Genomic DNA, 57,671 nt, shown 5'->3' with positions numbered 1-57,671 from the left:
TACTGCTATGCCAGCACTCAACCATCATATATTGATCCAGTGACTGGCAAGAAAAAGAATCGATACGTCCATTGGGGACGCCTCGAAGATAACCGCTTCATCCCAGGCAAGGCATATATCCTTGCCAGCCCCGAGGAAAGACAAAAGCTCATATTTCCAGCAGACTGGGATATTTCAGCTATTGAGCAGCTTTCTGGCTTGAGAAAACCTGGTCGCCCTGCGTACACCGGGGATGATTTTAATCGCTTCTATGGTGATATCTGGCTGCTTGACCAGCTGAGTGATAAGCTTGGCATTCGCAAGGATCTGATGACCGTGTTTAACAGCAATGAGGAAATGGTAAATGATATCCTGACTCTTGCCTATTTCCCGATCATTACTGAATACTCATACAGAAGACTGCCAAGATGGCAACGTGTTGTGAAAAGTCCTTCCGACCATGACTTGACACCATCTTATGTAACAAGGCTTACTCAGAGCATTACTGAACATCATAGGATGCAGCTTCTTGAACTGCGCGCTTCACGGCTGAAGGACGAGGAGGTCCTTGCAGTTGATTCTACATCACGTTCTGCCTGGGGCGATAAACTTGCAGATATCCATTGGGGAAAGAACAAGGATCATCTCCCATTGCCCCAGACTAAAGAAGTGGTTGCATACACACTCTCAAGTCATATGCCTGTATATTACAGAACATTTCCGGGTAACATGCCTGATTCGAGAAGTCTTCCTATCATCTTTTCAGATATGGAGCATGCCAAGTTCAAGGGCGTCATATATGTGACTGATCGTGGTTATGAATCGCTGCGCAACCTTGAACTGTATATCCTGAAAGGCTTTCCGTTCATTGCCTGCTCAGAAGTAGGAAATGGGTTCGTCCTTGAAAAGATCACCTCCTACGGGGAGTTCAACACCCGCCCGGATGACATGGAAGTAGATCCTGAGCTGCAGATATACTATAAGCAGTATGATTATAGCTACGATGTAAAAAGCAAGGGCAAGAGTGTTAAAAAGGCAGTGCTTAAAATCAATTTGTACCTTGACCCTGTTCGCAGGAGTTCAGAACTGGTATACCTGGACTCTGAGATCAAACTGCAAAAAGAAGAAATCCTGGAACGAATAACCAATTCAGTTCCTTGCGAAGATGACGCTTTTCTAAAGCGACATTTTCGTTATTTCAAGATAAAGTATGATCCGTCGACAAGACTGATCACTTCTTACATCCCTAATGATAAGAAGGTGGCAAAAGCCCGCCGTATATCAGGCTTTTTTGCCATAACCACTATGGGTGTGGATATGGATGCTGTTGAAACCTACAAGCAGTATCGCCTTAGGGATGAGCAAGAAAAGTACTTCCAACAGATGAAGAGCCAGCTTCATTTTGATAAACAGCAAAACAGTTCAGAAGAAGGCAAAACAGGAAGATTATTCATACTGTTCATATCCCTTATGCTGACATCATACATTCGCTATATATGGCGGACTACTGAGCTCAAGCAGCTCTTTGAGTCTTCGCTTGACATACTTGACGAGATGCGTCCTATCCGATGCGTTGAGCATACGAACAAAGCCAAAGTGATCACCCCATTTGTTGGAGCACAGGTTAATATATGCAAGGCATTTGATGTAGCGATACCTGATGGCTGCAGCCCGTACTACACATCTAAGCGGAAGCCTGTAAAGCGACGTGGCCGCCCCCGCAAGCCATTATCGGAACGGGATGTGTGATACAGGACTTTTTAGTATAAAAGATGCAAAATTCATGAAAATATTAGATTCTGATATTTGGGGGTTCTTTTTATACAAAACAGAGCTTAAAATTTTATGAATATTGAATAAATTTTTCTTCATTACCCCATATTTCGTGATATACTTATTTAGTTATAATAATTTATAATTTTCATTACGATGAGGTGAAAATATGAAACAGTTAAATGATTATGTTAGAACTATACCTGATTTTCCGGAACCGGGAATTATGTTTCGCGATATTACCACAGTAATTCAGGATCCTGACGGACTTCAGCTTGCAATAAATGAGATGCAGGATCTTGTAAAGGATCTTGATTTTGATGTAGTTGTAGGTGCTGAGTCCAGAGGATTTATTTTTGGAACAGCTATTGCATATAATCTTAAAAAAGGATTTGTCATGATTCGCAAAAAGGGTAAGCTTCCTTGCGAGACAATTTCTGAGGATTATGAGCTTGAGTATGGCACAGCAACACTTGAGATACATAAGGATGCTATCAAACCCGGACAGAAGGTTATTATTGTTGATGACCTTATTGCAACAGGCGGTACTGTTAAGGCTATGATCAAAATGATCGAAAGACTTGGCGGTGAAGTTGCCGGCGTTCTTGTATTGTTGGAACTCAAGGGGCTTAATGGAAGAGAAGCTCTTGGAGATTACAAGCTCTATTCTGCACTTGCATATGAAGGTAAATAATTTTTTAATGGGATGTAAATATGGGACAGACAGAATTTGATGATGGCAAAATTGAAGCGATAGACGAATTTCAGTCTCCCGAAGCCCTCTATAAAGGGCTTATTTCCCGTGTCCGCAGATATCATCCATCCGATGATATAACTTTGATTGAGAAGGCTTATCAGGCAGCGTTTGAGGCTCATAAGGAGCAGCGACGCAAGTCGGGTGAGCCTTATATTATTCATCCTCTATGCGTATCAATTATCCTTGCCGATCTCGAAATGGATAAGGAGACAATTGCGGCAGGTCTTCTTCATGATGTCGTAGAGGATACCATTTATACCAAGGAACAGGTTGAGGAGCAGTTTGGCGCCGATGTTGCGCTTCTTGTTGACGGCGTTACTAAGTTGCAGGGATTGGAACTTTCCGGTGACTATGCGACAAAGACTCCGGATCAGATGGAGCTTCAGGCTCAAAATCTCAGAAAAATGTTCCTAGCTATGGCAAAGGATATCCGTGTAATCCTTATTAAGCTTGCAGACAGACTTCATAACATGCGTACTTTAAAGCATATGCCGGAAGTTAAGCAGCAAAGGATTGCCCAGGAGACGCTGGATATTTACAGCCCTATTGCCGGAAGACTCGGCATAAGTAAGATTAAGATTGAACTGGATGATCTTTCATTAAAATATCTTGAACCTGACATCTACTACGATCTCGTAAAACGTGTTGCTCAAAGGAAAATTGAGAGAGAAAAATATGTAGATGAAATCTGTGCTGAGGTTAGACAGCACATTGCCGACGCAGGAATTCCAGGAGAAGTAAACGGAAGAGTTAAGCACTTTTTCAGTATATATAAAAAGATGCATAATCAGGGCAAATCGTTGGAACAGCTCTACGATCTTTTCGCTGTAAGGATTATAGTTGGTTCCGTTAAGGATTGTTATGCGGCACTTGGTGTTATCCACGAGATGTATAAACCAATTCCGGGAAGATTCAAGGATTATATCGCCATGCCTAAGCCCAATATGTATCAGTCATTGCATACGACACTTATTGGCGCTACCGGTCAGCCCTTCGAGATTCAGATCAGAACATATGAAATGCATCGTGCCGCTGAATACGGTATCGCTGCACATTGGAAATATAAAGAGGCTTCTGACGGAAAACATGTTGAGGGCCAGGAAGAAGAGAAGCTCACCTGGCTTCGCCAGATTCTTGAGTGGCAACAGGACATGTCAGATAATCAGGAGTTCATGAACCTCTTAAAGAGTGATCTAAACCTGTTTTCAGAGGATGTATATTGCTTCACGCCGAATGGTGAAGTAAAGAATCTTCCTGCAGGTTCAACTCCAATTGATTTTGCCTACAGCATTCACAGCGCTGTCGGTAATAAGATGATCGGAGCCAAAGTAAATGGTAAACTGGTTCCTATTGATTACAGAATTCAAAATGGTGACAGAATCGAGATCCTTACCAGCCAGAATTCCAAAGGACCAAGCAGAGACTGGCTCAGTATTGTCGGCAGTACTTCGACAAAAAATAAAATAAATCAGTGGTTCAGACACGAGTTTAAAGAAGAGAATATCAATAAGGGTAAGGAACTTCTTGTTGAATATTGTAAATCCAAAGGTATTGATATTTACAATGTTATGAAGCCTGAGTACCAGAATCTTATAGTGAGAAAGTACGGTTTCCACAGCTGGGATGCTGTAATGGCTGCTATCGGACATGGTGGTCTTAAGGAAGGTCAGGTTGTTAATAAGATCCTCGAGCTGTATGAGAAGGATCACAAACAGAACATGAACGACGAAGAAGTTCTTGCGGCTGTTGCTGAGTCCAGTGTCACACCAAGAGTCAGCAGCTCAGGAAGTGCCATTATTGTTAAGGGAATCCACGATGTTGCTGTCAGGTTTTCCAAGTGCTGTAATCCTGTTCCGGGAGATCCGATTGTAGGATTTGTTACCAGAGGACGAGGAGTATCAATCCACAGAAAGGATTGTATCAATGTCCGTGCTATGCAGAATGAGGACAGAACAAGACTCATTGAAGCTAAGTGGGAAAGCCATGCTCTCGGCGAAAAGTATGTAGCTACTATCAACATATTTGCCAATAACAGATCAGGACTTCTTGCTGATGTATCCCGAGCTCTCACTGAGAAGAATGTAGATATTCTCTCAATGAATACCAGGACAAGTAAGCAGGGACTTGCTACGATGGAGACTTCATTCCAGGTATCAAGCAGAGAAGAGCTGGGTGAGATTGTTGATAAGATCAGAAATATTGACAGCGTTATAGATATCGAGAGAACTACAGGTTAAGCAAATTTCTTAAGTCTCCCCCTAATGGGGGGTACGAGTTCAGAAAGGTAAAAAGATGTCAAATAAAGAAATAGGAACTGCGGCAGTTGGATCAATGTGCCTTGGAATGGTACAGACTAACTGCTATTTTGTTTATAAGGAAGATGGTAAAGATCATAGTGAAAATACTCCGGTTACAGATGAAAATGATCTTACGCCGGTAGTTTTTTTTGATCCGGCTGATCTCGGAAAACTGATATACGAAAAGTTAAAAAATCATGGATTTAAGGTAGATGCTATCTACCTTACTCATGCACATTTTGACCATATCGGCGGTGTTGATGAACTAAGAAAGCTTTCTGGAGCTAAAGTTTTTATCTATGAAAAAGAAAAGAGACTTTGCGAGGATCCTGATTATAATCTTTCCAGTCAATTCGGAGAAAATTTAACTGTTAAACCTGACAAGTATCTATGCGACGGGGATGAGTGTGAGGCTGCCGGTTTACGATTTAAACTTATTGGTACGCCCGGACATACAGAAGGCAGTTGCTGCTATTATTTTGAAGAAGACCATATTCTGATTAGCGGTGATACGCTATTTGAAGGCTCTGTTGGAAGAACGGATTTCCCCGGAGGATCTATGTCTACACTTGTCCATTCATGTCATGAAAAGTTATGGGGGCTTCCGGATGATACAGAAGTGTTCCCCGGACATGGACCTTCAACAACAATAGGTTATGAAAAAATGAATAATATGTATTTATAAGGTTTTAGGTTAGTTATGATTCAGGTTTTGATAAACAAAGATAAATTTAAATACGATATACATTCACTGGTTAAGGCTTTCTATCCAAAAGAGGATTTGAGTGTTCTTACTTTTGATGAGCTGAGTTCTAAGGGTGATAATGAAAATATTCTTTTCAAAATTGAGATTATTCTGGAAGAGGAAGCCGGAAAAATCTCAATGAAGATTATTCATAGTGATGGAGTTTGTAAGGAAGCAGAAACAGTATGCGATATTGCTTCGAATGGTGTAAGCGGCAACGAAGAAAGCGCTGGGGTTAGCAGTGAAAGCTCCACAAACGGAAGCACGGCTTCTCTATCAACACCCAAGAATGCATTAAAGCAGATGATGTATAGGGAACTTTCCCATGAAATAGGTCATGAACTGCCCTGGGGATCACTTACCGGAATAAGACCTACAAGAATTCCGATGCAGATGCTGGAATCCGGACAGAATGAAGCTGAGATTAGAAAATACATGAAGGAGACATTCTTTGTATCTGATGAAAAGACTGATCTGGCCTATAATATTGCACTCAGAGAAAAGAAAATCCTTGATGATATCAACTATAAAAATGGATATAGCATATATTTGGGGATTCCCTTTTGTCCTACAACTTGTCTGTATTGCTCATTTACATCTTTCCCTATAGTTACGTGGAAAAAGAAGGTAAGTGATTATATAAGCTGTCTTGAAAAAGAGATTGATTATGTGGCAGAGACCTTTCAAGGAAAGGTTGTTAATTCCGTCTATATCGGAGGCGGTACACCTACAACTCTTGAACCTGATGAGATGACAAGACTAATCACTTATCTCAGAGAAAAGATAGACCTATCCGAGTGCAGAGAGTTTACCGTTGAATCCGGCAGACCTGATTCCATTACCAGAGAGAAGCTTCGTGCAATGAAAGAGTGTGGAGTTGACAGAATATCCGTTAATCCACAAACGATGAGCGATGAGACTCTTAAACGTATCGGAAGACAGCATACCGTTGAGCAGTTCATAAATGCATATAACATGGCCAGAGAAGAAGGCTTCGACAATATAAATATGGATATCATACTTGGTCTTCCGGGTGAAACTGAAGCTGACGTTGAACATACAATGCAGGAAATCATAAAGCTTAATCCGGATGATCTTACCGTACACAGTCTATCCGTAAAAAGAGGATCAAGACTTGCGGAGCATATAAGAAACAATGGTTTCTTTGTTGCAGGCGATACAGGAAGAATGATGGAGATAGCAAAAGAAGGTGCTGCAAAGATGGGGCTTACACCTTACTATCTCTATAGGCAGAAAAATATATCCGGTAATCTTGAAAATACCGGATATGCTCGTGAAGGCAAGGCCGGGATTTACAATATTCTTATGATGGAGGAAGTCCAGTCAATAGTAGCATTGGGGGCTGGAACCGTAACCAAGAGAGTTTACGGTGATGGTAGAATTGAGCGTTGTGACAACGTCAAGGACGTCACACTCTACATGAATAATACTGATGACATGATTGAGAGAAAAAAGAGTTTGTTTACATAGTAATGCCTTCCCCCTATGGGGAAAGGTGGCACGAAGTGCCGGATGAGGGGGTATAAGAAAAGGAGCGTTTCATTAAAGTGCAACAGAACAGATACGAGATGATGACAACAACACCGGTTCCAAAGCTTATTCTGAAAATGGCTGTTCCGACCATTATAAGTATGTTGGTAACCGGTATATATAACACTGCTGATACCTTTTTTGTTGGTAAAATATCAACACAGGCGACTGCTGCCGTGGGAATAGTTTTCACGGTTATGGCCCTTGTTCAGGCTACAGGCTTTTTCTGCGGACATGGTTCAGGAAATTTTCTATCCAGAATGCTTGGCGCAGGGAAGACCAAGGAAGCAAACGAGATGGCATCTACCGGATTTGCAATTGCTATAATTCTCGGAATTATAATTGCCATTGTTGGTAATATTTTTGTTGATGATATAGCAATGATGATTGGTTCTACGCCGACAACCCTTGAGGACACCAGAAAGTATATGAGAATCATTCTTATCGGTGCTCCTTTTATGACAGGACAGTTTGTTATAAACAATCAGCTCAGGTTTCAGGGTAGTGCTGTGTATGCCATGGTAGGACTGATGTGCGGCGCCGCTATGAATATGGTACTGGATCCCCTTCTTATTTTTGTATTTAACATGGGAGTGACTGGTGCGGCGGTTGCAACAATTATGGGACAGATTACCAGCTTTATAGTTCTACTTGTCGGAAGCAGCAAGGGCGAAAATATAAGACTAAGCTTTAAAAATATTCATATTAACAGCTATTATATTAAAGAGATAACCAATGGTGGTGCGCCATCGCTTTTCAGACAGGCTCTGGCGGCAATTGCGTCTATGTTGATGAACAAGGCGGCAGGAACCTTCGGCGGGGATGCAGCTATTGCAGGAATGTCAGTGAATACAAGAGTTATGATGATGATGTCCTCAGCGCTTATTGGATTTGGACAGGGTTACCAGCCTGTATGCTCATTTAATTATGGAGCAGGGCTAAAAAAGCGTGTTAAGGAAGGGTATTTTTTCTGCGTGAAGTATTCCACAATCTTTTTATGTATAGTCGGAGCTGTCTGCTTTTATTTTGCTCCGCAGATTATAGCTGTTTTCAGGGATGATCCCGAAGTTATAGCAGTAGGATCCGTGGCCCTTAAATGGACTTCGGCAACAATCCCTCTTAGCGGATGTATAGTAATGACAAACATGATGCTTCAGTTCATAGGACGAGGTGTAAAGGCTTCAATTATGGCCTCCTGCAGAAATGGAATATTCTTTATTCCCATGATTTTATTACTACCACAACTGTTTGGCCTTTTCGGAGTAGAAATCACACAGGCAGTTGCTGATATTTTTTCGATTTTAGTGTCGATTCCCATGGCCTATTCAGAGATAAGACATTTTAAAGCGTAAACTATTTGTAAGGATTTTTTCGATTTGAAAAGAAAAGATTTAGTTCGAAGAATTTTGATCATTACCTTCATAGTATTGTTTTTGCTCGCAGTTTATTTCTTTGTGGGCAGACCAATGATTGATTTTGTCGGTAATCCGGATGAACTAAAGCAATATATAGAGTCTAAAGGAATAAAAGGACTTCTGGTATTTTGCTTTCTTGTGATGATACAGACAATGTCAACTTGTATTCCCGGGACACCGTTCTATATGGGAGCAGGTTATGTCCTTGGTGGTTTTAAAGGAGCACTATTATGTGATGCCGCAGCAACTGCAGGAAATACAATTGCTTTTTTAATCGGAAGAAAATTTGGCAGAAAGTTACTGGAGAATCTGTTTTCAGAAAAGAAGATAGAGTCTGTGGAGAAGTATATAAAAAGGGGGAACCCTAAGCTTATACATATAATGTTTATGCTTCTTCCGCTTCCTAAAGACACCTATGCCTGGTTTGGGTATTACTCCGAGGAAAGTGTATTTCTATGGATCCCTCTTACTTTTATAGCGAGATTTACTCATATTTTTATATATTCCTTTGGCGGTAATAAGATTCAGGAGAAGCAATATGGTGTTCTTATTCTTGGAGTAACCATTGCAGTGATTGTTTATGCCGTAATTTTTCTAAAGATGCATAAGGCACGAAAAGGTGACTAATAATCTAAAATTTGTATAAATAATTCACTAATTTAAGAATATATTCTTCTTTGTTATGTTATTATGTTTATGTGAATTCTTTCAGTAGAATTGCTTTACTTAGAATAAATTTCAAGGAGGAGGAATTATGCAAGGCTATACCAAGATTGAGTATTCGAGAAATAATGATGTAATTCTTCGTAACACAAAGGGGCATTTCATTACCCCTAATGCACATGTTAATTACTTCATTGACCTGTGTGATACCAAGGCAAGAATGAAAGAAGCAAGAGCTGCCGGTGAGTCGCTCGCTGAGTTCTATATTGCTTCAGAAGTAATTGATACAATTCTATGTCTTAATGGTATGGAAGTAGTTGGTTCATACCTTGCTGATTCACTTACAAGGGCCGGAGTTATTTCCAAGAATGCACATAAGACGATGTATATCACAGGTCCCGAGTATAACGTAAACGGGCAGATCATGTTCAGAGATAACAATAAGCACATGATTACTGATAAAAAGGTTCTCATTTTGTCGGATTCCGTAACCACCGGTGGTATGCTTAAGAGTGCCCTTGATTCCGTAAGGTTTTACCAGGGTGAGGTTGTAGGAATTGCAGCTTTCTTCTCAGTGGCTACTCAGATAGAGAATTATCCGATAAGGTCACTTTTCTCTTCAAGAGAGCTTCCTGATTATGCTTGCTATCCTCCGGATGGATGCCCGCTTTGCAAGGAAGGCCATCCTGTTGATGCTATATGTAACGGCTTTGGTTATTCTACTTTATAAGAATAGATTGATAATATACGTAATCCCCGGATTAGTGTCCGGGGATTTTTTTAGGGTTCATTAGCTTATTACGGATACTAAATTACGTCAAATATGTTAGAATATAAGACATGTCAAAAATGATGAATAACATTTTTTGATCACGTGCTAATTGGTAGAGGACATATATGCTTAGGAATACAGATATATATAATGACAGTCATCAAAGAGATATAACCAATAATTATCATGAGATTGAGGATATTGCAGAGAGGAGAGATTACCTTCTGTCTGTAATTGCAGGGACAGATGAAATCCATGAAGCAGCAATAAAGTATAACTGTTTAAATCCACCGGCATCAGCAGACGAGGCTGCTATGCGAATTCAGGTGCTTGATCACAGATATGAAAATAAAGGTGGCCAGTGGATTGACAGATATATGCATGCATTTATGATGCTTCTGACTATGAACAGAGCATCGGGAATAAGCCTTTTTAACAAGAAAAGAAAAGCTCAATGCGCCGGTTACCTGTCAGAGTTTGGATTAGTTGATAATGCAGCGGCAAAAGAGGAAGATTATCTTTCATTGCAGCTTGAGGAATGGGTTGACTTTGCGGCAAGTTACATTAAAGTCTGCATAAATGATAAAACCTATGGCTCTGCTTTTGGTGGTATGATCCACATGCAGGATAAGGATGCGGCTATGAAGGTTATATCTGATATAGATACAGCATTATATGAAATTCCTTTGGATTATGAACTGATTGAAGAAGCGAAGCCACTTTATAAGATTTTCAAGGAAACCTACTGCAGACTATTGGAAAGCGGTACATCCTTGTGGCAGGAATATATGAATGGAAAGGATCACTGATTTATAATGATACACCGTCTGGTTGATATTTTTAAAACCGGCAAATTAGTTCACAAGCTAACTCAAAGAATGCTTATGAGTCCGGGGATGCACAAAAACTGGCAGGTATGTTTGTTTCTTCGACATACCTGTTTTTGTATTCATGTTTTTCTGGAAAATATTTAAAAGTAGTGTTGACATATAAATTCGTTGGGGGTATATTTGAATCAACATATGAACAAATGCTCATATGTAATAAAATAAATTTGTGAATACATTATGAAATATACAAAAAGGAGACCGGAACTGATGACAAAACTATCTTGTAATCTGGATGAATTGCCGGATGAGGAAGAAATGTACGATCTCGCTGAACTGTTCAAAGTTTTTGGCGATTCAACCAGAATCAGAATATTGTTTGCCTTATTTGTGTCTGAATTCTGTGTGAATGATCTTGCTGAAAATCTTGGAATGACTCAATCGGCTGTATCACACCAGCTGAAGATTCTTAAGATGAACAGCCTTGTAAAGAGCAGACGTGAAGGCAAGCAGATGTACTATTACCTGGCAGATGATCACGTTAGAACAATTATTTCAATGGGACGTGAACATATAGAAGAAAAATAAAAAGAAAAGAGGAAAAAAATCATGAAAAAAACCTACAAATGTGAAGTTGACTGTGCTAACTGTGCTGCAAAGATGGAAGAAGCAATTAATAAGATTGATGGTGTAAAGAGTGCCAGAGTTAATTTCATGACCCAGAAGCTTACACTTGAAGCCGATGATGACAAATATGCAGAGATTCTTGATGCAGCAGTTAAGGCATGTAAAAAGGTTGAGCCTGATTGTGAAATCGAAATCTGAAAATACTACATAATATGAAAGCGTGATCATTATGACTAAGAAGATGAAGAAAACCAGAAATAGAATAATAGGAGTACTTATTGCTTTTATAGTACTCCTTATAGCAGAGCATATGGGAGCCTTTGAAGCATTTCCATGGTATGTCAGCTTTGTGATATTCCTTATTCCATATCTTGTAATCGGATATGATGTCCTCCGAAAGGCATTTATAAATATTTCCCACGGACAGGTTTTCGATGAGAATTTTCTTATGATGATCGCCACCTTTGGAGCATTCGCCATCAGTGAATATACAGAAGCTCTTGCGGTTATGCTGTTCTATCAGATTGGTGAGCTTTTCCAGAGCTATGCAGTCGGAAAATCAAGAGCATCTATTACAGAGCTCATGAGTATTGCTCCTGAGTATGCAAATGTAATTCAGGATGATGGAGAGGCTGTAGAAACTGATCCAGAGGAAGTTGGGATCGGAACAATGCTTCTGATAAAGCCCGGTGAGAAGATTCCGATAGATGGTGTTGTTACTGAGGGAGAATCTTTTGTAGATACTTCTGCAATAACAGGTGAGTCAGTTCCAAGAAGAGTTTCAGAGGGCGAAGAAGTAATAAGCGGATGTGTTAATAAGGACAGTGTTCTGAAAATACGCACAACTAAGAATTATGAGGATTCAACAGTTTCTAAGATTTTGGAGCTTGTTGAAAATGCAAGTAACAAAAAATCAAGGATGGAAAACTTCATCACTCGTTTTGCGAAATATTACACACCTGTTGTTACAATCGGAGCGGTTCTTCTTGCAGTAATACCGCCACTTCTCGGAATCATGCCTTTTTCTGATTCAATAAAAAGAGCATGCATTTTCCTTATTGTATCCTGTCCTTGCGCGCTTGTGATTTCTGTGCCGCTTGGCTTCTTTGGAGGCATTGGTGCAAGCTCTAAGATGGGAATACTTGTAAAGGGCAGTAACTATCTTGAAGCAATTGCGGAGGCAAGTACTCTGGTTCTTGATAAGACGGGAACCATTACTAAAGGGGAATTCAAGGTTTCTGAGATAATTCCTGCTGCAAATCTTTCAAAAGAAGAGATTGTTTGCCTCGCTGCAGGTGCTGAGAAATTTTCAAACCATCCTATTGCCAGATCAGTAATTGAGTATCATGATGAAATTCATAAAAATAACAGCTCTCTTACTGATGATAAAACTGAACTTACTGATATTAAGGAAGTTCCCGGTCATGGCATTACTGCAAAGCTTGGTGCTGAAGATATTTATGTAGGAAATGCCAAACTTCTTAAGAGCAATAATATTGAATTTAAGGAATCAGACTTGCCGGGAACCATTATTTATGTGGCTAAAGGAAAACTTTTTGTTGGAACAATCATAATATCTGATACAATAAAAGAAGGCGCGGCAGAGTCTATATCCAAAGCAAAAAGAGCCGGTGTATCACAGGTAATTATGCTTACAGGTGACAATGAAGACACAGCAAAGGTTGTTGCCGATAAGGTTGGAATAGATAAGGTATTTGCACAGCTTTTGCCCGCAGATAAAGTGGAAAGAGTTGAGAGCCTTCTTGATGAAAACAAGAACGGAAAGGTAGCCTTTGTCGGGGATGGTATAAATGATGCTCCTGTTCTTATGAGAGCGGATGTCGGAATCGCCATGGGAAGCATGGGGTCAGATGCAGCTATCGAAGCGGCGGATATTGTCCTTATGGATGATGATATAGGTAAAATTTCCGCAGTTATACAGATAGCAAGAAAAACACTCAGAATCGTCAAGGAGAATATTGTCTTTGCTCTTTTCGTAAAAATATTGATACTGTTTCTTGGAGCTCTTGGATTCGCAACCATGTGGATGGCTGTATTCGGAGATGTCGGTGTAGCAGTTCTAGCGATTCTCAATTCCATGAGAGCCATGAAATGGACGAAAGAGGACATGAATGGCAAAGTCAGAGCTTGAAGTTATCCAGCTTTTAATGAAACTTATCGGGCATAAGACCGGTGAGATCAGCAAGGTTACTTATACTCCTCAGAAGATGGCTTTCCCTATGGATTCGGAGGGAGAGACTCATCTTCCAAGATCCACACCTGAGGAGCAGGGTGTAGACAGTGCTTTTATAGAGAAGCTTTTTAAGAGTCTCTATGAAAACAACAGCTGCCATATGCACAAAATTATGGCAGTTCGAAACGGACATATTATCGGAGAATGTGCTTTTAAGCCATTTGATATGGACTATTGGCATGTTACTCATTCTATGTGTAAAAGCGTAACGGGAATGGCAATAGGCCTTCTTATCTACGAAGGAAAAATTAAATTAGACGACAAAGTTGAAGATATATTCGGCAGAACGGGGCCTCTTCAGTATTTCTTTTCAAAAGGACTTACTGTAAGACATCTCCTCACCATGAGTAGCGGCGTTGAATTTAATGAGGCAGGTTCTGTATATTCAAATGACTGGAGAAAGCAATTTCTCGAATCTCAGACAAAATTCACTCCCGGTTCTGCTTTTGAGTATAATTCAATGAATTCATACATGCTCTCAGCAATTGTGACCGAGGTTACAGGCGAGAGCATGTTTGATTATCTAAAACCGAGACTTTTTGAGCCTCTTGGAATTAAAAGAGCATTCTGGGAAAGCTGTCCGCAGAATATCACAAAAGGCGGATGGGGATTATATCTTCGAATAGAGGATATGGCCAAACTTGGACAGCTATATTTGAATAATGGAAAATATGACGGTAAGGAGATTTTACCTGAAGAGTGGGTTAGAGACGCAACTTCTATGCAGATAGCAACAGGCGAGGTAACTTCTCCAGGCTACGGATTCCAGCTTTGGAACAGCAGTTCCAGACTTGGTGCCTATACTTTTAACGGAATGCTGGGACAGAACGTATATGTATTCCCGGACATCAACATGATGGTGGTAACAAATGCAGGAAATGAAGATCTGTTTCAGAAGGGTAATATGTCCGGTACAGTTCATAAACTCATGTCTGAAGCTGAAGTTTCTGATGAACCAATACCTGTTACAAAAGAAGTTCTGGCAAAGCAGAACAGCCTTAAAGAATTCATAAGAAGTGCAGAGGATCATCCCGAATGCAGGACAAGTATCGCGGGTGGCGGTTGGAACAAGAAGAAAAAGCGCAGCACTTATGGTATGAGCCCTAAATTCAGATATCTTCTTATGAAATGCCTTGATGGAGTTTCATACGATATGGACGATGAAGGTGTCGGATTTATGCCGCTTCTCGTTCAGGTTATGCATAACAATTACACTGACGGTATAAAGTCAGTTGGTTTTAAGCAGGATGGTCGAACAGGTGCATTTTTCCTGCTTATAAAAGAAGGCGATACAACGCATGAGATAAAATGCGGTTTTGATGGATACAGGGCAGTAACAGATATAGATGAGCATGGTGAAATCTATACTGTTTCTGTTGTGTCAGAATTCTCTATAGATGAATATGGCAGACCTGTTCTCAGGAATGAGTTTTATCTGATGGAGGATTCTACTGCGAGAGTTATGAATATATATCTTGGCAAGAGAGAACCGCTTCAGCATGATACATGTTTTGCATTCGGAAAAGTGAAACCACCTAAAAATATAGGCATAAGGTTTGATGAAATTCCTGGTAGTGGAATGCTTGTTGATATTCTTAACCAATTCGGTCATCTTGATGTTGGTAAAGGCATGAGCGGCTTTGTGATAAACAGACTTTCTGATTACGGAGCGATTGATGCGCTTATACTTGCCATAAGAGATACGGTAAGACCGAAACTGCACGGCAGAATACATGACAAACAGGAACCCCTGGGGTATGATAGTAATGGCGGAACTTTGACAGATACAGATGATTTCGCCGATGTAGATGATGCAATAATGGAGGATGATTAAATATGGCAAATGCAATTTACGAAAAAGTAAACAACTGCGTTGAGGCAATCAGAAAGGTAACTGATTTTAAGCCCAGGGTTGCAATTACGCTTGGTTCCGGACTTGGTAATTATGCAGAGCAGATAGATATAAAATGTGAGATTCCTTATTCCGATATTCCGGGATTCCCTGTTTCTACTGTTCCCGGACATGCAGGAAAATTCATTTTCGGATACGTGGGAGATGTTCCGGTTGTATGTATGAAGGGAAGAGTTCATTACTACGAAGGATATGATATTAACGATGTAGTTCTTCCCGCTAGGGTTATGAGACTTCTCGGTGCCGAGATTCTTTTCCTTACAAATGCTGCAGGTGGTATAAATTATACATTTGATTGCGGTGATCTTATGCTTATAGCTGATCACATTTCTGTTTTTGTGCCGAATCCGCTTATCGGACCTAACATTGAGGAATTTGGAACAAGATTTCCTGATATGTCATGTGTTTATGATAAGCAGCTTAGGGATATAATACAGCAGACTGCTCTGGAAAATGCCATTCCTCTTAAACAGGGAATTTATGCGCAGCTAACAGGTCCTTCTTTTGAAACACCTGCCGAGATCAGAATGCTTAGAGTTCTCGGAGCTGATGCTGTCGGTATGAGTACTGTTGTGGAAGCCCTTGTAGCTCACTATATGGGTATGCGTGTATGCGGTATTTCATGTATCAGCAACCTTGCAGCCGGAATGAGAGAGAAGCCTCTTTCTCATGAGGATGTACAGGAAGCAGCTGATAAAACCGGACCGTTGTTTGAGAAACTTGTAACTGAGTGTGTGAAGAAATTTTAAGGACCTCATCCGGCACTTCGTGCCACCTTCCCCTAAAAGGGGAAGACAGATGATATAGCCTTCCCCCTATGGGGGAAGGTGCCTGCAAAGCAGGCGGATGAGGGTTAATGGGGTGAATAAATGAGGATTAGATTTTTTAATGCCAAAATTCTCACTATGAGAGAGGGTCAGGAAATCTTTGAGGGTGAATTGTGGACAAGCGGTGACAGAATTATTTACTGTGATACAACTGATCAGATTGAAGAATATTACAAGGAAAATCCCGGTGCAATGCTGGTTTTTGACAGAGAGATAGATTGCAAGGGAAATCTTCTCATGCCCGGCTTTAAGAATGCACATACGCATTCTGCCATGACACTGTTAAGGTCTAGAGCGGATGATCTGCCACTTGCTGATTGGCTTAATAATGCTATTTTTCCTGTTGAGGCGAAGCTTACTGCAGAGGATATATATTATCTTACTAAGCTTGCAGTGCTTGAATATGTAAGCGGCGGTGTCACCGGTATATTTGATATGTACCTTACGCCCGAATCCATAGCTGATGCCTGCAGGGATACCGGTATGCGATGCGTTCAGGTGGGAGCAGTGAATAATTTCAGCCAATCACCTGAGATTGTTGAAGAAATGTATAACAAACTGAACGGACGTGATGAATATAATTCATATATTCTTGGATTCCATGCTGAGTATACATGTACCAAAGAATTACTTCAAAAAATTGCAGATCTTGCGCATAAGTATAAAGCACCTGTTTTCACTCATATCTCAGAAACTGCACATGAAGTTGCAGAATGCAGGGAGAGATACAACATGAGCCCTGTTGAATTCCTGGACAGCCTCGGAATGTTTGATTACGGCGGAGGCGGATATCACCTTGTTCATACAGATGAAAAGGATATGGATATTTTGAAAAAGCGCGGAATGTATGTGGTGACTAATCCCGGTTCAAACACCAAACTTGCGAGTGGAATTGCTCCTATAAACGACTATTTGAAAAAAGGGATTCCGGTAGCTATCGGAACAGACGGTCCCGCGAGCAATAATGCTCTTAGCATGTTCAGAGAGATGTTTCTTGTAACCGGTCTTGGAAAGCTTCGTGAAAATGACGCTGCATGCATCGATGCAATGGAAGTTCTTAAGATGGCTACCGTTAACGGGGCACATGCTATGGGCCTTAATGACGCAGATATCCTTGATGCCGGAAAACTTGCTGATATCATTATGCTTGATTTGAACAAACCTAATATGCAGCCTATAAATAATATTTGCAAGAATATAGTTTACAGCGGTTCTGATTCAAATGTTATTCTGACTATGATTGGCGGTATCATTCGCTATGAAAAAGATGAATTCAATATAGGAGTAAGCCCTGAAGAAATATATAAAAAGGCTTCTGAGATAAATGCAAGAATAGATAAAGAATTATAAGATGAGGACTCTATGACCGGAGCTTATATATTGGGGATAATAGCTGTATTTATTGCAGCTGTTTTTCTCATTGGATTGCAAAACAGAAAAAATGAAGAGAGATCATTTAAAAAGAAGTGCGCAGACGAATATGGTGCTGCGCCTTCGTCTCGTATAAAGAGACAAAGAGCTGATGTTAGTGGATATTATAAGTCGGCCGAAAAGAAATTCAGTATTGATGATATTACCTGGAATGATCTTTCCATGGATGAGGTTTACGACAGAATAAGCTATTGCGAGACTTCATCAGGAGAAGAGTATCTTTATTACTTACTAAGATGCCCGCAAACCTTCGATAATGGCACTTTTAATAAGCTTGAAAATGAACTTGCGGCTATATCGAAGGATGAAAGCAAAAGAATTCATTTGAAGGAAACCCTGCATTGCATTGGAAAAAGCGGTAAGTATTCAATCTATGATTATCTGCCGCTTATTGATAAAAATTCTGCAGGATCCAATCTTGTCCATGTATTGATGCTTATATTAATGGTTCTTTCTGTACTTTTGATGAGCTTGTTTAATTTCACTCTTGGATTTTTGATTTTAATTATTGCATTTGCAGTAAATATGGTCAGCTATTTTAAGATTAAATCAGCGCTTGCACCTTATCTTATGACTTTTTCTTATGTCCTTAGACTCATGAAGGGTGGAGAGGCTTTAGCTCTGACGGAAAGTGATATTTTCAAAGATGATATCAGTAAAATAAAGGAATGTGTCTCAAAGCTTAAAGGCTTTTCAAGAGGCTCCTGGATTTTGTCCAAGGGGTATGGAGCAACCGGCAGCGGAAATCCTTTTGACATAATAATGGATTATGTCAGAATGCTTACCCATATTGATCTAATCAAATTCAACAGCATGTATAAGAAACTTAAGCAGGAAATACCAAGTGTCCGGAAACTGACCGAAATTATCGGATATATCGACTCTGTCATATCTATTGCATATTTTAGAGCGTCTGTTTCCGAATATACTGTGCCGGAACTGATGGAAAATCACGGCGAGTATCAGATCGAAAACGGCAGGCATCTGCTTATGGATAACCCTGTTTCTAATTCCTTTGCTGCTAAAAAGGGATTTTTGATAACAGGCTCTAATGCTTCGGGCAAATCAACTTTTCTTAAGATGTGTGCAATAAACAGCATAATGGCTCAGACCATTCATACCTGTACATGTACTTCATATAAAGCTCCGTTTTACAGAGTTTTTACCTCGATGGCACTTAGGGATGATCTTTCCTTGGGTGATAGCTATTATATGGTTGAAATCAAGTCTTTAAAGAGAATTCTTGATTCTGCAGCGAATGAAGGTGCTCCGGTTTTATGTTTTATTGATGAGGTTTTAAGAGGAACAAACACAATCGAGAGAATTGCGGCTTCCTCGAAAATTTTGGAATATTTTGCCTCTCACAAAGAAAGAGCTTTGTGTTTTGCAGCAACTCATGACAGAGAGTTATCAGAGGTTTTACATGATCGCTTCGAAGTATATCATTTTGAAGGTGATATGAAGAATGGTGACGTTACCTTTGATTACAAGTTGAATGCAGGCCCTGCAACCAAGAGAAATGCAATAAGTCTTCTGAAGACCATTGGGTATAATGATGAGATTGTTCGTGAGGCAGAGACAATGGCTAAGCGGTTTGAAGAGGATGGGCTGTGGGTACTGTAAAGAAAAAAATGTTAAACGTACGGAGATTTATGAAATGAAAGTTACTATTTATTCAGACGGTTCAGCAAGAGGTAATCCTGACGGACCGGGTGGCTACGGAACAGTAATTCAATATATTGACGGTAAAGGCGTACTACATGAAAAGGAGTTAAGTGCCGGCTATGATAAGACAACCAACAATCGAATGGAGTTGATGGGTGCAATCATGGGACTTGAAGCGCTTAACCGCCCCTGTGAGGTTGACCTTTATTCGGATTCAAAGTATGTTATCAGCGCTTTCAATGAAAACTGGATATCCGGATGGTTGAAAAAGAATTGGAAAAAATCTGACGGAAAGCCGGTTAAGAACGTAGAACTATGGAAACGCCTTCTTGATGCGGTAAATAAACATAATGTCACCTGGCATTGGGTAAAGGGACATGACGGGCATCCTGAGAATGAGCGATGTGATACACTTGCTACCACGGCGGCCGACCAGGAACCCGGGGCCTTGCTTCATGATGACGGCAGTGCCTTATGGCAATAATTGAAAATAAGTGAGCATAATATGATTTGTAAAATTTGAAAGATGTGTTATGATTTTTAACGGTTGAAAAATATATTTAATCAAATGCTTAAGAATAATCTTAAGCGGAATGGAGTGTATTATGAAATTCTTCTTGGATACTGCTAATGTTGAGGACATTAAAAAAGCAAATGACATGGGTGTTATCTGCGGTGTTACAACCAACCCTTCTCTTATCGCTAAAGAAGGCAGAGACTTTAATCAGGTTGTTGCAGAGATCGCATCTATCGTAGACGGACCTATCAGCGGCGAAGTTAAGGCTACAACAGTTGATGCCGAGGGCATGATCAAAGAGGGCCGCGAGATCGCTAAGATTCACAAGAATATGGTAGTTAAGATTCCTATGACAGAAGAGGGTCTTAAGGCTTGCCATACACTTGCAGCTGAAGGCATCAAGATTAACATGACTCTTATCTTTACAGCTAACCAGGCTCTTCTTGCAGCAAGAGCAGGCGCTGCTTTCGTAAGTCCTTTCCTTGGAAGACTTGATGATATAAGCACAAGAGGTACAGACCTTATTTCTGAGGTTGCTCAGATCTTCGACCTTCACGGTATTGATACTGAGATCATCGCTGCATCTGTACGTCATCCTATGCATGTTACAGATTGTGCACTTGCAGGTGCTCACATCGCTACAGTACCTTATGGTGTTATCGCTCAGATGGTTAATCACCCTCTTACAACAGCCGGAATTGAGAAATTCCAGAAGGATTACAAGGCTGTATTTGGTGAATAATCTATAATATGCTTTAAAATGCCTTAATAATAGCGCTTTGGATATTCATAGTAGTATCCAAAGCGTTTTATTTTTATTTTTTTAACATTTTTTTATAAGCGATTAATTGTTTTGTCCATCCCTGTTTGTTAACATAAAATAGTAGAATACTGAAAAAAGGAACTGGTATTAGTATGGCAAAAATTGAAGGCGAGGGGCTTCCATCAGACCTATACCAGAAAGATGAATTTGAAAATATTATTAATTCAAAAGCGGAAAACGATGAGCTTTCGGCTTCTTTTTGCTGTGTATTTTTCGATATCAAAGGCTTTAGATCATATTATATGAATAATGGCTTTGATGAAGGGTATCAGGTCCTGGTATTTCTTAAAAACAAAATCAGAGATTGTTTCCCTTTGGATATTGCATGCAAGCTTGATGATGGCGAGTTTATAGTTGTAACAGATATTGATGATATCGAGAGATTTATTTCCAGAATTCAGAGAGATTTCGATGAGGTTTATATACATACAGGAATGTATCTTCATGCAGGAATTTATTACATTACTGCTGAGGATAATACAGCTGAGGAAATAATTGAAAAAGCCGTTCTTGCATGCTCATCAGGTGATTCAATTGGGAATGGTATCTTCAGGTATAATATCGAAAATATCGACGATGAAATATTGATGAAGCATTATGTGGTTCATCATATCGAAGATGCAATAGAGAATGGTGAAATTACAATCGCTTACCAACCGGTTTTCCATACACTATCAGGTAAAGTATGCGGAAATGAAGCTCTGGCAAGGTGGAATACAACAGAATACGGAGTTCTGATGCCAAAGGATTTTATTTCGGTACTTGAACATTCAAGAAAAATCTATCTTTTGGACAGCTTTGTAATAAAACAGGTTTGTAAAGACCAAAGTGAAATCAAAAAAATCGGCATGGATCCGCTTCCTGCTTCAATTAATCTTACAAGGCTTGATTTTGCACTTGCGGATATTGTGGATCTTTTAGAAACAGAGCTTGCAAAATATAAGCTTCCTAAATCTTTAATAAGAATTGAAATCAGCGAGGCGGAAATAACCAATGATAAAGATGGTATAAAGGCTGAACTAGAAAGACTTAAGGACCATGGCTTTAGCGTGATATTCGATGATTTCGGAAGTGAGTATTCTTCCTTGCATATTCTTAATGATATGCCTTTTAACGCTGTGAAAATTAACAGTAATTTCCTTTCGGGATATAAAGATGATGTTAAGCCGAAAGTTATGCTTAAGAATATCATCAATATGTCTAAGGAACTTGGCATTCAAACGATAATGGGCAGTGTTGAGGATGAAAAAATTCTTGACTTCCTTAAGCAGTCGGGCTGCGAACAGTCTCAGGGACATCTCTATAGCGAAGCTCTAAAAATGTTTGATTATCCGCTTGAACAATTTCCTCATCAGTTTGAATCGGAAGAGGAGACTGCTTTTTATGATGCAATAGGAAAAGTAAATGTGCTTTCTCAGACTCCCATGCAGGATATAGGGAGATTTGATCCGAATAGTTCCTACTATAATCACAGGCCGATTGCAATCTTTGAGTTTGATGGCAAAATCCTTAAGCCGCTCATGTGCAATAATGACTTTTATGATATTTTCAAGCTCTTGTTTACAAATGATGTAAAAACGATTCAGGAGCTGTTTAATTCGCCTGCAATCATATTCTCAAAAGATATAAAAATGCTTGCATCACAGTGTGTGCAGGATGATGAAATACATTCCATGGAATTTGTTTCCAGTAACGGCTTTAACAGGATAATGCTAAGGAAAATCACACAGAGTAAGTCACTTGGCAAGACAGCTATTTTGGCAACTGCTGAGATCATGACAGAAAATGATGCGGGCACAAGAGTAATGCAACTCAACTCGTATCTTAAGTTCCTCTATATGATTTATAACCGTGTGGATATTGTATCTGTCGTTGATGATACCTTTGAAACTGTTTATGAAAATACTGCCAGATACAGCCAGAAGATGAAGAAGGGCAGTTTTTCAGATGCAATAAAGAAATTTGCGGATGAAGCAATTTATAATGAGGACAGGGCGGATTTTATAGAATTTTATAATCTGAACAGTCTTGATGAGAGAATCAGTGAATACGGGACAAATCATATAACAGATTATTTCAGGACAAAGGATATAAACGGCGAATATGACTGGCTTATGTATCTGCTTATTCCAATTGTCTCGGAAGGAAACAGAATGTTTATCATGTGCTCCAGAACGCTTGACGCTGAGCGCATGAGAAAACTTCCCGATATAAGTCAGAGTGGCTCTGAATATTATGATATGCCAAGCGATCCGACATTCCTTTTGCTTGCCAGTGATGCTTTTACGGAGACACTTGGATATGGTTCGTTTGAACAGTTTATCAGAAATACCTTTTATCTTGAAGCAAATCTTACCGAGGATAAGACTGTATATATGCATCTTGGACAGACCGGTCTTATTTCTGATTTCGGTGAGACGGGCTATATACAGCTTCCTTTTGGAGAAGTTACAAGGAGCATGGTATTTTCACAGGCTGAACCCGAAGAACATGAAAAGATGTACGAGTTTTATAACAGGGACAGACTTCTGAAAGAATATGAAAACGGAAATACCTCAGGACGTATAGTATATCTTGAAAAGACCGGTTCCAGCGAAAAACCAAGATATCAGAATGCATGTTATCAGATTAGAAGAAACAGGCAGGATGATGGGGTGCATATTTATATTCTTAAATATGACATCGATCAGTTTAAGAGAACAAATGAAACTATACGTAATCTTGCGGAGAGAGATACTCTGACGGGGCTGTTCAATCGTATGACTATCGGTAAGGTTTATGAAGCGTTCATCGCTGATCCGGATACTAAGAGTCTTGCAATGATACTGCTTGATCTTGATTTCTTCAAACAGATAAATGATAAATACGGTCATCATTGTGGTGATAAGGTGCTTCAGGATGCTGCAAACCGTATGCAGAACGATCTTGGCACAGATGTTTATCCTTCAAGAATAGGCGGTGATGAATTCCTTGTAATAATAAGGAATCATACAGACAAGGAGGTTGACGCAGCACTAAAAGCCTTCTCAGAAGCTGTAAAAATAGTTGATTATAACGGAGAAAAAGTAAAATATACAATGTCTGTTGGATATGCTGTATACCCGGAAGACGGAAAAGCGTATAATGATTTATATAGAAACGCAGATAATGCACTTTACTATGTGAAAGAAAACGGCAAAAACAACTATGGGAAGTACGATAAACGGAGGTAGTGAGATGTCTGGTAAGTATAATATCTGTCTTGATATCGGTGGAACAAAGATTCTTGGCGCTATTTTCAATGAGAAGAAGGAGATTGTTTATCGACTTAAGAAAAAGACCAAGGAAGCAGGTGACGATGCTGCTAATGTTGAGAAAATGATTATTAGCGTAGTTGAAGACATGATTAAGGATTCCGATATTAAGAAGAAGGATTTTAATGCCATTGCAGCGGGTGCTCCCGGTGTTATTGATCAGGGCTCCGGTATAATTCTTACTTCGCCAAATCTTCCCTGGACAAATTATGATATTAAATCCTCAATAGAGAAGAAATTTGATATTCCGTTTTTTATTGGCAATGATGTAAATGTCGGTGTTCTCGGTGAATGGAAATATGGTGTTGCGAAGGGCTATAAGAATGTAGTTGGATTCTTCGTAGGTACCGGTATGGGCGGCGGCCTGATTCTTGATGGGAAAATGTTCACGGGAAATAAATATAAGGCTGCTGAATACGGTCATATGATTCTTGATCCCGAAGGCCCTCTTTGCGGTTGTGGACAGAGAGGATGTCTCGAAGCATTTTCAAGTAAAAAGGGCATGAGCGCTTACATCATGCAGCAGACTGCAAGAGGACGTAAAAATATGCTCTCAGAGACCATTGAGAATGGCGTGTTTAAGAGTAAAAACTTAAAGAAAGCCATTGCTGCCAAGGATCCGGTTACACTTGAGGCTGTTGACAGAGCATGCCATTATCTTGCTGTTGCTACCGGCAATATGATTAACACTATTAGTCCTGACATTGTTGTCTATGGCGGTGGTGTTATGGAAGCAGTTGGCGACTTCTTTATGGATAAGATCCTTGCTGAGGTAGATCGCTACTGCATGCCTTCAATCAGAAGCACTGTTGAACTAAAAAAAGCAGCACTCGGAGATGATTCCAATATCTATGGTGCTCTTGCTATGATAGAGGATAACTGAGATTATGTGGGCTTATGAAAAAGGTTTCTATCAAATATATCCGCTTGGATTTTGCGGAGCACCTTTTGAAAATGATGGTAAATTAGAGCATAGAATTCTTAAGGTTATAGATTGGATACCGCACCTGAAAAAACTCGGAGTGGGTGCGGTACTTTTTAATCCGATTTTCGAGTCTGATACACATGGCTACAATACGAGAGACTATAAAAAGATTGATGTTAGACTCGGAACAAATGATGATTTTAAAAAGGTTTGTAAGGCTCTCCATAAAGAAGGCATAAAAGTTGTCCTGGATGGAGTTTTTAATCATGTAGGAAGAGGTTTCTTGGGCTTTGAAGATGTTCTTCAAAAGAAGTGGGACAGCTCTTATAAAGACTGGTTTCACATAAATTTTGATGGAAATGATGCCTACAATGACGGACTCTGGTATGAGGGCTGGGAAGGTAATTATGATCTTGTAAAACTAAATTTATGGAATGAGGATGTTGTTAATTACCTTCTTGATGCAGTAACAAGCTGGATAAAAGAATACGATATAGATGGCCTCAGGCTTGATGTTGCATATTGTCTCGAGCAGAATTTTATTAAAAGGCTCAGAAATCATGTTCTTTCACAAAAGGAAGATTTTTATCTTGTCGGAGAGATGATCGGCGGTGACTATCATAGAGTAATGGGACCTGAGCTTTGTCACTCAGCAACTAACTATGAATGCTACAAGGGGCTTTATTCCAGTTTTAATTCACTCAATATGTTCGAAATCGTTCATTCACTATTAAGACAGTTCGGACCGGAAAACTGGTGCCTGTACAGAGGAGAACACCTTTTATCCTTCGTTGATAATCATGATGTCAGCCGAATAGCAAGCACATTAACGAATGAAAAACATCTTCCGCTTATATATACAATGATGTTTGGAATGCCGGGAATTCCTACTGTATATTACGGATCAGAATGGGGAGCAAAAGCTCATAAATCCGAGGGAGACCCGGCACTTCGAGCCTCCTTTGATAAGCCTCAGTGGAATGAACTTACTGACGTAATTGCAAAGCTTTATAAAGCAAAAGGCGAGAGTAAAGCTTTGCAGTATGGCGACATGAAACAGCTCGTATTACAGAATAAATACTGTATAATAGAACGTGAATTTGAAGATGACAGGGTTATGATAGCTGTCAATGCGGATGAAAATTCCGTACATATAGACTGCAATTTCAGAGCAGGAAGAGCGCGTGACATGATTTCGAGGGAGGAAATCGACTTCGGAGGCGGATTGGAACTTCCGGGGTACACGGCTTATATATTAAGACCGTTTTAGGAGGAGAAAATGCTGGTAAAAATCAAGAAATTAAGTGACACGGCAACCATGCCGACAAGGGGGAGCCTTGCAGCTGCAGGCTATGATCTTTATGCAAATGTAAGTGAGGATACAAAGATAGCACCTCACACAACAGCTAAAATCGGAACAGGGCTTGCTATGGAGATTCCGGAAGGATACTTCGGGGGGATTTACGCAAGAAGCGGTATAGCGACAAAAGAGGGGCTTCGCCCTGCGAATTGTGTCGGAGTTGTCGATTCCGATTACCGTGGTGAGATTATCGTTGCGGTACACAATGATTCTGATACGGAAAGAACTATTAATCCTGCTGAAAGAATAGCCCAGATTATCATTCAGCCGTATCTTTCGGTAGAGTTCGAAGAGGCAAAAGAACTAGCTGATTCTGAGAGAGGCGCAGGTGGATTTGGATCTACTGGAAAGAAATGATTTTATGAAGAAGAAGGTATCATTTTATCGTGATACCTTCTTCTTTTTTATGTGAAACATATTATAAACGTGCTATAATAATTTGATGGAATTTTATAACGATTATCAGTTTATTTTCAGAAAATCATCATATATGGAGGACTTTTATGAATAATAAGCTTTATAAACTTATGAACTGGCCTGAAATCGAAGAGATTATCTATTCCGATGGCGATGATCCGCATCGAATTCTTGGTGCACACAAGGTTGGTTCCAATCTTCTTATTCAGACTTTTTACCCTATGGCTGAAGAAATTGAAGTTGTTCCGAGTACCGGAACCAAGAAATACAAGATGGAGCTTGCTGATGAAGCAGGTTTTTATGCTGCGCTTGTTCCTTATAAAGAAGGCTTCAAATACAAATATCGCATAAAGCTCGAAAATGGTGACATTAAGGAAATATATGATGCCTATAATTTTGACGGACGTATGGACCGTGAGGATTTCATAAAGTTCAATAGCGGTATGCATTACAATATCTATGAAAAATTCGGCGCGCATCTGATGGAAATAGATGGCGTAAAGGGGTGTGCTTTTGCTGTATGGGCTCCGGATGCTGCAAGAGTAAGTGTCATCGGTGATTTTAATGACTGGGACGGAAGAGTAAATCAGATGCGAAGGGTTGATCATGACGGTGTATTTGAGATATTCATTCCGGGTGCAGCAGAAGGTGACGGCTATCAGTTTGAAGTTAAAACAAAAGGCGGAGTTACCTTTAAAAGACCCGATCCCTACGGATATGCTTTCAAGGATAAGGAGAGCCAGGTTTCCAAGATAACTTCCCTTGGCGATATTAAATGGAACGACTCAGCATTTATCAAAAGCAGAACAAAATTCAACAGAGACTCAGATCCTCTTTCAATCTGTGAGCTTTCTCTCGAGAGCTTTGCTGCTAAACATAAAAATCATATTCCGGATTATGAAGAACTTGCAAAAGAGATTCTTTCATATGTTCAGGATCATGGCTTTAATACGATAGAACTTAAGCCTGTCATGGAACATATTCAGGGCCATCCATTCCATATTACAGGATTTTTCGCTATTCAAAATAAGTACGGTGATCCCGTAGGCTTTAAGAAATTTGTTAATATAATGCATGAAGCGGGCATAAGGGTAATAATGGATTTTGTTACTACATTTTTCCCGAAGCTTCAGTGCGGACTTAATTCCTTTGACGGTCAGGCATTGTATGAATATCCGGATCCGAGAATGGGTGTACATCCAAGAACAGGCGATCTGATTTTTGATTTCGGAAGAAAACAGGTTACCAATTTCCTTCTTTCAAGTGCACTATTCTGGGTTTCAACATTCCATTTGGACGGACTAAGAGTAGCTGATATAGCAAAGATTCTGTACCTCGACTATGACAGAAAGCCCGGTCAGTGGATTCCGAATATGTATGGTGGCAATGAGAATCTTGAGGCTAAGGACTTCCTCTGCAATTTTAATGCTGTATTAAAGCAGGCGTATCCGGGATTACTTACACTTACCAAAGAGACATCATGTTGGCCAAGAGTTACCGGCGAGCTTGATGATGGCGGACTTGGATTTGATTACAAGTGGAATAACGGATGGACAAAGGATTTCCTTGATTATATTCAGAATGATCCTTTATTCAGATCTGGAAATCATAACGAGCTTACATTCTCCCTTGTTTATTGCTATACAGAGAGATTTGTACTTGCGTTTACTCATGAAGAGATTGGAAAAGGTCTTGAAGGTCTTTATGATCTGATGCCCGGTGATACAGCTCAGAAAATGGCGGGAGTTCGTCTTGCAATATCTTACCTTATGACACATCCCGGTAAGAAGATGATTTATATGGATCCCAATGAACTTAGCATTGATAATGCTGTTTTCCTTGAGAATATGATCCACTCATTAAATGAGATTTATTATAACAGACCTGCGCTCTATCAGATTGACACTAACGACAGCGGCTTTGAGTGGATAAACAGTATGGCTGCTGAGGAATGCATGATGTCCTTTATGAGAAAGGGCGAATCCGACAAGGATATGCTTATAATAGTTGTTAATATGGCAGGTGTCGACAGAACCTTTGAGGTCGGTGTTCCTGCTGATGGCAAATATTATGAGATATTTAATTCCGATGATACCTGCTACGGCGGTAGCGGCATGGTTAATCCCGGCAGAATAGAAGCAGACTTTAGCGAAGCAGACGGAAGACCTTATTCCATTCCGGTTAAGGTTGCATCGTCTTCACTTGCGATTTTCTCTTATACTCCTTATACAACACAGGAGAAGAAGATTAGAAAGATCCGTGAGGAAGAAGCTAATAATAAGATGCAAGAGCGCGAAAAGACCTTAAGGGAGCTCAAAAACCGTCAGGAGAAGGAAGAGGCTGAGCTTCTTAAAGAACTTCATGAGCGCTATGAAAAGGAACTTGCAGCTCAGGAGGAGGCTATCGAAAAGAAATATGAACAAATTGAAGAAGAGCGTATTTCAAGCATAGTTTCGGAAGCAGCGCTTAAATCAATTTCAGGCGGAAAGAAAACTGCTGCTAAAAAGACAGCAACTCCCAAAACTGCAGCAAAGGGACAGAAAACTGCGGCTTCGAAGTCTGCCGTAAAGAAAGCACCTGCGAAGAAGACAACACGAAAAACTTCAGGTACAAAGACTTCAAATACTAAGACTAATAAGAAGGATGACAATAAATAATGAACTTTAAGTTACCAATATTACTTGCAACTGCTACTGCTGAAAATGCTATTGAAACCATAGCTGAGGTAACAGGAAACGAAAACTTAAAACCGGGAGTTATTGAAAAATATTTTAAAGAACTCCCGGATAAAGCTTTCGCCCTTTTGGTGAAGGCTGTTATTGCAATTATAATTCTCATAATCATGTGGGAGCTGATTAAGGCGTTATCAAATGTTGTTGATAAATCCTTGAGAAAGACAAAGATAGAGGACGCTACCGCTAAATTTCTTGCCAAGGTAGTAAAGGTATCCCTTGATATAGTCCTTTTGTTTTCACTGGCATCCTATTTCGGCATGGATACAGCAAGCCTTGTTGCTCTGCTCGGTTCGGCCGGCGTTGCTATAGGTCTTGCTATTCAGGGCACTTTGTCCGATTTTGCAAGCGGAATTCTTATTCTGCTGGCAAAACCCTTCAGAGTCGGTGATTACATTGTTGTCGGCGGCACAGGAATTGAGGGTAGTGTTACTGAGATATCACTTATAAACACAAGGATGCTTACAGCAGATTATAGACGTGTTGTAATGCCCAATAAAACGCTGGCTTCATCTACCATAACAAATAATAACGGCAACACAATGCGTATTCTTGACACTATGGTCGGAATCTCTTACAACGCGGACATTGACAAAGCAAGGGCTGTTGCGATGCGAACAATGGATGCCAATGAGTTTATTTCAGATAAACTCGAAAAGAATGTATTTGTGGATGAACTTGCTGACAGCAGTGTAAACCTTCGTATAAGAGGTTGGGTTAAGCCTACAGATTATCTGAAGGCTAAATGGTCTATGAACGAGGCTATTAAAAAAGCTTTTGATAAAGAAGGTGTAGAGATTCCTTTCCCTCAAATGGATGTACATATGAGATAAAAGAAAAAGAAAAAGAGAACCGGCCTATGCCGATTCTCTTTCTGAATATAAAGAGCTGGAAAAGGGACTTGAACCCTCGACCTACTGATTACGAATCAGTTGCGCTACCGACTGCGCTATTCCAGCAATTATGTGCCATCAGAAGCACAAATATGATTATAAAGGTGCATGCATTATTTGACAAGAGATTTTTACATCTTGTTTTCACTTTATTACTGTGATATGGTAAAGAGAAAATTGTGATTGTATACATGTATAAAAGGAGAAATTTATGGCTCAGCTCTGGGGAGGAAGATTTGAAGGCGAGATAAATGAACTGGCATGGAAGTTTAATGCATCGATCTATTTTGACAAGCGCCTTATAAAGCAGGATATTCAGGGAAGTAAAGCACATGTAACGATGCTTGCTAAGCAGGGAATCATATCAGATGAAGAACGTGATCAAATAGTTAACGGTCTCGATGCTATTTTTGCGGATGTAGAAGCCGGAAAACTCGACATTACCGACAAATATGAAGATATACACAGCTTTCTTGAAGCAAATCTTATAGACAGAATCGGTGACGCGGGAAAGAAAATGCATACCGGAAGATCAAGAAACGATCAGGTCGCTCTTGATATGAGATTGTATATAAGAGAAGAAGTAAGAAATACCGCCAATGTCATTTATGACATGCTGGATACTCTAAATGGAATCATGAAGGATAATCTTCATACCTATATGCCCGGATTTACACACCTTCAAAAAGCGCAGCCGGTTACACTGGCCCATCATCTCGGAGCATATTTTGAGATGTTTTATCGAGACTCACAGCGCCTTATGGATGTTTTTACGAGGCTGAATTTCTGTCCTTTGGGAAGCGGTGCTCTTGCAGGAACAACTTATCCTTTAGACAGAGAGTTTACCGCGGAGCTTTTAATGTTTACAGGACCTACCAATAACAGTATGGATTCCGTGTCGGACAGAGATTATCTGATTGAGTTTTTATCTGCGCTTTCTATGATAATGATGCATCTTTCCAGATTTTCGGAGGAAGTTATTATCTGGAACTCAAATGAGTATGGTTTTGTTACTATAGATGATGCTTATTCAACAGGAAGCAGCATCATGCCACAGAAAAAAAATCCCGATATTGCAGAGCTTGTAAGAGGTAAAACCGGAAGAGTATATGGAGCATTAAATTCGCTTCTTGTTACCATGAAAGGCATTCCACTTGCATACGATAAGGACATGCAGGAGGATAAGGAAGTAAGCTTTGACGCTATAGATACCACAAAGAGCTGCCTGATTCTTTTTACGGATATGCTTAGAACCATGAAATTCAATAAAGAGCAGATGGAAAAGAGTGCAATAAGAGGATTTACCGATGCGACCGATGCTGCCGATTATCTTGTAAATAAGGGTGTACCTTTTAGGGATGCACATGGTATTATAGGAAGAATAGTTTTACATTGTATTGATAAAAATTGCGGAATCTCAGATCTTAAGATAGAAGAACTTAAAGGCTTTGCAATGGAATTTGATGAAGATGTATATGAAGCAATCAGTCTTAAGACCTGTGTTGAAAAAAGACTTACTGCCGGTGCTCCCGGTTCGGAAGTAATGAAGAAGTCAATTGCCAGAAACGATAAGAGACTTAATGCATATTGGACCAAAGTTAAGAGCTTTGAAACTCTTGACGCATAAAAGTTGTTAGTTATTTTTTATTTATTTTTAAGAGGAGAGTGAAAAAATGAGCGAGAAATTGAAAGTAGCAGTTCTTGGTGCAACAGGTATGGTTGGTCAGAGGTTTATTACAATCCTTGATAATCACCCTTGGTTTGAGGTTGCTGTTGTAGCAGCAAGCCCCAGAAGTGCCGGTAAAACCTATGAAGAATCTGTAGGCGACAGATGGAAGATGGAAGTTCCCATGCCTGAGGCTGTTAAAAAGCTTGTAATTAAGGATGTTACAAATGTTCAGGAAGTTACAAAGGATGTTGATTTTGTTCTTTCTGCCGTTAATATGTCTAAAGATGAAATCAAGGCAATTGAGGAAGAGTACGCTAAGACTGAGACTCCTGTTGTTTCAAATAACAGTGCTCACAGATGGACTCCCGACGTTCCCATGATCATTCCTGAGGTTAACCCGGGCCATGCAGAGGTTATCGAGTTCCAGAAGAAGAGACTTGGTACAACCAAGGGCTTTATTGCTGTAAAACCCAATTGCTCGATTCAGAGTTATGCTCCCGCACTTTCAGCATGGAGAGATTTTGAACCCTATGAGGTGGTTGCAACAACTTATCAGGCTATCTCAGGAGCGGGCAAAAACTTCAAGGAGTGGCCCGAAATGGAGGGAAATATCATTCCGTTTATCTCCGGCGAGGAAGAAAAGAGTGAAAAAGAGCCTTTAAGAATTTGGGGGAAGATTGAAAACGGTGTGATTGTTCCTGCAGAAAGTCCGATTATTACATGTCAGTGTATAAGAGTTCCAGTTTTGTATGGACATACGGCCGCAGCTTTTGTAAAATTTAAGAAGAAAGCTACAAAAGATGAACTTATTAATTGTCTTGTAAATTTTAAGGGTAAGCCTCAGGAACTTGATCTTCCCAGTGCTCCGAAGCAGTTTATCCAGTATCTCGAGGAAGACAATCGTCCCCAGATTGCTCTTGATGTTAATTACGAGGGCGGCATGGGCGTAAGCATCGGCAGACTCCGCGAGGATACAGTTTACGACTGGAAGTTCGTCGGTCTTTCACATAATACACTTAGAGGAGCTGCTGGCGGCGCTGTAGAATGTGCAGAACTCCTTAAGGCACTTGGATACATTAGCAAGAAGTAACTTAACATTATAGTCGTCTATCTAAGATAAGGAAAATTGTATGGAAAAAACAAAGAGTCTGGAATTGCAGGAACTAAATGGTTATTACAACAGTGGGGCCAATCAGATAGTTATTGTTTATGGACATGTTAGTACAGGCAGTGAAACTGTTATCACAGAGTTCACTAAGGATAAAGATGTCATCTATTATTGCGCAGCTCCTGCTTCCGAGAGGCTTCAGCAGAACATAATCGGTCAGCGTATACGTAATAAGGGCTATGACATTTCTGAATACCCATCTTATAAGGAAATATTTGAAGTGGCTAAAAAGATGGCTAATGATAGGGAAAAGCCTTTTGTTCTTATTATTGACCGCTTTGAGGACATCATAAAAGCATCTCCTGATTTCATTGAAGAGATAAGTACGATTATTTACGGAGAAGGACATCCTCAGATGATGGTTGTTCTTCTGGGATTCAATGCTGCATGGATTGAGAATTCAATGGTTAATAAAATAGGTGCTCAGGCTGCCAATATTTCAGGCTTCCTCAAGATAAAGCCCTATTCCTTCCAGGAAATGAAAAAAAGAATGCCCAATATGACTAATCAGGATATCATTTCCACGTATGCTATTTTCGGTGGCAAGGGTCAACTGTGGCAATACTTTGACCAAAATAAGACCTTCAAAGAGAATGTATGTGAGAAATTCCTTGATGTTAAAAATAGTGTGCTACTTAAAGCAACTATAAATCAGCTTGAAGAAAACCTTCGTGAAACTGCTGTATATAATACTATTCTTTACGGACTGGCCAATGGCAAGAATAAACTAAATGATATACATCATGCAACGGGCTTTTCCAGAGCTAAGATAATGGTATATTTAAAGAGCCTTATTGAGCTTGGAATGGTTGAAAAGGTATATTCCTTTGCAACTACGGGGCATGAGAATGTGCAGAAGGGTGTATATAGAATTTGTGATCCGCTTCCACACTTTTTCTACAGATTCTTTTATTCTCATTTAAGTGAAATAGTTACATTTAGTGCAGAAGATTTCTATGATAAATACATAGCTCCCGGTTTAGGTGAGTTCGTTTCTACAGCTTATAAACTCATATGCAGAGAGTATGTTTGTAAACTTTCAGAGTATCATAAGCTTCCTTTTGAGATTGAAGATGAGGGTGAATGGGTCGGTAAGATCGATTCGCTTGATATCGTAGCTCAGAGTGAATCAGGTGATACACTTGTAGGAATCTGTAAATGGGATTCTGAGATGGATGCTTCTTCAATAGATGATATTCGAAGCTGCTGCAAGAGAGCAAGGCTTAATCCTGATTACTATTATTTGTTCTCAGCTGTTGGTTTTGATGAAGGTCTGGTCAACCTTGCAAAAGAAGAACCTTCCATCAAACTTATTGGATTGGAAGAAATGATGAATGACTAAAAGCGTTTTTATTGCCGAAAAGCCCAGTGTTGCAAGGGCTTTCGGCGCTGCTCTAAAATATAATTTTTCTAATAAAGACGGATATATGGAATCCGAAGAAGCCATCGTCACCTGGTGTGTAGGACACCTGGTGACGATGAGTTATCCTGAGGTGTATGATGAGAAAATGGCTAAGTGGTCTCTCAATACTATTCCATTTATTCCGTCTCAATTTAAGTACGAAATTATTCCACAGAGTGCGAAGCAGTTTAATATAGTCAAGGGACTGCTAAACCGAGAGGATGTGGATAAAATATATATATGTACCGACTCCGGACGTGAGGGTGAATATATCTACAGACTGGTTGATCAGGAAGCTCATGTTACCGGAAAAATCAAAAAGCGTGTCTGGATAGATTCGCAGACTGAAGAGGAAATTTTGAGAGGAATTAGAGAAGCAAAGGATGACAGCGAGTATGACAACATCGGTGCTGCTGCCTATCTTCGTGCAAAAGAGGATTACCTCATGGGAATAAATTTCTCCAGGGCATTGACTCTCAGATACGGTTATTCCATAAGACAATTCCTGGGACTTGATAAATGCGTTGTTGCAGTAGGTCGTGTAATGACATGTGTTCTCGGGATTGTTGTAGACAGAGAGCGAGAGATAAGAAACTTTGTAAAGACACCGTTTTACAGAGTTATCGGTGACTTTGCACTTGATGATAAAGTTATATCAGCAGAATGGAGAGTTACTGAGAAAAGTAAATATAACGGATCCTTTGATCTCTACAGCGAAAAAGGTTTCAAGGAAGAAAAGGGCGCTAAGGCTTTGATTGAATCCCTGGGGCAACTTCCGGTGAATGCAAAGCTTACCAAGATGGAAAAGAAGAAGGAGACGAAGAACGCTCCCCTTTTATATAATCTTGCCGAGCTGCAAAATGACTGTTCAAAGTTTTTTAAAATAGATCCTAATCAGACCCTTGCAATAGCGCAAGAGCTTTATGAGAAAAAACTTACAACTTATCCCAGAACAGATGCCAGAGTTTTAAGTACTGCTATAGCCAAGGAAATTGATAAGAACATAAGAGGTCTAACTTCTTATGAACCTGCTTCAATTTTCGCTAAAGCAATCCTTCAGCACGAATCCTATAAAGGTATTGCTAAAACAAGGTATGTTAATGATAAGGCGATTACAGATCACTATGCCATCATTCCTACAGGCCAGGGATTGTCTGCTATAAGCTCGCTAAGTCCCACTGCGGCAAAGGTTTATGAGATAATTGTCAGAAGATTTCTGGCCGTCTTTTATCCTGCTGCACAATATTCAAAGATAAAGCTTGAACTTGCGGTAGATACAAGCGAAAACTTTACTGAAACCTTTTTTGCAGGCTTCAAATTACTAGCATCCAAGGGCTATTTACATGTTATGGATTACTCATTTTTCAAGAAGAAGGATGAGAAAGAATCAGATGAAAAAGCTGATAATGATGCCGAGGACTCTGCAGCAGACGAGGGTCTTTTCGAAGCTCTTTCAAAACTAAAAAAAGGTGATACGCTTGAACTTAAACAAGCTTCGATAAAAGAGGGTGAAACCACGCCTCCCAAGAGATATAATTCAGGTACGCTTATTCTTACGATGGAAAATGCCGGTCAGTTCATTGAGGATGAGGAACTGAGATCCCAGATAAAGGGATCCGGAATCGGAACTAGTGCTACAAGAGCAGGAATTCTTGAGAAGCTTGTAAAGAATAAGTATCTTGAACTGAATAAAAAAACTCAGATAATCACGCCGACTCAAATGGGTGAGATGATATACGATACAGTTTATGTATCTATGAAACCTATGCTCAATCCCTCACTTACAGCAAGCTGGGAGAAAGGCCTTACTCAGGTGGAGCAAGGTGAGATATCTGAAGATGAATACATGAAGAAGCTTTCAGATTTCATAACAAGACGCACTAACTATGTCAAAGAAAACGATATGAGATCGCATATGCAGCAATTCTTTGTGAACTCAGCACAGTACTATAAAAAGGTACAGAAAAAGAAAAATACAAGTAAAAAGAAATAAATAATAAGCCTTTCCCTAGGGGGGAGGTGGCACGAAGTGCCGGATGAGGTGAAGGAAAGGAAAAAATGAAAGAATACTTGATCGAAAACTTATATGATTTAAACGAGACTATAGCAGCAGACATCTTTAAGGATGTCACATACCCTTGGGAGGTACTTCCGAAGATAAAAGATTTTATTATCGAACTTGGAAATACACTTCCTTCCGAGAAATTTGAAAAAAGAGGCGAAAATATCTGGGTTGCAAAAAGCGCAAAGTTTTTATCAGATAATGTCTATATTGCAGGTCCCTGCATTATTGACGAGGAGGCTGAGATTCGTCCGGGTGCTTTCATAAGAGGAAACGCCATTGTAGGGAAAGGAGCTGTAGTTGGTAATTCCACAGAACTAAAAAATGTAATCCTTTTCAACAAGGTTCAGGTTCCTCATTATAACTATGTGGGCGATTCCATACTCGGATATAAATCGCATATGGGTGCAGGCTCGATAACATCAAATGTTAAATCCGATAAGAAGTTGGTTGTAATCAAGAACGGTAAGGATGATACAGTAGAGACCGGCCTTAAAAAGGTAGGAGCAATGCTTGGTGATAATGTTGAGGTCGGCTGCGGAAGTATTCTTAATCCCGGCACAGTAGTTGGAAGAGAAAGTAATATTTATCCGCTTTCTTCCGTTCGTGGCTGTGTTCCCGCAAAACATATCTATAAAGATAAGGATAATGTTGTATTAAAGACTAACGAATAATTGACTACAAACCGTTTACGGTATTATAATCAAGAAAGTTTATGATAAATTTTTGCGAGGAGGGAAATGAAAATGGCACAGATTAAGACTAAGATCGAGCTTCAGTATGCTGACAAGAGTATCTCTTCAGAGGATCTTATCGAGAGAGCAAAGGCTGCATATGAGGCAGAATACGGTGTGAAGGGTGCTAAAAATCTTGAACTTTACGTTAAGCCTGAAGAAAATAAGGCTTATTATGTAGTAAATAACAAGATGACAGGTAGCATCGATCTTTAATTTTATGGTAGCAAAGGCCTCAGGTTTAACCTGGGGCTTTTTGTATGCTGCTTGGTACAAAAAGGAATAAGAACTTATGAACAAAGAACTATCATTAGAACAAGACTTCGAAAAATTATGCAATTGTCAATTGTTTCTTCTTGATATGGACGGTACATTATATCTTGGTGATGAAGTATTTGATGGAGCGATAGATTTTATTCATACGCTTGAAAAGCTTGGGAAGAAATATATATATCTTACAAATAATTCATCACGTGCTGGTATAGATTATGTGGATCGTCTGAAAAAACTTGGTTTTCCCTGTGAGATAGAAAATGTTTATACTTCGGGTATGGCTACAGCAGAGTACCTTAAAAAGAATTACGGCAACAGAGATATTTATGTTGTGGGAACCCGCACATTTTACGATGAGCTTAAAAATTCCGGATTAAATGTTTTTAATGCCACGGATCACGACAGCTCCGATTATGGAGATGTTTTTCCTGTGGTGTGTGTCGGCTTTGATACTGAACTCGTATATAGAGATCTGGATCTTGCAGTTCATTTTTTGCGAAAAGGATCTGAATTTATAGCTGCGAATCCTGATTGGGTATGTCCTATGCCTGCCGGAGAGGTACTTCCTGACTGTGGAAGTATATGTGCACTGCTCACAGCTTCCAGTGGCTCTGAACCTACATATATTGGGAAACCAAACCGTAATATGGTAGATATCATTTCGACTATGACAAATATTGACAATGCAAAAATCTGCTGCGTTGGAGACAGACTTTATACCGATATTGCCGTTGCTCAAAATGCCGGTTCTGTTTCGGTTTGTGTGCTATCGGGTGAATGTAATGAAGCAGAAATAGCCGATATGGATAAAAAGCCTGATTACGTGCTTGATAATGTTGCAGAACTTGCGGATATACTTTTTTCTCATTGTTAAAAATGCTGCCTGGAAGTATAATAATAATTGTGCATGAAATTTGCTAAATTGTTTTTTGGAGATGATTTTTTATGGATATTGGTGGACTTTTAAATGAGCTGTTACTAGAGGACAAGGTGATGATTCACTTTGACTTTATGAACGGCTTTTTTGATATCAATAAGTCTGTAGTCGTCACGTGGGGAGTGATGGCAGTTCTGACTTTATTCCTTCTATGGCTTACCAGTGGTATGAAGGTTCATAATATTAGTACGAAGCAGCTTGTTGCTGAGGCTATAGTTGACGGCCTTCGTGGTATAACCGGAGGAATGCTTGGTGAAGAGGGCATCGCATACAGAGATTATATGGCGGTGGTTCTGGTTTTTATAGGAGCATCCAACCTGGTCGGACTATTTGGGCTTACTCCCGCGACCATGGATTTAAATGTAACCGTGGCGCTAGCGCTAATGAGTATAGTACTGGTCGAAGGAGCGGGAATACACCACAAAGGTGTAAGGGGATGGCTTAAATCATTTACAGCTCCTTTGTGGCTGATAACTCCAATAAATATTCTTGAGATTGCGATTAAACCGTTGTCATTATGTATGCGACTTTTCGGAAATATTATCGGAGCAACCGTTATCATGGAACTTCTTAAGATGGCAGTTCCGGTAATTGTGCCTGCAGCTTTCAGTATTTATTTTGATATCTTTGACGGACTTATTCAGGCATATGTATTTGTTTTCCTTTCGTCTCTATATATCAAAGAAGCTATAGAATAAAGAAATTATATCTTTTAATGGATAAAATGCTTTAAAAGAAAAATAAAAAACGGAGGTTATGATTATGGATTTAACAGCACTTGGCGCAGCTATTGCAGCATTTACGGGAATTGGAGCAGGTATCGGTATCGGTATAGCAACAGCAAAGGCAGTTGATGCGGTTGCACGTCAGCCCGAGGCAGATGGTAAGATCATGAAACTTTTGATTCTTGGTTGTGCGCTTGCAGAGGCTACTGCTATTTATGGCTTCGTAGTAGCTATCATGATTAAGTTTGCCTGATTGTTTTGGGAGGATATTAAGCAGTGTTAAATATCAGCATAATGGGTATTGTTTATACGGTTGTAAATTTATTACTCCTATATATAATATTCAGATTATTTTTATTTAAAAGAGTTGATGCTGTTTTGCAGAAGAGACGTGAAGAAATTGAACATGCAAAGGATTCCGCATCAAAAATGGAACAAGAGGCAGAAGAGCTTAAGGAAAGCTATGCCAAAAAGCTTCAGGAAGCCGGCAAAGAATGCGAGGAGCTTGTCGCTCAGTCCAAGAAAGATGGATATGATGAGTATGATCGCATTATTAATGATGCCAAAGCAAAGGCTGAACAGATTATAGTTGAGGCTAAGCACAACGCTCAGATCGAAGCACAGCGCGAGAAAGATGCTTATGTATCAGAGTTGACCGATCTGGTTGTTCATGCAGCAAATAAGATTGCTGTTTCCAAGCATGACGAAGAGTCAGATAAAGAGCTTTACAACAAATTTATTTTTGAGGCTATTGAGAAAAGCGAATAATATACCTCGTTCATTAAATAATTAATAGAAGAGGATCATTTATATGATAAATGAAAACAAAGCAAGGCTTCGTTATTCTTCAGTTCCGCCCTTGGATCATCAGGCGGAGCAGATAAAGAAGGCTCTTGCCAAAAAGTTTAACAGACCTGATCTTGAGCTTGAGATAATTCATGATCCAAAGGTTAACGGTGGATTTATCGTTAATTATGGGAATTTTGAGTATGACTGGAGTGACGAAGGTCGTACAAGACAGCTCAAAGAACTTATAGAGCTAACAAAAAAACGCCAGAATACCAGTGCTGAGAACCTTGTTTCAATTATAAGAGACAGGGTTAACAGTTTTGATCTTAAGGCAGAAGGAAAAGAAGTCGGTAGAACCATCTGGGTTGGAGATGGTATTGCCAATGTTGTTGGCATTGATCATGCTTTTTACGGAGAAATTGTCCGCTTTGAGGATGGAACCAAGGGTATGGTTCAGGATATAAGAGATGACCATATCGGAGTTATTCTGTTTGGAGGAGACGAGGGAATCCGTCAGGGAAGCAGATGTGTCAGAACCTATAAGCAGGCAGGTATCCCCGTAGGCGAGGCCTTTATAGGAAGAGTTATCGATGCTCTGGGCAATCCTATCGATGGCGGAGAAGAGATAAAGACAGAAGTTTACAGGCCTGTCGAAGAACCTGCTCCCGGTATTGTTGAGAGACGTTCTGTTAATGAACCTATGGAAACCGGAATCCTTTCAATTGATACTATGTTCCCCATAGGAAGAGGACAGCGTGAGCTTATTATTGGTGACAGACAAACCGGCAAGACATCTATTGCTATGGATGCAATCCTCAATCAGAAAGGAAAGGATGTAATCTGCGTTTACGTTGCTATCGGACAGAAAGCAAGTACCATTGCTAAGCTGATAAACACATTAAAAGAAGCAGGAGCAATGGAGTATTCAATTATTGTAGCTTCAACGGCGGCAGACAGTGCACCGCTTCAGTATATTGCTCCTTATGCCGGAACTGCTATGGCGGAGTACTTCATGCTAATGGGTAAGGATGTACTTATCGTATATGATGACCTCTCAAAGCATGCGGTAGCTTACAGAGCATTGTCACTTCTTCTTGAGAGATCACCAGGACGAGAAGCCTATCCAGGAGATGTATTCTATCTTCATTCAAGACTTCTTGAGAGATCGAGCAAGCTTTCCAGCGAACTTGGCGGCGGTTCGATTACAGCACTTCCGATTATAGAAACACAGGCAGGCGATGTTTCTGCTTATATTCCTACAAACGTTATATCCATCACTGATGGCCAGATTTTCCTTGAATCGGATCTATTCTTCGAGGGCATGAGACCTGCGGTAAATGTCGGACTTTCCGTTTCCCGTGTAGGTAGTGCTGCGCAGACCAAAGCTATGAAGAAGGCTGCGGGTAGTATACGTATTGACCTTGCTCAGTACAGAGAGATGGCTGTATTTACGCAGTTTGCTTCGGATCTTGATGAGACTACAAAGGATCAGCTCAGACATGGAAGCGTACTGATGGAGCTGTTAAAACAGCCCCTCGGAAGACCGTATTCAATGCATGAACAGGTAATCCTTCTTGTATGCGCAAATGGCAAAAAGATGGATTTTGTTCCGGTTAATCAGGTAAGAGAATATAAAGATAAGCTTTTGAAATTCTTCGAAGAAAACAGAAAGGACATTATCGAGGATATCGATAAGTCTCAGGATCTTTCTGATTTTACAAAGAAGGAAATACTTGAAGCAGCTGATGAATTTGAAAAGCAAAACAACGAGAAATTGAAAGAAGAACTTAAAAAGAAGAGAAAGAAATTTACTCTTGATTAAGGTGATTTTCAGTGGCAAACATAAAAGAAATTCGCGATAGAATTGGTAGTATTCGCGACACAATGAAAATTACAAATGCGATGTATATGATATCCTCAAATAAGCTGAGAAAAGCAAAGAAACAGCTTGCGGATACAGAGCCTTATTTCTATGCGCTTCAGGCTATGATAGCGAGAGTTTCAAGGCATATTCCTGATGATGTTGAGGATATTTTCCTAAAGACCACAGATGATATTCCTTTTGAAGCAAGAGCTAAAGGTTATCTGGTGCTTACCTCCGATAAAGGTCTTGCAGGTGCTTTTAACCATAATGTTGTAAAAGCGGCAGAGGAGCATATAAGAAATAACAATAAGCTTGTGAACTATAAACTATATGTTGTTGGTGAGTTTGGAAGGCATTATTTTACAAGTCTTGGTCTTAAGATAGAGGAGAATTTCCGATATACTGCGCAAAATCCCAATATGGACAGATCCAGGGATATTACATCCATAATTCTTGATGATTATGCAAATGGCACTATTGATGAGGTATACGTAGTTTATACTTCAATGAAGAATTCTATAACCAGTGAGGTTAAACTTGAAAAAATTCTTCCGTTGGATATCATCGAAAATGCCCGCAATCGCTACAGAATTATCGATGCCTACAATGAGGAATTCATTTTCGATCCCAGTCCGAAAGCTATTATTGATAATATTGTTCCAAACTTTATAAACGGATTTATTTATGGTGCTTTGGTTGAAACTTTTTGTTCGGAGCAAAACGCGAGAATGATGGCAATGGATAATGCAAATAAAAATGCGACTTCCATGATAGGAGAACTGACAAAGCAGTACAACAGGCAGCGACAGGCTGCGATAACTCAGGAAATAACGGAAGTTGCAAGTGGTGCCAAAGCATTAAAGAGAGCCAAAGCAGCTAAAGAAGCTAAACTAAGAAAACAATCTTCAAGATAATAAGAGGACAGATTAGTGAGTAGTGAAGGAAAAATCCTGCAGGTAATGGGACCTGTAGTGGATGTATTATTTGAAAACGGAAGTCTTCCGTACATAAGTGATGCTCTTAAAGTTAAGGTTGGCGATAAAAAGGGTGTCATGGAGGTTGCACAGCACATCGGTGATAATGTTGTAAGGTGCATCATGCTTACTGCCAGTGAGGGGCTTGCCAAAGACATGCCTGTATATCAGACAGGTGGTTCCATCAGTGTTCCTGTCGGAAGAAAGAACCTTGGAAGATTATTCAATGTTCTTGGCGATACAATTGACGGCGGTCCTACTCTTGAAAGTGAAAAACACTGGTCAATTCACAGAGAGCCTCCAAAGCTTGAGGATATGAGAGCTGTAGCAGAAATACTTGAAACAGGTATCAAGGTAATAGATCTTCTTGCACCATACGCAAAGGGCGGTAAAATCGGTCTTTTCGGAGGTGCCGGTGTAGGAAAAACAGTTCTTATTCAGGAACTTATCCAGAACATTGCCACCGAGCATGGAGGATATTCCATATTTACAGGTGTAGGAGAGCGTTCCCGTGAGGGTAACGACCTTTGGACTGAAATGAAGGAGTCCGGAGTTATTGAAAAGACAGCACTTGTTTTCGGCCAGATGAACGAGCCTCCGGGAGCACGTATGCGTGTTGCCGAGACAGGACTTACAATGGCTGAATATTTCAGAGACAGAGAAAGACAGGACGTTCTTCTTTTCATAGATAATATTTTCAGATTTGTCCAGGCGGGATCAGAGGTTTCTTCACTTCTCGGCCGTATGCCTTCAGCGGTTGGTTATCAGCCCACGCTAGCAACTGACCTTGGACAATTGCAGGAGAGAATCGCATCCACTAAAAGCGGTTCCGTTACTTCAGTTCAGGCTGTCTATGTTCCTGCTGATGACTTGACGGATCCTGCTCCCGCAACTACCTTTGCGCATCTTGATGCAACAACAGTTTTATCAAGAAAGATTGTTGAACAGGGTATTTATCCCGCCGTAGATCCGCTTGAATCCAGCAGCCGTATCCTTGAAGAGGATGTTGTCGGAAAAGAACACTATATGGTTGCTACCAAAGTTCAGGAGATGCTTCAGAAATATAAGGAACTTCAGGATATTATCGCAATTCTCGGTATGGATGAGCTTGGAGAAGAGGATAAGCTCACTGTTTATCGTGCACGTAAGATCCAGCGATTTTTATCACAGCCTTTCCATGTTGCCGAGACTTTCACCGGTGTAAAGGGTGTTTATGTTCCTCTTAAAGAGACTATTAAAGGCTTCAAGATGATTATTGAAGGAAAGATGGACCAGTATCCAGAGGTTGCATTCTTCAATGTGGGCACAATTGATGAAGTAATTGCCAAAGCAAAGAAGCTTGAAGGTAACAGTGCCGAATAAACCGGAGGAATGATTTGATTTGAAAGCTGATAGAAAGACCTTTCGTTTACAGGTCATGTCAATAAACGGAATATTTTTTGATGACAGAGCCAGCGAAATTATTCTTCCCTGCATAGATGGAGAATATGCCATTTTACCTGAACATGAGGAACTTGTTTTGGCCATATATAACGGTAAGATGACCATCAGGGATGCAATCGGGGATAAGATTGAGGCAATAGTAGGCGTTGGTTCTGCGCAGATTGCAAATAACAGAGTTATTGTTCTTGTCGATACTGTAGAAAAGCCGGAGGATATCGACAGAGTAAGAGCTCAAAGGGCTCTTGAGAGAGCAGAGGAAGAGATGCGACAGAAAAACTCTATCAAAGAGTATTACACTGCCCAGGCCGCTATGGCAAGAGCTCTCAGCAGACTGAAGCATTCTTCTGATTACGGAATTGATTAAAGGAGATACGATTTGTATAAAGCTGACAGAAATGCAGAAAATTATACATTTGACAATATAAAAGCTGCAGCTTGTATTTTTGTAATTCTTATACACTGTAAGTTCCCCGGCGTTGCCGGAGACTTATTTGAAGCATTGGCTCGTTTTGGCGTGCCAATGTTTTTTGCTATTTCCGGGTATTACCTTCTTAAAGATGATGACAGTACCGGTGGTATTCGCAAAAATATGGCACGAAAATTAAAGAAGACCTCAATAGTTACTTTAAAGATATGGCTCATTTATACAGTTTATTCTTTTCTTTATGCCATTACTGTAAATTACGGAATAAAGGAGTGGGTCAACGAGAAATTTAACCTGTTTGAATTTTCAAGATTATTACTTTTTAACTCAGGCAAATTTATCTATGACTTCACCTATGCTTTTGACCATTTATGGTATTTATTTGCTCTTATATATGTATATCTGCTTGTTTTTACTTTTGCGCCGATTTTAAAAAAGGGGGCAAAACCGATTTCGATTTTACTTTTAGGATTACTGTTTTTCGGTGAACTTTTGAAGATATATTATCCGATCAGACCGTTCGGAATCAGTGTATCGGTTTGGTATGTGATAAGGAATTGGCTTTTTGTAGGTGTTCCCTTCACATTACTCGGATATTGGATGCATGAGGATAAAGCTGCATCTCTTATTAAAAGGCCGCATACGCTCGGAATGCTTCTTGTTATTACCGGTGTGTTTTTTACTTTCTTTGAATATAAAAAGTGGGGCCAGACAGAAGTATACTTTGGGTCTCTTTTGATTGTTGTTGGCCTTTTATTATTCGGAGACAGCGATAATGAGGATGCGGAATTAAAAACGGAGCAGCAGAGTATATTATCAAAACAACTTTCTTTTATCGGTAAAAATCTCTCAGCTAATATATATTTTTTCCATGTTATGGTGATTTCTTTTTTGGGCTGGTGTGTAGACAGGATAAATCCTGATTTCTACGGTAGTCTGGTATTTATGACTTTAAGGCCTATAATAGTAATAACTATTACAATATTAATCTCGTACTGTTTTTATGTGGTTAAATTAATCACTACTAAAAACAATAATAATTTGAGAAAATAACATCTATGTGCGCAAAGCACAAGTAAAAATGCGGAGTAAGTATGAAAAGAGACGAATTTATTTCATTTATTCAAAATAAAAAGATTGCATTCCTTGACGGAGCTACAGGAACGAATCTCATGAAGGAAGGACTTCCTGCAGGAGCATGTACCGAGGAATGGATTCTCGAAAATCCCGAAGTTATAAAAAAATTGCAAAAAAGCTATGTTGAAGCCGGAAGCGATATTATTTATGCACCGACATTTACCGGCAACAGAATAAAGCTTAAAAATTTTGGCCTTGAAGACAGAATTGAAGAAATTAATACAAAGCTTGTAGAACTTGCAAAAGAAAGTGCCGAGGGGAAAGCGCTTATTGCAGGCGATATAACTATGACAGGTCGTCAGCTTAAACCCATGGGCGATCTCGATTTTGAAGAACTAATTGAAGTTTATAAGGAACAGATAACAATTCTTTGCAAGGCCGGAATAGATGTTCTTGTTGTGGAAACCATGATGAGCCTTCAGGAATGCAGAGCTGCCCTTATAGCCGCAAAGGAAGTATCGGATATTGCTGTTATGGTTACGCTTACCTTTGAGGGTGATGGAAGGACTCTTTTTGGCACAGATGCTAAAACTGCCGCAATAGTAATTGAATCACTTGGCGCCGCTGCTGTTGGAGCAAATTGCGGTACAGGCCCCGATAATATGGTTGGGCTTATTGCAGATATGGCATCGGTTACGACAATTCCGATTATAGCAAAGCCTAATGCAGGACTTCCGGTCGTAACAGAAGATGGCACTACTGAATATGATATGGAATGCAGTGTATTTGTGCCTGAAATGGAAAAGCTTATAAAAGCCGGAGCAACTATTATTGGTGGATGCTGCGGAACTAGCCCCGAATATATCAAAGGAATTCATGAGAAATACCATAATTATGAACTCTCAGATAAGGTTATCAGAAAAACCGCCGGTGTGAGATATCTTACAAGCGAACGTTCATCCATAGCTTTCGGCATGGATGATCCTTTCATGATCGTCGGTGAAAGAATTAATCCGACAGGTAAAAAGAAACTGCAGGCTGAACTTCGCGAAGGAAATCTCAATATGGTCTGTGATTTTGTCTCACAGCAGGAAGAAGATGGTGCTTCCATCCTTGATGTTAATGTGGGCATGAGCGGTATAGATGAGAGGCAGATGATGAGTGAAGTTCTTGATGAAATCATTCCTCTTACCTCACTTCCTCTTTGCATTGATACCAGCGATGAAGCCACTATGGAGATGGCACTCAGGAAATATCCCGGCAGAGCTCTTATAAATTCTATATCTTTGGAAAAAGATAAAGCTGAAAGATTTTTACCTCTTGCTAAAAAATACGGAGCAATGTTTATAGCACTTCCGGTAGGCCCTAAAGGTCTTCCAAAGGATATGGAAGAAAAGCATGAATTTATTGATGCTCTATGTGATAAAGCCTATAATGCCGGCTTATCTAAGGAAGATATTGTTGTTGACGGACTTGTGGCAACTATCGGAGCCAATCCAAATGCAGCTCTTGAGACACTTGCTACCATAAGTTACTGCAAGGAAAGAAATCTCGCAACCATATGCGGCCTTTCAAATATTTCCTTCGGCCTTCCGCAGAGAGCTTTCATCAATACTGCATTTTTAACTATGGCTATAGCAAACGGCCTTACAATGGCTATTTGCAACCCTTCACAGGAACTTCTTGTAAACAGCGCTTTTGCTTCCGATCTGTTAAGACATAAGGAAGAAGCAGATATTCGATATATCGATAGGATGAATCGCTACGACGGAATGAATGTTGCCGTGACATGTGTTCCGAAGGGACAGGCTGTACAGACAGCTGCAGCGCAGAGTACCGGTAAGGATTCTGCATCTGCAACAAATGTCGGATCAAACAATAATGAAAGCGTAGATGATCCTGTAACATCATTTAAAAAACTCATTAAAAATGATGTTATGAAGGGCAGTAAGAGGACAATAGATAAGGACACCGAGGAAGCTGTAAATGCAGGCTGTAATCCCAAAGAACTATTAAACGAAGTTCTTATGCCTGCAATAAATGAAGTTGGTGAGCTTTTCGATAAAGGAAAATACTTCCTTCCTCAGCTGATTGCCAGTGCGGAAGCTATGAAGCTTAGTATAGGCGTTCTTGAGCCTCTTCTTAAAGAAGCGGAGGGCGAAGATTCAAAGGCTAAGGAAACAATAGTTATTGCAACCGTGCATGGAGATATCCACGATATCGGAAAAAATCTTGTTGCTCTGATGCTTAAGAATCATGGTTTTAATGTTATCGATCTTGGAAAGGACGTTCCAAGCGAAAAGATAGTGGACACTGCAATTACTGAAAATGCAGGTATTATTGCGCTTTCTGCTCTAATGACAACAACTATGCAGGAAATGAAGAATGTTGTTAAGCTTGCCGGAGAGAAAAAGTGTAAAGCAAAGATAATCATAGGTGGGGCAGTGGTTACAGAGGATTACGCTTGGGAAATAGGAGCTGACGGTTATTCCTCTGATGCTGCCAGTGCAGTCAAAGTGGTTAAGAATATACTCAGCGAAGCCGAAAAGAAATAAACGCTTATTACATTTTGACGTTTATCAGTATTTGTTATTAAATATATTCATGGAGGCAATATTTTATGAACGGTGCGCAGGCCATTGTAAAATGTTTATTGGAAGAAAAAGTTGATGTTGTATTTGGATATTCGGGCGTTGCTATTGCTCCTTTTTATGATGCGCTCGGAGAAACAAATATAAAACAAATCCTAATAAGAACCGAACAGAATTCAGCACACTGTGCTAGCGGATATGCAAGAATCAGCGGAAAGGTAGGCGTCTGTGCTGTTACCAGTGGCCCAGGTGCGACAAATCTAATTACCGGTATCGCTACTGCATATGCGGACAGTATTCCTCTTGTGTGCATTACAGGACAGGTCAATTCCGAACTTATAGGTAGTGATGTTTTCCAGGAAGCTGATATTACAGGTGCTGCAGAATCTTTCGTCAAATACAGCTACCTTATCCGTGATGTAAATGATATACCCAGGATATTTAAAGAGGCTTTCCATATAGCCAATACAGGAAGAAAAGGCCCGGTACTTATTGATATACCGATTGATATACAGCAGGCCACAATCAATAAATTCTCATATCCCGAAAAGGTCAATATGAGAACTTATAAGCCGACCGTTGAGGGTAATGCTGCCCAGATTAAAAAGGTTGTTAAAGAGGTGGCACAGGCAAAGCGTCCGATTATCTGCGTTGGAGGCGGCGTGCACCTTTCAGGAGCAGTTTCTGAGATCAGAAAGTTTGTTAAGGACAACTGCATACCAGTAGTATCAACCATGATGGGAATAGGCGTCATGGCTTCCGAAGATCCTTATTATTTTGGAATGGTCGGTAATAACGGAAGACCTTGTGCCAACAGAGCTCTTAATGAGTCTGATCTTCTTTTAATGGTTGGTGCAAGAGTAGCAGATCGAGCTGTGAACAGACCTGATCTTATCACAGAGAATAAGGTCCTTATACATATAGATGTGGATCCAGCTGAAATCGGTAAAAATGTCGGACCTACGATTCCTCTTGTAGGTGATATCAGACATGTTTTCAAGAGAATCAATGAATTCGAGGACAAAGAGGATCTGATACACGAGAGAACAGAATGGATTAATACACTGAAGAAATACAAGCAGGAAATGGTCGAAAAGAGACCGGTCATTGATACTTCAAAATATGTCGATCCTATGCCATTTCTTCAGAATCTGTCTAGAAAACTGCCATCAGATGCAATTTATATTGCTGATGTTGGACAAAATCAGATATGGTCCTGCAGATGGCACCTGGTCAGAGAAGGAAGATTTCTTACTTCGGGCGGAATGGGTACAATGGGATATTCAATTCCCGCTGCATTTGGTGCAAAGTATGCAGCTAAAGGCAAGAAAGTTGTAGCCGTTATGGGTGATGGAGCCTTCCAAATGTCTATGATGGAACTCTCAACACTACGTCAGTACGGAATGAATGTAGGAATAATTGTCTTCAACAATGGCTATCTTGGAATGGTTCGTGAGTATCAGCATTACAGCTACGATGACCGCTACAACATGGTCGAACTTCACAACACACCAAAGCTGGATAAAATTGCTGAAGCTTACGATATGAAATACCTTCGCGCATCATCACAAGCCGAAGCCGAAGTCCTTATCGATGAGCTCGTCAAAAATGACGAATGCGTCCTCTGCGAAGTAGTCGTCGATCCCATGGACCTCGCCAAATAAAGACAACTATAATTTTCCATTGATAATTGATAAGGTGATTTTTTGTATATTTATCCAATGCACAGCCGGAATAAATATATGTTTCAAATGCGCCGATTATACGCGAAGCGTAACGAGGCGAAGATGAAATATATATTTATGACGGCGTACTCGGAGGAACTATGAAAAGAATTTATTCAGTTTTAGTTGAGAATCATGCCGGTGTGCTCAGTAAAGTTGCGGGCCTTTTCTCACGAAGAAATTTTAATATTGACTCGCTTGTTGTGGGTGAAACAAATTCAAAGGATGTCTCATGCATGACAATTGTATCAAGCGGTGATGAAAGGACAATTGAGCAGATTGAGAAACAGCTCAATAAAAAGCTTGATGTAATAAAGGTTAAGACTTTTAAGGAAAGTATGAGCATCTGTCGCGAGCTTACCCTCATCAAGGTTCGTTACAATCGCGAAAACAGAAGAGATATCATGGAAAACTGTGACATTATGAAAGCGCATATTGTCGATATGAGCAAAAACATGATGATCATACAGATTTGTGATACTCCTGAGAGAGTAGAAGTTTTTATAGAAATGCTTAGAACAGTTTCTATTGTTGAAATGGCTCGAACAGGAACAGTTGCTCTCACAAAATGCAGTGAGGGTGAGAAGTAAGAGGATTAGATTAAAAAACATCAATAAAGTATTTGTTAAAATAAATCAATAATTTAGTCCTTTAAAGTTTTAATTTTGTAAAGTATTTCGTTGACTTTGTGCATAAAAGCGCATATAATCCATTGTTAAAGGTGCAAACAAGAAAATAAATGCACCCAAAATCTGATTATCAGTTTTTTTCGGAGGGACATGAAGAGAAAAGTTTTTCAATTGCTGGTAGATAATACATCCGGCGTTCTTACAAGAATCTCAGGGCTTTTTGCAAGAAGAGGATACAATATCGAGAGTATAACGGCCGGAACTACAGCAGATCCCAATTACACCAGAATAACAATTGTAACATCCGGAGATGATGTGATCCTCGATCAGATTGAGAAGCAGTTAAGCAAACTGATCGATGTCAGGGATATTCATGAACTCGAACCTGAAGAGAGCGTATACAGAGAACTTGCTCTTATAAAGGTTAGAGCTGATGAGAAGGAGCGAGACAGTCTTATTTCGATAGTAAATATTTTCAGAGCAAATATTATCGATGTGACTCCCGAATCGCTCATCATTGAGATAACCGGTAACCAATCCAAGGTTGATGCACTTCTTAAGATGCTTGAGGGAAAAGAGATTCTTGAACTTGCAAGAACAGGAATTGCAGGTCTCGGAAGAGGTGTTGACAAGGTTATTTCTATCGAGGAATTACAGAAAATGTAACAGTTAACTTCGAAAAATGCTTATAAGCTGTTTTCGTTGGTATATAAAATTTAATTTTTTACGGAGGTAAGAAACATGTCACAGGATGCACGTATTTTCTATCAGGAAGATTGTAATCTTTCACTTTTAGAGGGCAAGACAATTGCCATTATAGGTTATGGTTCCCAGGGACACGCTCATGCACTTAACCTTAAGGAGTCCGGATGCAAGGTCATCGTTGGTCTTTATGAGGGTTCTAAGAGCAAGGCTAAGGCAGAGGCACAGGGACTTGAAGTTTACACAACAGCAGAAGCTGCTAAGAAGGCTGACGTGATTATGATTCTTATCAACGATGAGAAGCAGGCTAAGATGTATAAGGAAGACATCGAGCCCAACCTTGAAGCAGGCAATATGCTTATGTTTGCTCATGGTTTCAATATTCATTTTGGTCTTATCCAGCCTCCGAAGGATGTCGATGTTACAATGATCGCACCCAAGGCTCCCGGCCATACAGTAAGAAGTGAGTATCAGGCTGGAAAGGGTACACCTTGTCTTGTAGCTGTATATCAGGATGCTACAGGTAAGGCACTTGATAAGGCACTTGCTTATGGTGCAGGAATCGGCGGAGCAAGAGCTGGTATTCTTGAAACAACATTCAGAACAGAGACTGAGACAGACCTCTTTGGTGAGCAGGCAGTTCTTTGCGGCGGTGTTTGCGCACTTATGCAGGCTGGTTTCGAAACACTTGTTGAAGCCGGCTATGATCCGAGAAATGCTTACTTCGAGTGTGTACATGAGATGAAGCTCATCGTAGACCTTATCTATCAGTCAGGTTTTGCAGGAATGAGATATTCAATTTCAAATACAGCTGAGTATGGTGATTATGTAACAGGTCCCAAGATTGTTACAGAGGATACTAAGAAGGCTATGAAGAAGATCCTTTCAGATATTCAGGATGGTACCTTCGCAAAAGAATTCCTTCTTGATATGAGTGACGCAGGCGGACAGGTTCACTTCCAGGCTATGAGAAAGCTTGCTGCAGAGCATCCCGCAGAGCAGGTTGGTGCTGAGATCAGAAAGCTTTACAGCTGGAACAATGAGAGCGACAAGCTCATCAATAACTAAGATTTAAGGAGAGCTGCCGCTGATGCGGCAGCTCATTTTAGGTGATTATGGAATATTATAGGGAAAAGCCTTTAAAAGTCAGACTGGTTCAGATTTACTTTCTTTCATTTATCATGTATATGGTAGCGGTTTTGCCTTTTTTTATTGAAAGAGGCATGCCGTTTTTCTATTACGGAGACTACAATGTACAGCAAATCCCGTTTTACACTGTGGCACACAGAGCAATTCGAAGCGGTAATTTGTTTTATTTGTGGAATGTGGATTTCGGAAGCTCTCTTGTAGGTGGTTTTTCTTTTTATCTTCTTGGGAGTCCGTTTTTTTGGCTGACAATTCCTTTTCCCGAAAAGTTTATTCCATATATGATGCCATATCTTATGGCCCTAAAATATAGTGTTTGCGCGGTTACTGCTTATGCATATATCAGACGCAAAGTAATTCGCGATGATTCCGCATTTATCGGCGCTCTTTTGTATGCATTTTCCGGTTTTAATGCCTGTAACATTGTCTTTAACCATTTTACTGATGCAGTGGCTTTTTTTCCGTTATTTCTTCTGAGTTTTGACAGGCTTATGGAGTTGGATCACCATAAAGATCTTTGGTTTTTCAGACCGGCAGGAAAGAGGTTCATTTTCTTTGTACTAATGACATCTCTTATGGCTGTGATAAATTACTATTTCTTTTTCGGTGAAGTCTTATTTCTGATACTGTATTTTGTAATATGCTATATTCCCGGGAATAATATCAGAACTGTTTTAAGAATGTTTATGCGTGCTCTTTTAGGCGGACTTCTTGGCGTTCTTATTCCTGCATTCTATGTACTGCAGGCAGTTCTTGGTGTCAGCGGAAACAGCCGTATTTCAAACATACTTCTTGGCTACGACCTTGTTTCATATGAGAGTATGAATATGCTCTGGGATATTTTAAAGAGCATGGTGATGATTCCTGACATCATTGGGAAAGGAACCGTTTTTTATACAGCCAGCGTAAAAAATGCTTCACTTGCTGTATTTTTGCCGCTTTTTGGTCTTTCCGGTGTAATAGCATATTTTTACATGAAGAAAAAGAGCGTTTATAAAAGACTAATTCTTGTCTGTCTGATATTTGCGTTTATTCCGGGACTGAATGCATTATTTTCTCTTTTAAACGAGAACTATTATGCGAGATGGTTTTATATGCCTATTCTCATTATGTCACTTATGACTGCAAAGGTGGTTGAGAGAGGCGCATCAAAGGAACTGAAAAAAGGATGCCTGATAACCTGTGGATTATTTTTACTGGTTCTCGGCATTTCGATTCTTCCGTCTTACAATGATTATCATAAGATAAAATATATGGCGCTTATCGAAAACGATAAGATATTCTGGAGAGATATCATCGGAACTTCCATAATTTTGCTGATGCTCATTGTATCGATTTTCCTGGTTCCCAAATGTATAAGGAAAATACCTAATCTTTTTGGGAAAACCATAGAATTAAAGCGTCCGATCATGCGGCTTGAGATCTTGCTTATAATGACTGCGATTTCTTCAGTTGTATCTTTGCATATAGTGCTTAAGAACGGCAGCGGACTTATTACAGATTACGGAAAAGAGCAGTGGGAAAAGCAGATGCTTAATTCCAGTCCTACATTGGACGATGAAGAGGATTATTTCAGGACTGAAACCGATAACACTGCAACAAATTATGATATGTACTGGGGATATGGATCACTTCATAGTTTTATCAGTACAATTCCGGCTCAAACCTTTGATTTTCTGAAAGGTACGCTTGATATCGAAAGAACAGTCGAAACAAGAATACCTGAATTTTGTCTTGGCATAAGAGCTATATTATCCAATAAGTATTATCTTGAAAATTCGCTTATAAACGATGATGCAATGTTTAAAAGCGGTAATGGCATACCGGGCTTTATGTTTACAAGTTCACAAAACGGAATAGATGTATATCGAAATATGAACTATATTCCGATGGGCTTTACCTATGATTACTACATCAAGGAGTCAGTTTGGGAAAGCATTGAAGATATTGAGATTAAGGACAGACTTCTCAGTGTAGCCCTGATTCTTCCGGATAAAGAAGCTGAAAAATATGAAGGAATCATAAATGAACTGCCCGAGTCATATTATAAAGAGGCAATGCCGATCGAGGTTTTCGAGAAAAACTGTGATGACCGAAGACAGAGTGCCTGTCAGAAATTTGAAACAAATACAAGAGGTTTTTATGCAATGACCTCAAATTTAAGTTCCGATAAGATTATGTTTTTCTCGGTTCCCAATATGAAGGGGTTTACATTCGATATTGAAGATAAACGTGCTGAGATAATAAATGCTGACTACGGGATGATTGCAATTAAAGTTCCGGCCGGCGTCCATCTCATTAGAGCTCAGTATTTACCGGCAGGATTCATACCCGGACTTGTTTTAAGTATAATTGGTTTAGTGTTATTTGCTGCATACAATATATTTTGTCGTTTTTACAAAAATCGCTAAATATGGTATCTTTATTCAAGATGATTTGTAGCGGTTTATGAGATTTTATCTGAGTTTTTGGAAAGGTGAGGAGTAAAAGTACATGGCTTCAATGACTATGAGCCAGAAGATTCTGGCAGCACATGCGGGACTTCCTGAAGTTAAACCCGGACAGCTGATCGAAGCTGATCTTGATCTGGTTTTGGGTAATGATATTACCAGCCCCGTAGCAATTAAGGAAATGGAAAAATTCAAGACAGATTCTGTCTTTGATAAGGACAAGATAGCACTTGTTCCCGATCATTTTGTTCCCAATAAGGATATTAAATCCGCTGAAAACTGCAAATGTGTAAGAGAATTTGCAAAAAGAAATTCCATCACCAATTATTTTGAAGTTGGTCAGATGGGAATCGAACATGCACTTTTGCCGGAAAAAGGACTTACGGTTCCCGGTGATCTGATAATCGGTGCTGACTCACATACATGTACATATGGTGCGCTTGGTGCTTTCAGTACAGGCGTCGGTTCTACTGATATGGCAGCCGGTATGGCTACGGGAAAGGCTTGGTTTAAGGTTCCTTCCGCTATTAAGTTTAATCTTATCGGTGAGCTCCCTGAATATGTAAGCGGGAAAGATGTAATTCTCCATATCATCGGTATGATCGGCGTAGACGGAGCGCTTTATAAATCAATGGAGTTTACCGGAGAAGGTGTTAAAGCACTTTCTATGGATGATCGTTTTACTATTGCTAACATGGCCATCGAAGCAGGAGGTAAGAACGGAATATTCCCGGTAGATGAGAAAACTATAGAGTATCTTAAGGAGCATGCTCCCGGAAAAGAATTTAAAACTTTTGAAGCTGATGAGGATGCTGAATATGATGAGGAGTACACTATTGATTTATCTACTCTTAAGTCAACAGTTGCATTCCCGCATTTACCTGAAAATACACACACTTTTGATGATATTGCTGATATAAAGATCGATCAGGTAGTGATTGGTTCCTGCACAAACGGACGTATAGATGATATCAGAGTGGCTGCGAAAATTCTTAAGGGAAGAAAAGTAGCTGATGGAATCAGATGCATCATAATTCCCGCAACTCAGGCTATTTATATGCAGGCTATGGAAGAGGGACTTCTAAAGATCTTTATTGAAGCCGGAGCAGTAGTTTCAACACCTACCTGCGGACCTTGCCTTGGCGGATACATGGGAATTCTTGCTTCAGGTGAGAGATGTGTATCAACAACCAACAGAAACTTTGTCGGCAGAATGGGAGCTACGGATTCTGAGATTTATCTTGCTTCACCTGCGGTTGCTGCTGCAAGTGCGGTAACAGGCAAGCTTTCATCGCCCACAGAACTGTAAATTTGGGCATAACCAGACTTTGAAAGGAAAATGACTATGAAAGAAGCAAGAGGAAACGTATTTAAGTTCGGGGATAATGTTGATACGGATGTAATTATCCCTGCAAGATATCTAAATACTACCGACCATGCAGAGCTTGCTGCTCATTGTATGGAAGATATTGATAAGACATTTATTCAGAATGTAAAAAAAGGCGACATCATTGTTGCAAATAAGAATTTTGGTTGTGGTTCTTCAAGAGAACATGCGCCCATTGCCATAAAGGCTGCCGGCGTTTCCTGCGTGATAGCAGAGACCTTTGCCAGGATTTTTTATAGAAACAGCATCAATATCGGCCTTCCCATTGTTGAATGCAAAGAGGCAGCCGATGAAATTGAAGCCGGCGATATCGTAAGTATCAATTTTGATACAGGTGTAATTACCGACGAAACAACAGGTAAGACCTATCAGGGACAGGCATTCCCTCCTTTTATGCAAAAAATAATCGACAGCGAAGGACTGGTAAATTATATCAATGCAAAATGATATCAGATTATTCATGGTAATCCCCTGCTACAATGAGCAGGAGGTATTACCTGAAACCTCCAGGAGACTTGAGGAAAAACTGAACAGTCTTATAGAAAGTAAAACCATATCAGCTAATAGTAGAGTGGTTTTTGTTGATGACGGTTCAAAAGATAATACCTGGATAATGATAGATGAATTACATAAGAAAAATGAACTTTTCCAGGGGGTAAAGCTTTCAAGAAACAGAGGCCATCAGAATGCACTTCTTGCCGGCCTTATGACGGTCAGAAATGTCTGCGATATTTCAATTTCAATGGATGCCGATCTTCAGGATGATATTGGTGCCATTGATGAGATGATTGAAAAATATAAGCAGGGAGCTGAGATTGTTTTTGGCGTAAGAAGCAGCAGACAGACTGATACAGCTTTTAAAAGAGGTACAGCCCAAAGCTATTACAAGCTTATGAATAATTTGGGTGCTGATATCGTTTATAATCATGCTGATTTCAGACTTATGAGCAGTACTGCGCTGGAGATGCTTTCCGAATTTACTGAGGTAAATCTGTTCCTTCGCGGAATTGTACCTATGGTCGGACTTAAGACGGATATTGTCTATT

At 39.9% G+C, this 57,671-nt stretch carries 48 protein-coding genes and 1 tRNA gene (2 of these 49 cut by a window edge); 48 read left to right on the top strand and 1 reads right to left on the bottom strand.

Features of this window, described 5'->3' with window-relative positions:
* The 24 genes from BLR42_RS04080 to BLR42_RS03965 all read left to right on the top strand — a co-directional run.
* On the top strand, nt 1-1,728 hold the 3' portion of the coding sequence (locus BLR42_RS04080; protein ID WP_091866869.1) for an IS1634 family transposase. The gene continues 69 nt to the left of window position 1, outside the view; the window shows 1,728 of its 1,797 coding nt (coding positions 70-1,797); the start codon falls outside the window, past its left edge; it ends in the stop codon at nt 1,726-1,728.
* 193 nt (nt 1,729-1,921) lie between these two features.
* Nucleotides 1,922-2,446 carry an adenine phosphoribosyltransferase gene (locus BLR42_RS04075; RefSeq protein ID WP_091866867.1) on the top strand — a complete coding sequence of 175 codons (525 nt, stop codon included), beginning with the start codon at nt 1,922-1,924 and terminating at the stop codon, nt 2,444-2,446.
* Nucleotides 2,447-2,466: 20 nt separating this feature from the next.
* Complete coding sequence (locus BLR42_RS04070; RefSeq protein WP_091866865.1) at nt 2,467-4,746, top strand: RelA/SpoT family protein; 2,280 nt, start codon at nt 2,467-2,469, stop codon at nt 4,744-4,746.
* A 55-nt stretch (nt 4,747-4,801) separates the two neighbouring features.
* On the top strand, nt 4,802-5,491 hold the full coding sequence (locus BLR42_RS04065; RefSeq protein WP_091866863.1) for an MBL fold metallo-hydrolase: 690 nt from the start codon (nt 4,802-4,804) through the stop codon (nt 5,489-5,491).
* A 15-nt stretch (nt 5,492-5,506) separates the two neighbouring features.
* Nucleotides 5,507-7,042 carry a coproporphyrinogen dehydrogenase HemZ gene (gene hemZ, locus BLR42_RS04060; RefSeq protein ID WP_091866861.1) on the top strand — a complete coding sequence of 512 codons (1,536 nt, stop codon included), beginning with the start codon at nt 5,507-5,509 and terminating at the stop codon, nt 7,040-7,042.
* 77 nt (nt 7,043-7,119) lie between these two features.
* Nucleotides 7,120-8,454: an MATE family efflux transporter gene (locus tag BLR42_RS04055; RefSeq protein WP_242879173.1), complete on the top strand. Its 1,335-nt coding sequence runs from the start codon at nt 7,120-7,122 to the stop codon at nt 8,452-8,454.
* Nucleotides 8,455-8,478: 24 nt separating this feature from the next.
* Complete coding sequence (locus BLR42_RS04050; RefSeq protein ID WP_139165102.1) at nt 8,479-9,144, top strand: TVP38/TMEM64 family protein; 666 nt, start codon at nt 8,479-8,481, stop codon at nt 9,142-9,144.
* Between the two features lie 127 nt (nt 9,145-9,271).
* On the top strand, nt 9,272-9,910 hold the full coding sequence (locus tag BLR42_RS04045) for a type I phosphoribosyltransferase (protein ID WP_091866857.1): 639 nt from the start codon (nt 9,272-9,274) through the stop codon (nt 9,908-9,910).
* 167 nt (nt 9,911-10,077) lie between these two features.
* Entirely contained in the window at nt 10,078-10,761 is a 684-nt protein-coding gene (locus BLR42_RS04040; RefSeq protein ID WP_091866855.1) for a DUF6553 family protein, read from the top strand.
* A 288-nt stretch (nt 10,762-11,049) separates the two neighbouring features.
* On the top strand, nt 11,050-11,367 hold the full coding sequence (locus tag BLR42_RS04035) for an ArsR/SmtB family transcription factor (protein ID WP_022759884.1): 318 nt from the start codon (nt 11,050-11,052) through the stop codon (nt 11,365-11,367).
* Nucleotides 11,368-11,388: 21 nt separating this feature from the next.
* On the top strand, nt 11,389-11,604 hold the full coding sequence (locus BLR42_RS04030; RefSeq protein WP_026497553.1) for a cation transporter: 216 nt from the start codon (nt 11,389-11,391) through the stop codon (nt 11,602-11,604).
* Nucleotides 11,605-11,635: 31 nt separating this feature from the next.
* Nucleotides 11,636-13,558: a heavy metal translocating P-type ATPase gene (locus tag BLR42_RS04025; RefSeq protein WP_091866851.1), complete on the top strand. Its 1,923-nt coding sequence runs from the start codon at nt 11,636-11,638 to the stop codon at nt 13,556-13,558.
* The gene (locus BLR42_RS04020; RefSeq protein ID WP_091866849.1) at nt 13,539-15,494 is read left to right on the top strand and encodes a serine hydrolase domain-containing protein; all 1,956 of its coding nucleotides are present in this window, start codon (nt 13,539-13,541) and stop codon (nt 15,492-15,494) included. Before BLR42_RS04025 ends, BLR42_RS04020 begins: the two co-directional genes overlap by 20 nt.
* 2 nt (nt 15,495-15,496) lie before the next feature.
* The gene (locus BLR42_RS04015; protein ID WP_091866847.1) at nt 15,497-16,321 is read left to right on the top strand and encodes a purine-nucleoside phosphorylase; all 825 of its coding nucleotides are present in this window, start codon (nt 15,497-15,499) and stop codon (nt 16,319-16,321) included.
* 120 nt (nt 16,322-16,441) lie between these two features.
* Nucleotides 16,442-17,749: an amidohydrolase family protein gene (locus BLR42_RS04010; RefSeq protein ID WP_091866845.1), complete on the top strand. Its 1,308-nt coding sequence runs from the start codon at nt 16,442-16,444 to the stop codon at nt 17,747-17,749.
* Nucleotides 17,750-17,761: 12 nt separating this feature from the next.
* A complete protein-coding gene (locus BLR42_RS04005) occupies nt 17,762-19,453 on the top strand; it encodes a MutS-related protein (RefSeq protein WP_091866843.1) in 1,692 nt (563 codons plus the stop codon).
* Nucleotides 19,454-19,487: 34 nt separating this feature from the next.
* Entirely contained in the window at nt 19,488-19,979 is a 492-nt protein-coding gene (gene rnhA, locus BLR42_RS04000; RefSeq protein WP_091866841.1) for a ribonuclease HI, read from the top strand.
* Between the two features lie 121 nt (nt 19,980-20,100).
* Nucleotides 20,101-20,754, top strand: coding sequence for a fructose-6-phosphate aldolase (gene fsa / locus BLR42_RS03995; RefSeq protein WP_022759892.1), 654 nt, complete (start codon nt 20,101-20,103; stop codon nt 20,752-20,754).
* A 173-nt stretch (nt 20,755-20,927) separates the two neighbouring features.
* Nucleotides 20,928-24,047, top strand: coding sequence for a bifunctional diguanylate cyclase/phosphodiesterase (locus BLR42_RS03990; RefSeq protein WP_091866839.1), 3,120 nt, complete (start codon nt 20,928-20,930; stop codon nt 24,045-24,047).
* A gap of 4 nt (nt 24,048-24,051) precedes the next feature.
* Nucleotides 24,052-25,011, top strand: a complete 960-nt coding sequence (locus tag BLR42_RS03985; RefSeq protein WP_091866837.1) for an ROK family protein — start codon at nt 24,052-24,054, stop codon at nt 25,009-25,011.
* Between the two features lie 4 nt (nt 25,012-25,015).
* Nucleotides 25,016-26,323, top strand: a complete 1,308-nt coding sequence (locus BLR42_RS03980; protein WP_091866835.1) for an alpha-amylase family glycosyl hydrolase — start codon at nt 25,016-25,018, stop codon at nt 26,321-26,323.
* A gap of 9 nt (nt 26,324-26,332) precedes the next feature.
* Nucleotides 26,333-26,770 carry a dUTP diphosphatase gene (gene dut, locus BLR42_RS03975; protein WP_091866833.1) on the top strand — a complete coding sequence of 146 codons (438 nt, stop codon included), beginning with the start codon at nt 26,333-26,335 and terminating at the stop codon, nt 26,768-26,770.
* A gap of 146 nt (nt 26,771-26,916) precedes the next feature.
* Entirely contained in the window at nt 26,917-29,487 is a 2,571-nt protein-coding gene (gene glgB, locus BLR42_RS03970; RefSeq protein WP_091866831.1) for a 1,4-alpha-glucan branching protein GlgB, read from the top strand.
* Complete coding sequence (locus tag BLR42_RS03965; RefSeq protein ID WP_091819412.1) at nt 29,487-30,395, top strand: mechanosensitive ion channel family protein; 909 nt, start codon at nt 29,487-29,489, stop codon at nt 30,393-30,395. The genes glgB and BLR42_RS03965 overlap by 1 nt, the downstream gene beginning before the upstream one ends.
* 53 nt (nt 30,396-30,448) lie before the next feature.
* On the opposite strand, the gene BLR42_RS03960 is transcribed toward BLR42_RS03965, so the two are convergent.
* Nucleotides 30,449-30,521: transfer RNA gene (locus BLR42_RS03960), tRNA-Thr, on the bottom strand.
* Between the two features lie 145 nt (nt 30,522-30,666).
* On the opposite strand from BLR42_RS03960, the gene argH reads away from it, so the two are divergent.
* From argH to BLR42_RS03840, 24 genes are all read left to right on the top strand, one after another.
* Nucleotides 30,667-32,082: an argininosuccinate lyase gene (gene argH, locus BLR42_RS03955; protein WP_091866829.1), complete on the top strand. Its 1,416-nt coding sequence runs from the start codon at nt 30,667-30,669 to the stop codon at nt 32,080-32,082.
* A gap of 46 nt (nt 32,083-32,128) precedes the next feature.
* Entirely contained in the window at nt 32,129-33,214 is a 1,086-nt protein-coding gene (gene asd, locus BLR42_RS03950) for an aspartate-semialdehyde dehydrogenase (RefSeq protein WP_091866827.1), read from the top strand.
* A 40-nt stretch (nt 33,215-33,254) separates the two neighbouring features.
* Nucleotides 33,255-34,634 (top strand): ATP-binding protein, encoded by a 1,380-nt coding sequence (locus BLR42_RS03945; protein WP_091866825.1) that lies wholly within the window; start codon nt 33,255-33,257, stop codon nt 34,632-34,634.
* Nucleotides 34,627-36,687, top strand: coding sequence for a DNA topoisomerase (locus BLR42_RS03940; protein WP_091866823.1), 2,061 nt, complete (start codon nt 34,627-34,629; stop codon nt 36,685-36,687). Before BLR42_RS03945 ends, BLR42_RS03940 begins: the two co-directional genes overlap by 8 nt.
* A gap of 65 nt (nt 36,688-36,752) precedes the next feature.
* On the top strand, nt 36,753-37,430 hold the full coding sequence (locus BLR42_RS03935; RefSeq protein WP_091866821.1) for an LbetaH domain-containing protein: 678 nt from the start codon (nt 36,753-36,755) through the stop codon (nt 37,428-37,430).
* A gap of 72 nt (nt 37,431-37,502) precedes the next feature.
* Nucleotides 37,503-37,706: a DUF6465 family protein gene (locus BLR42_RS03930; protein ID WP_049944826.1), complete on the top strand. Its 204-nt coding sequence runs from the start codon at nt 37,503-37,505 to the stop codon at nt 37,704-37,706.
* A gap of 76 nt (nt 37,707-37,782) precedes the next feature.
* The gene (locus tag BLR42_RS03925) at nt 37,783-38,637 is read left to right on the top strand and encodes an HAD-IIA family hydrolase (RefSeq protein WP_091866819.1); all 855 of its coding nucleotides are present in this window, start codon (nt 37,783-37,785) and stop codon (nt 38,635-38,637) included.
* Nucleotides 38,638-38,708: 71 nt separating this feature from the next.
* A complete protein-coding gene (locus BLR42_RS03920; RefSeq protein WP_091866817.1) occupies nt 38,709-39,398 on the top strand; it encodes a F0F1 ATP synthase subunit A in 690 nt (229 codons plus the stop codon).
* A gap of 61 nt (nt 39,399-39,459) precedes the next feature.
* Complete coding sequence (gene atpE, locus BLR42_RS03915; RefSeq protein WP_091819625.1) at nt 39,460-39,678, top strand: ATP synthase F0 subunit C; 219 nt, start codon at nt 39,460-39,462, stop codon at nt 39,676-39,678.
* Between the two features lie 41 nt (nt 39,679-39,719).
* Nucleotides 39,720-40,193 carry an ATP synthase F0 subunit B gene (locus tag BLR42_RS03910; RefSeq protein ID WP_022759908.1) on the top strand — a complete coding sequence of 158 codons (474 nt, stop codon included), beginning with the start codon at nt 39,720-39,722 and terminating at the stop codon, nt 40,191-40,193.
* 43 nt (nt 40,194-40,236) lie between these two features.
* Nucleotides 40,237-42,036: a F0F1 ATP synthase subunit alpha gene (atpA, locus tag BLR42_RS03905; protein WP_091866815.1), complete on the top strand. Its 1,800-nt coding sequence runs from the start codon at nt 40,237-40,239 to the stop codon at nt 42,034-42,036.
* Nucleotides 42,037-42,047: 11 nt separating this feature from the next.
* Nucleotides 42,048-42,992 carry an ATP synthase F1 subunit gamma gene (atpG, locus tag BLR42_RS03900; protein ID WP_091866813.1) on the top strand — a complete coding sequence of 315 codons (945 nt, stop codon included), beginning with the start codon at nt 42,048-42,050 and terminating at the stop codon, nt 42,990-42,992.
* 15 nt (nt 42,993-43,007) lie between these two features.
* Entirely contained in the window at nt 43,008-44,414 is a 1,407-nt protein-coding gene (atpD, locus tag BLR42_RS03895; protein ID WP_278289131.1) for a F0F1 ATP synthase subunit beta, read from the top strand.
* Nucleotides 44,415-44,433: 19 nt separating this feature from the next.
* The gene (gene atpC / locus BLR42_RS03890) at nt 44,434-44,859 is read left to right on the top strand and encodes an ATP synthase F1 subunit epsilon (protein ID WP_022759912.1); all 426 of its coding nucleotides are present in this window, start codon (nt 44,434-44,436) and stop codon (nt 44,857-44,859) included.
* A gap of 12 nt (nt 44,860-44,871) precedes the next feature.
* Nucleotides 44,872-45,972, top strand: a complete 1,101-nt coding sequence (locus tag BLR42_RS03885; protein ID WP_091866811.1) for an acyltransferase family protein — start codon at nt 44,872-44,874, stop codon at nt 45,970-45,972.
* A gap of 41 nt (nt 45,973-46,013) precedes the next feature.
* Nucleotides 46,014-48,551: a homocysteine S-methyltransferase family protein gene (locus BLR42_RS03880; protein WP_091866809.1), complete on the top strand. Its 2,538-nt coding sequence runs from the start codon at nt 46,014-46,016 to the stop codon at nt 48,549-48,551.
* Nucleotides 48,552-48,616: 65 nt separating this feature from the next.
* A complete protein-coding gene (ilvB, locus tag BLR42_RS03875; RefSeq protein WP_091866807.1) occupies nt 48,617-50,251 on the top strand; it encodes a biosynthetic-type acetolactate synthase large subunit in 1,635 nt (544 codons plus the stop codon).
* Between the two features lie 161 nt (nt 50,252-50,412).
* The gene (ilvN, locus tag BLR42_RS03870) at nt 50,413-50,901 is read left to right on the top strand and encodes an acetolactate synthase small subunit (RefSeq protein WP_026665872.1); all 489 of its coding nucleotides are present in this window, start codon (nt 50,413-50,415) and stop codon (nt 50,899-50,901) included.
* A 189-nt stretch (nt 50,902-51,090) separates the two neighbouring features.
* Complete coding sequence (gene ilvN / locus BLR42_RS03865) at nt 51,091-51,606, top strand: acetolactate synthase small subunit (RefSeq protein WP_091866805.1); 516 nt, start codon at nt 51,091-51,093, stop codon at nt 51,604-51,606.
* Between the two features lie 75 nt (nt 51,607-51,681).
* On the top strand, nt 51,682-52,710 hold the full coding sequence (gene ilvC / locus BLR42_RS03860; RefSeq protein ID WP_022759918.1) for a ketol-acid reductoisomerase: 1,029 nt from the start codon (nt 51,682-51,684) through the stop codon (nt 52,708-52,710).
* Between the two features lie 47 nt (nt 52,711-52,757).
* Entirely contained in the window at nt 52,758-55,199 is a 2,442-nt protein-coding gene (locus BLR42_RS03855) for a YfhO family protein (RefSeq protein ID WP_139165100.1), read from the top strand.
* A gap of 82 nt (nt 55,200-55,281) precedes the next feature.
* The gene (leuC, locus tag BLR42_RS03850; RefSeq protein WP_091866801.1) at nt 55,282-56,547 is read left to right on the top strand and encodes a 3-isopropylmalate dehydratase large subunit; all 1,266 of its coding nucleotides are present in this window, start codon (nt 55,282-55,284) and stop codon (nt 56,545-56,547) included.
* Between the two features lie 36 nt (nt 56,548-56,583).
* Nucleotides 56,584-57,072, top strand: a complete 489-nt coding sequence (gene leuD, locus BLR42_RS03845; protein ID WP_022759921.1) for a 3-isopropylmalate dehydratase small subunit — start codon at nt 56,584-56,586, stop codon at nt 57,070-57,072.
* Nucleotides 57,062-57,671 carry the 5' portion of a glycosyltransferase family 2 protein gene (locus BLR42_RS03840; RefSeq protein WP_091866799.1) on the top strand. 386 nt of this gene lie beyond the right edge of the window, so 610 of the gene's 996 nt are visible here — the first part of the coding sequence; its start codon is at nt 57,062-57,064; its stop codon lies beyond the right edge, outside the window. The genes leuD and BLR42_RS03840 overlap by 11 nt, the downstream gene beginning before the upstream one ends.

Origin of the sequence: Butyrivibrio sp. INlla16, from assembly GCF_900104155.1 — a bacterium.
Lineage (GTDB): Bacteria > Bacillota > Clostridia > Lachnospirales > Lachnospiraceae > Butyrivibrio.
Note: the sequence above shows the minus strand (reverse complement) of the source record. Positions and strands in the feature narration are given on the sequence as shown.

Bases quoted from the DNA above. Each gene is read 5' to 3' on its own strand.
- BLR42_RS04075 (WP_091866867.1), top strand. From the start codon at position 1,922: ATGAAACAGTTAAATGATTATGTTAGAACTATACCTGATTTTCCGGAA.
- BLR42_RS04070 (WP_091866865.1), top strand. From the start codon at position 2,467: ATGGGACAGACAGAATTTGATGATGGCAAAATTGAAGCGATAGACGAA.
- BLR42_RS04065 (WP_091866863.1), top strand. From the start codon at position 4,802: ATGTCAAATAAAGAAATAGGAACTGCGGCAGTTGGATCAATGTGCCTT.
- hemZ (WP_091866861.1), top strand. From the start codon at position 5,507: ATGATTCAGGTTTTGATAAACAAAGATAAATTTAAATACGATATACAT.
- BLR42_RS04045 (WP_091866857.1), top strand. From the start codon at position 9,272: ATGCAAGGCTATACCAAGATTGAGTATTCGAGAAATAATGATGTAATT.
- BLR42_RS04040 (WP_091866855.1), top strand. From the start codon at position 10,078: ATGCTTAGGAATACAGATATATATAATGACAGTCATCAAAGAGATATA.
- BLR42_RS04035 (WP_022759884.1), top strand. From the start codon at position 11,050: ATGACAAAACTATCTTGTAATCTGGATGAATTGCCGGATGAGGAAGAA.
- BLR42_RS04030 (WP_026497553.1), top strand. From the start codon at position 11,389: ATGAAAAAAACCTACAAATGTGAAGTTGACTGTGCTAACTGTGCTGCA.
- BLR42_RS04025 (WP_091866851.1), top strand. From the start codon at position 11,636: ATGACTAAGAAGATGAAGAAAACCAGAAATAGAATAATAGGAGTACTT.
- BLR42_RS04020 (WP_091866849.1), top strand. From the start codon at position 13,539: ATGGCAAAGTCAGAGCTTGAAGTTATCCAGCTTTTAATGAAACTTATC.
- BLR42_RS04015 (WP_091866847.1), top strand. From the start codon at position 15,497: ATGGCAAATGCAATTTACGAAAAAGTAAACAACTGCGTTGAGGCAATC.
- BLR42_RS04010 (WP_091866845.1), top strand. From the start codon at position 16,442: ATGAGGATTAGATTTTTTAATGCCAAAATTCTCACTATGAGAGAGGGT.
- BLR42_RS04005 (WP_091866843.1), top strand. From the start codon at position 17,762: ATGACCGGAGCTTATATATTGGGGATAATAGCTGTATTTATTGCAGCT.
- rnhA (WP_091866841.1), top strand. From the start codon at position 19,488: ATGAAAGTTACTATTTATTCAGACGGTTCAGCAAGAGGTAATCCTGAC.
- fsa (WP_022759892.1), top strand. From the start codon at position 20,101: ATGAAATTCTTCTTGGATACTGCTAATGTTGAGGACATTAAAAAAGCA.
- BLR42_RS03990 (WP_091866839.1), top strand. From the start codon at position 20,928: ATGGCAAAAATTGAAGGCGAGGGGCTTCCATCAGACCTATACCAGAAA.
- BLR42_RS03985 (WP_091866837.1), top strand. From the start codon at position 24,052: ATGTCTGGTAAGTATAATATCTGTCTTGATATCGGTGGAACAAAGATT.
- BLR42_RS03980 (WP_091866835.1), top strand. From the start codon at position 25,016: ATGTGGGCTTATGAAAAAGGTTTCTATCAAATATATCCGCTTGGATTT.
- dut (WP_091866833.1), top strand. From the start codon at position 26,333: ATGCTGGTAAAAATCAAGAAATTAAGTGACACGGCAACCATGCCGACA.
- glgB (WP_091866831.1), top strand. From the start codon at position 26,917: ATGAATAATAAGCTTTATAAACTTATGAACTGGCCTGAAATCGAAGAG.
- BLR42_RS03965 (WP_091819412.1), top strand. From the start codon at position 29,487: ATGAACTTTAAGTTACCAATATTACTTGCAACTGCTACTGCTGAAAAT.
- argH (WP_091866829.1), top strand. From the start codon at position 30,667: ATGGCTCAGCTCTGGGGAGGAAGATTTGAAGGCGAGATAAATGAACTG.
- asd (WP_091866827.1), top strand. From the start codon at position 32,129: ATGAGCGAGAAATTGAAAGTAGCAGTTCTTGGTGCAACAGGTATGGTT.
- BLR42_RS03945 (WP_091866825.1), top strand. From the start codon at position 33,255: ATGGAAAAAACAAAGAGTCTGGAATTGCAGGAACTAAATGGTTATTAC.
- BLR42_RS03940 (WP_091866823.1), top strand. From the start codon at position 34,627: ATGACTAAAAGCGTTTTTATTGCCGAAAAGCCCAGTGTTGCAAGGGCT.
- BLR42_RS03935 (WP_091866821.1), top strand. From the start codon at position 36,753: ATGAAAGAATACTTGATCGAAAACTTATATGATTTAAACGAGACTATA.
- BLR42_RS03930 (WP_049944826.1), top strand. From the start codon at position 37,503: ATGGCACAGATTAAGACTAAGATCGAGCTTCAGTATGCTGACAAGAGT.
- BLR42_RS03925 (WP_091866819.1), top strand. From the start codon at position 37,783: ATGAACAAAGAACTATCATTAGAACAAGACTTCGAAAAATTATGCAAT.
- BLR42_RS03920 (WP_091866817.1), top strand. From the start codon at position 38,709: ATGGATATTGGTGGACTTTTAAATGAGCTGTTACTAGAGGACAAGGTG.
- BLR42_RS03910 (WP_022759908.1), top strand. From the start codon at position 39,720: ATGGGTATTGTTTATACGGTTGTAAATTTATTACTCCTATATATAATA.
- atpA (WP_091866815.1), top strand. From the start codon at position 40,237: ATGATAAATGAAAACAAAGCAAGGCTTCGTTATTCTTCAGTTCCGCCC.
- BLR42_RS03880 (WP_091866809.1), top strand. From the start codon at position 46,014: ATGAAAAGAGACGAATTTATTTCATTTATTCAAAATAAAAAGATTGCA.
- ilvB (WP_091866807.1), top strand. From the start codon at position 48,617: ATGAACGGTGCGCAGGCCATTGTAAAATGTTTATTGGAAGAAAAAGTT.
- ilvN (WP_026665872.1), top strand. From the start codon at position 50,413: ATGAAAAGAATTTATTCAGTTTTAGTTGAGAATCATGCCGGTGTGCTC.
- ilvN (WP_091866805.1), top strand. From the start codon at position 51,091: ATGAAGAGAAAAGTTTTTCAATTGCTGGTAGATAATACATCCGGCGTT.
- ilvC (WP_022759918.1), top strand. From the start codon at position 51,682: ATGTCACAGGATGCACGTATTTTCTATCAGGAAGATTGTAATCTTTCA.
- BLR42_RS03855 (WP_139165100.1), top strand. From the start codon at position 52,758: ATGGAATATTATAGGGAAAAGCCTTTAAAAGTCAGACTGGTTCAGATT.
- leuC (WP_091866801.1), top strand. From the start codon at position 55,282: ATGGCTTCAATGACTATGAGCCAGAAGATTCTGGCAGCACATGCGGGA.
- leuD (WP_022759921.1), top strand. From the start codon at position 56,584: ATGAAAGAAGCAAGAGGAAACGTATTTAAGTTCGGGGATAATGTTGAT.